The sequence below is a fragment of the Pseudomonas sp. LAIL14HWK12:I7 genome (assembly GCF_000483465.1).
In the GTDB taxonomy this organism is placed as follows: Bacteria; Pseudomonadota; Gammaproteobacteria; order Pseudomonadales; family Pseudomonadaceae; genus Aquipseudomonas; species Aquipseudomonas kermanshahensis.
The window spans coordinates 170,126-227,421 of sequence record NZ_AXYZ01000005.1; the positions used below are offsets into that span (position 1 = coordinate 170,126).

51 protein-coding genes and 3 pseudogenes (2 of these 54 running past the window's edge) are annotated in these 57,296 nt (G+C 62.8%); 35 read left to right on the forward strand and 19 right to left on the reverse strand.

What is annotated here, in order from left to right; translation table 11 throughout:
- Both D886_RS0107575 and D886_RS0107580 read left to right on the forward strand, forming a co-directional pair.
- A protein-coding gene (locus D886_RS0107575) for a LysR family transcriptional regulator (protein WP_027593327.1) crosses the window boundary here: on the forward strand, window positions 1–138 show its final stretch. 798 nt of this gene lie to the left of the window's left edge; only the last 138 of its 936 coding nucleotides appear in the window; the start codon falls outside the window, past its left edge; the stop codon is at window positions 136–138.
- Window positions 139–230: 92 nt separating this feature from the next.
- Window positions 231–1,430 carry an MFS transporter gene (locus tag D886_RS0107580; protein WP_027593328.1) on the forward strand — a complete coding sequence of 400 codons (1,200 nt, stop codon included), beginning with the start codon at window positions 231–233 and terminating at the stop codon, window positions 1,428–1,430.
- Here the strand turns inward: D886_RS0107580 and D886_RS0107585 are convergent.
- Window positions 1,427–2,350 (reverse strand): LysR family transcriptional regulator, encoded by a 924-nt coding sequence (locus tag D886_RS0107585; RefSeq protein WP_027593329.1) that lies wholly within the window; start codon window positions 2,348–2,350, stop codon window positions 1,427–1,429. The genes D886_RS0107580 and D886_RS0107585 overlap by 4 nt on opposite strands.
- Window positions 2,351–2,540: 190 nt before the next feature.
- Here D886_RS0107585 and D886_RS0107590 point away from each other — a divergent pair, with 190 nt between their 5' ends.
- The 10 genes from D886_RS0107590 to D886_RS0107635 all read left to right on the forward strand — a co-directional run bounded on the left by D886_RS0107590 (window position 2,541) and on the right by D886_RS0107635 (window position 12,051).
- Window positions 2,541–3,908: an MFS family transporter gene (locus tag D886_RS0107590; RefSeq protein ID WP_027593330.1), complete on the forward strand. Its 1,368-nt coding sequence runs from the start codon at window positions 2,541–2,543 to the stop codon at window positions 3,906–3,908.
- Window positions 3,909–4,109: 201 nt separating this feature from the next.
- Window positions 4,110–4,640, forward strand: coding sequence for a thiamine pyrophosphate-binding protein (locus D886_RS0107595; RefSeq protein WP_027593331.1), 531 nt, complete (start codon window positions 4,110–4,112; stop codon window positions 4,638–4,640).
- Window positions 4,628–5,224: a thiamine pyrophosphate-dependent enzyme gene (locus D886_RS0107600; RefSeq protein WP_027593332.1), complete on the forward strand. Its 597-nt coding sequence runs from the start codon at window positions 4,628–4,630 to the stop codon at window positions 5,222–5,224. Before D886_RS0107595 ends, D886_RS0107600 begins: the two co-directional genes overlap by 13 nt.
- A gap of 69 nt (window positions 5,225–5,293) precedes the next feature.
- The gene (locus D886_RS0107605) at window positions 5,294–6,457 is read left to right on the forward strand and encodes an acyl-CoA dehydrogenase family protein (protein ID WP_027593333.1); all 1,164 of its coding nucleotides are present in this window, start codon (window positions 5,294–5,296) and stop codon (window positions 6,455–6,457) included.
- A 63-nt stretch (window positions 6,458–6,520) separates the two neighbouring features.
- Window positions 6,521–7,723, forward strand: a complete 1,203-nt coding sequence (locus tag D886_RS0107610; protein ID WP_027593334.1) for a CaiB/BaiF CoA-transferase family protein — start codon at window positions 6,521–6,523, stop codon at window positions 7,721–7,723.
- A gap of 40 nt (window positions 7,724–7,763) precedes the next feature.
- Window positions 7,764–8,606: a MaoC family dehydratase N-terminal domain-containing protein gene (locus D886_RS0107615; RefSeq protein ID WP_027593335.1), complete on the forward strand. Its 843-nt coding sequence runs from the start codon at window positions 7,764–7,766 to the stop codon at window positions 8,604–8,606.
- A complete protein-coding gene (locus D886_RS0107620; RefSeq protein ID WP_027593336.1) occupies window positions 8,603–9,427 on the forward strand; it encodes a CoA ester lyase in 825 nt (274 codons plus the stop codon). The genes D886_RS0107615 and D886_RS0107620 overlap by 4 nt, the downstream gene beginning before the upstream one ends.
- A 2-nt stretch (window positions 9,428–9,429) precedes the next feature.
- A complete protein-coding gene (locus D886_RS0107625; RefSeq protein ID WP_027593337.1) occupies window positions 9,430–10,050 on the forward strand; it encodes a TetR/AcrR family transcriptional regulator in 621 nt (206 codons plus the stop codon).
- Window positions 10,051–10,087: 37 nt separating this feature from the next.
- Window positions 10,088–10,939: a LysR family transcriptional regulator gene (locus D886_RS0107630; RefSeq protein WP_027593338.1), complete on the forward strand. Its 852-nt coding sequence runs from the start codon at window positions 10,088–10,090 to the stop codon at window positions 10,937–10,939.
- Between the two features lie 116 nt (window positions 10,940–11,055).
- On the forward strand, window positions 11,056–12,051 hold the full coding sequence (locus tag D886_RS0107635) for an aldo/keto reductase (RefSeq protein ID WP_027593339.1): 996 nt from the start codon (window positions 11,056–11,058) through the stop codon (window positions 12,049–12,051).
- Window positions 12,052–12,212: 161 nt separating this feature from the next.
- Here the strand turns inward: D886_RS0107635 and D886_RS0107640 are convergent, their stop codons facing one another.
- Entirely contained in the window at window positions 12,213–13,028 is an 816-nt protein-coding gene (locus tag D886_RS0107640; RefSeq protein ID WP_027593340.1) for an alpha/beta fold hydrolase, read from the reverse strand.
- A gap of 93 nt (window positions 13,029–13,121) precedes the next feature.
- On the reverse strand, window positions 13,122–14,018 hold the full coding sequence (locus D886_RS0107645) for a LysR family transcriptional regulator (RefSeq protein ID WP_027593341.1): 897 nt from the start codon (window positions 14,016–14,018) through the stop codon (window positions 13,122–13,124).
- 104 nt (window positions 14,019–14,122) lie between these two features.
- Between D886_RS0107645 and D886_RS0107650 the strand changes: the two genes are divergently transcribed.
- The 7 genes from D886_RS0107650 to D886_RS0107680 all read left to right on the forward strand — a co-directional run bounded on the left by D886_RS0107650 (window position 14,123) and on the right by D886_RS0107680 (window position 22,926).
- On the forward strand, window positions 14,123–14,791 hold the full coding sequence (locus D886_RS0107650; protein ID WP_027593342.1) for an RraA family protein: 669 nt from the start codon (window positions 14,123–14,125) through the stop codon (window positions 14,789–14,791).
- Entirely contained in the window at window positions 14,788–16,167 is a 1,380-nt protein-coding gene (locus D886_RS26810; protein WP_081717466.1) for a pyridoxal phosphate-dependent aminotransferase, read from the forward strand. Before D886_RS0107650 ends, D886_RS26810 begins: the two co-directional genes overlap by 4 nt.
- A 41-nt stretch (window positions 16,168–16,208) precedes the next feature.
- A complete protein-coding gene (locus tag D886_RS0107660) occupies window positions 16,209–17,396 on the forward strand; it encodes an MFS transporter (RefSeq protein WP_027593343.1) in 1,188 nt (395 codons plus the stop codon).
- 320 nt (window positions 17,397–17,716) lie between these two features.
- A complete protein-coding gene (locus tag D886_RS0107665; RefSeq protein WP_371097328.1) occupies window positions 17,717–18,910 on the forward strand; it encodes an SRPBCC family protein in 1,194 nt (397 codons plus the stop codon).
- 5 nt (window positions 18,911–18,915) lie between these two features.
- Complete coding sequence (locus tag D886_RS0107670) at window positions 18,916–20,052, forward strand: hybrid-cluster NAD(P)-dependent oxidoreductase (protein WP_027593345.1); 1,137 nt, start codon at window positions 18,916–18,918, stop codon at window positions 20,050–20,052.
- 72 nt (window positions 20,053–20,124) lie between these two features.
- Window positions 20,125–21,762, forward strand: coding sequence for a BCCT family transporter (locus D886_RS26815; protein WP_081717467.1), 1,638 nt, complete (start codon window positions 20,125–20,127; stop codon window positions 21,760–21,762).
- 198 nt (window positions 21,763–21,960) lie between these two features.
- Window positions 21,961–22,926 carry an endonuclease gene (locus D886_RS0107680; RefSeq protein ID WP_027593346.1) on the forward strand — a complete coding sequence of 322 codons (966 nt, stop codon included), beginning with the start codon at window positions 21,961–21,963 and terminating at the stop codon, window positions 22,924–22,926.
- Between the two features lie 18 nt (window positions 22,927–22,944).
- On the opposite strand, the gene D886_RS0107685 is transcribed toward D886_RS0107680, so the two are convergent.
- The 8 genes and pseudogenes from D886_RS0107685 to D886_RS0107720 form a co-directional block, all read right to left on the reverse strand.
- Window positions 22,945–23,919: a D-glycerate dehydrogenase gene (locus D886_RS0107685; protein ID WP_027593347.1), complete on the reverse strand. Its 975-nt coding sequence runs from the start codon at window positions 23,917–23,919 to the stop codon at window positions 22,945–22,947.
- A 37-nt stretch (window positions 23,920–23,956) separates the two neighbouring features.
- Window positions 23,957–25,223 (reverse strand): annotated as a pseudogene (locus D886_RS0107690) (MFS transporter); the annotation flags it as partial.
- Window positions 25,224–25,276: 53 nt separating this feature from the next.
- Window positions 25,277–26,227: a sugar kinase gene (locus D886_RS0107695; protein ID WP_027593349.1), complete on the reverse strand. Its 951-nt coding sequence runs from the start codon at window positions 26,225–26,227 to the stop codon at window positions 25,277–25,279.
- On the reverse strand, window positions 26,220–26,999 hold the full coding sequence (locus D886_RS0107700; protein ID WP_027593350.1) for a TIM barrel protein: 780 nt from the start codon (window positions 26,997–26,999) through the stop codon (window positions 26,220–26,222). The genes D886_RS0107695 and D886_RS0107700 overlap by 8 nt, the downstream gene beginning before the upstream one ends.
- A gap of 63 nt (window positions 27,000–27,062) precedes the next feature.
- Entirely contained in the window at window positions 27,063–28,085 is a 1,023-nt protein-coding gene (locus tag D886_RS0107705) for a LacI family DNA-binding transcriptional regulator (protein ID WP_027593351.1), read from the reverse strand.
- Window positions 28,086–28,732: 647 nt separating this feature from the next.
- A complete protein-coding gene (locus D886_RS0107710; protein ID WP_027593352.1) occupies window positions 28,733–30,025 on the reverse strand; it encodes a cytochrome c in 1,293 nt (430 codons plus the stop codon).
- A 12-nt stretch (window positions 30,026–30,037) separates the two neighbouring features.
- Window positions 30,038–31,822 carry a GMC family oxidoreductase gene (locus tag D886_RS0107715; RefSeq protein ID WP_027593353.1) on the reverse strand — a complete coding sequence of 595 codons (1,785 nt, stop codon included), beginning with the start codon at window positions 31,820–31,822 and terminating at the stop codon, window positions 30,038–30,040.
- 3 nt (window positions 31,823–31,825) lie between these two features.
- The gene (locus D886_RS0107720) at window positions 31,826–32,566 is read right to left on the reverse strand and encodes a gluconate 2-dehydrogenase subunit 3 family protein (RefSeq protein ID WP_027593354.1); all 741 of its coding nucleotides are present in this window, start codon (window positions 32,564–32,566) and stop codon (window positions 31,826–31,828) included.
- Window positions 32,567–32,880: 314 nt separating this feature from the next.
- On the opposite strand from D886_RS0107720, the gene D886_RS0107725 reads away from it, so the two are divergent.
- From D886_RS0107725 to D886_RS0107785, 12 genes and pseudogenes are all read left to right on the forward strand, one after another.
- Complete coding sequence (locus D886_RS0107725; protein ID WP_027593355.1) at window positions 32,881–33,570, forward strand: histidine phosphatase family protein; 690 nt, start codon at window positions 32,881–32,883, stop codon at window positions 33,568–33,570.
- Between the two features lie 2 nt (window positions 33,571–33,572).
- The gene (locus D886_RS26820) at window positions 33,573–34,451 is read left to right on the forward strand and encodes a phosphatase PAP2 family protein (RefSeq protein WP_081717468.1); all 879 of its coding nucleotides are present in this window, start codon (window positions 33,573–33,575) and stop codon (window positions 34,449–34,451) included.
- Between the two features lie 470 nt (window positions 34,452–34,921).
- Window positions 34,922–35,602, forward strand: a pseudogene (locus D886_RS0107740) (type VI secretion system Vgr family protein); the annotation flags it as partial.
- 2 nt (window positions 35,603–35,604) lie between these two features.
- Window positions 35,605–36,345, forward strand: a pseudogene (locus D886_RS0107745) (DUF6708 domain-containing protein); the annotation flags it as partial.
- A 124-nt stretch (window positions 36,346–36,469) separates the two neighbouring features.
- The gene (locus D886_RS27715; RefSeq protein WP_081717469.1) at window positions 36,470–37,606 is read left to right on the forward strand and encodes a DUF6708 domain-containing protein; all 1,137 of its coding nucleotides are present in this window, start codon (window positions 36,470–36,472) and stop codon (window positions 37,604–37,606) included.
- Window positions 37,607–37,830: 224 nt separating this feature from the next.
- Complete coding sequence (locus D886_RS0107755; RefSeq protein WP_027593360.1) at window positions 37,831–39,159, forward strand: hypothetical protein; 1,329 nt, start codon at window positions 37,831–37,833, stop codon at window positions 39,157–39,159.
- 32 nt (window positions 39,160–39,191) lie between these two features.
- On the forward strand, window positions 39,192–41,423 hold the full coding sequence (locus tag D886_RS0107760) for an Ig-like domain-containing protein (protein WP_027593361.1): 2,232 nt from the start codon (window positions 39,192–39,194) through the stop codon (window positions 41,421–41,423).
- Window positions 41,424–41,439: 16 nt separating this feature from the next.
- Window positions 41,440–41,913 (forward strand): curlin, encoded by a 474-nt coding sequence (locus D886_RS0107765; protein ID WP_027593362.1) that lies wholly within the window; start codon window positions 41,440–41,442, stop codon window positions 41,911–41,913.
- 16 nt (window positions 41,914–41,929) lie between these two features.
- Complete coding sequence (locus D886_RS0107770) at window positions 41,930–43,375, forward strand: curlin (RefSeq protein ID WP_027593363.1); 1,446 nt, start codon at window positions 41,930–41,932, stop codon at window positions 43,373–43,375.
- 236 nt (window positions 43,376–43,611) lie between these two features.
- Window positions 43,612–44,256, forward strand: coding sequence for a DNA oxidative demethylase AlkB (gene alkB, locus D886_RS0107775; RefSeq protein WP_027593364.1), 645 nt, complete (start codon window positions 43,612–43,614; stop codon window positions 44,254–44,256).
- Window positions 44,257–44,335: 79 nt separating this feature from the next.
- Window positions 44,336–44,623, forward strand: coding sequence for a hypothetical protein (locus D886_RS0107780; RefSeq protein WP_027593365.1), 288 nt, complete (start codon window positions 44,336–44,338; stop codon window positions 44,621–44,623).
- 85 nt (window positions 44,624–44,708) lie between these two features.
- On the forward strand, window positions 44,709–45,323 hold the full coding sequence (locus tag D886_RS0107785) for a Yip1 family protein (RefSeq protein WP_027593366.1): 615 nt from the start codon (window positions 44,709–44,711) through the stop codon (window positions 45,321–45,323).
- Between the two features lie 20 nt (window positions 45,324–45,343).
- Here the strand turns inward: D886_RS0107785 and D886_RS0107790 are convergent, their stop codons facing one another.
- The 4 genes from D886_RS0107790 to D886_RS0107805 all read right to left on the reverse strand — a co-directional run bounded on the left by D886_RS0107790 (window position 45,344) and on the right by D886_RS0107805 (window position 48,307).
- On the reverse strand, window positions 45,344–45,604 hold the full coding sequence (locus D886_RS0107790) for a DUF1652 domain-containing protein (protein WP_027593367.1): 261 nt from the start codon (window positions 45,602–45,604) through the stop codon (window positions 45,344–45,346).
- Window positions 45,605–45,806: 202 nt separating this feature from the next.
- On the reverse strand, window positions 45,807–46,682 hold the full coding sequence (locus D886_RS0107795) for a pirin family protein (protein WP_027593368.1): 876 nt from the start codon (window positions 46,680–46,682) through the stop codon (window positions 45,807–45,809).
- A gap of 101 nt (window positions 46,683–46,783) precedes the next feature.
- Complete coding sequence (locus D886_RS0107800; protein ID WP_027593369.1) at window positions 46,784–47,656, reverse strand: alpha/beta fold hydrolase; 873 nt, start codon at window positions 47,654–47,656, stop codon at window positions 46,784–46,786.
- A gap of 21 nt (window positions 47,657–47,677) precedes the next feature.
- Complete coding sequence (locus tag D886_RS0107805) at window positions 47,678–48,307, reverse strand: LysE family translocator (protein ID WP_027593370.1); 630 nt, start codon at window positions 48,305–48,307, stop codon at window positions 47,678–47,680.
- Between the two features lie 125 nt (window positions 48,308–48,432).
- Here D886_RS0107805 and D886_RS0107810 point away from each other — a divergent pair, with 125 nt between their 5' ends.
- Window positions 48,433–48,912 (forward strand): GNAT family N-acetyltransferase, encoded by a 480-nt coding sequence (locus tag D886_RS0107810; protein WP_027593371.1) that lies wholly within the window; start codon window positions 48,433–48,435, stop codon window positions 48,910–48,912.
- A gap of 149 nt (window positions 48,913–49,061) precedes the next feature.
- Here D886_RS0107810 and D886_RS0107815 read toward each other — a convergent pair whose 3' ends face one another.
- The 4 genes from D886_RS0107815 to D886_RS0107830 all read right to left on the reverse strand — a co-directional run bounded on the left by D886_RS0107815 (window position 49,062) and on the right by D886_RS0107830 (window position 54,731).
- Window positions 49,062–49,991, reverse strand: a complete 930-nt coding sequence (locus D886_RS0107815; protein ID WP_027593372.1) for an aliphatic sulfonate ABC transporter substrate-binding protein — start codon at window positions 49,989–49,991, stop codon at window positions 49,062–49,064.
- Between the two features lie 3 nt (window positions 49,992–49,994).
- Window positions 49,995–51,038: an L-glyceraldehyde 3-phosphate reductase gene (gene mgrA / locus D886_RS0107820; protein WP_027593373.1), complete on the reverse strand. Its 1,044-nt coding sequence runs from the start codon at window positions 51,036–51,038 to the stop codon at window positions 49,995–49,997.
- Window positions 51,035–52,369, reverse strand: coding sequence for an LLM class flavin-dependent oxidoreductase (locus tag D886_RS0107825; RefSeq protein ID WP_027593374.1), 1,335 nt, complete (start codon window positions 52,367–52,369; stop codon window positions 51,035–51,037). Before D886_RS0107825 ends, mgrA begins: the two co-directional genes overlap by 4 nt.
- A gap of 154 nt (window positions 52,370–52,523) precedes the next feature.
- The gene (locus D886_RS0107830) at window positions 52,524–54,731 is read right to left on the reverse strand and encodes a TonB-dependent receptor (protein WP_033694018.1); all 2,208 of its coding nucleotides are present in this window, start codon (window positions 54,729–54,731) and stop codon (window positions 52,524–52,526) included.
- Between the two features lie 260 nt (window positions 54,732–54,991).
- Between D886_RS0107830 and D886_RS0107835 the strand changes: the two genes are divergently transcribed.
- From D886_RS0107835 to D886_RS0107845, 3 genes are all read left to right on the forward strand, one after another.
- A complete protein-coding gene (locus tag D886_RS0107835) occupies window positions 54,992–56,038 on the forward strand; it encodes a LacI family DNA-binding transcriptional regulator (protein WP_027593376.1) in 1,047 nt (348 codons plus the stop codon).
- 97 nt (window positions 56,039–56,135) lie between these two features.
- Complete coding sequence (locus tag D886_RS0107840; RefSeq protein WP_027593377.1) at window positions 56,136–57,050, forward strand: LysR family transcriptional regulator; 915 nt, start codon at window positions 56,136–56,138, stop codon at window positions 57,048–57,050.
- 134 nt (window positions 57,051–57,184) lie between these two features.
- Window positions 57,185–57,296, forward strand: partial view of an acyl-CoA dehydrogenase family protein gene (locus tag D886_RS0107845; RefSeq protein WP_027593378.1) — the 5' portion only. It continues 1,025 nt past the right edge of the window; the window shows 112 of its 1,137 coding nt (coding positions 1–112); the start codon lies at window positions 57,185–57,187; the stop codon falls past the right edge of the window.

Sequence of the window (57,296 nt, forward strand, 5' to 3'; positions counted from 1 at the left end):
CACTTGGCAACAGATGGGCTGCCGATGAACGTAGTGTGGCTCAAAAAACGTGAGGCCCTTCCCCGCGTCAGGGCGCTGCTGGATGTGCTGCTGAACGCACTGCGAACAGACGGCCACCGCCTCGCACCCTGCGATTAGTGAATATAATTCGCGTGCCATCTGAAATATTGCCCGTAATAGGCTTTTTAAGAATCAATACAATGGCAGCCCCTGATTGAGGAACTGCCTGCATGACTGCTGTTGAACGCCCACCCGTGGGCTTGGCGACCGACCGACGCGCGACCTTGGGGACTTTGGTCCTCGCCGCCTCCGCCTTTTTGATTGTCACTACCGAGTTCTTGATGGTCGGCCTGCTGCCCGGGCTGGCACGCGACCTTGATGTCTCGATTTCGACTGCCGGGCAGTTGATCACGCTGTTTGCCTTCACCGTCATGCTGGCGGGCCCGCCGTTGACGGCGGCACTTGCCCACCTGGACAGGCGCAAGCTGTTCGCAGCCATCCTCGCCTTATTCGCGGCGTCCAATGCGCTGGCGGCCCTTGCGCCAAACATCGGGGTCTTGGCAGTGGCGCGTTTCCTGCCCGCCCTGGCACTGCCTGTTTTTTGGGGTACAGCCAGCGAAACGGCCGCCAGCATGGTCAGCCCCGATCGCCAAGGGCAGGCCGTCGCGCGGGTCTACCTCGGCATCTCAGCTGCGCTGTTGCTGGGCATTCCATTAGGGACGTTGGCGGCTGACGCCATAGGCTGGCGCGGCGCTTTCTGGATATTGTCTGCTGCTTCGGCGGCCATGGCCTTTGCCGTGCTCACCTGGATGCCAGTGGTTGCGCGCCTGCCCAGGGTTGACTTGCGCCACCAGGCGCGGATCTTCCGTGAACCGAACTTCCTCGCCAATGTGGCGCTGTCGATCATGGTGTTCACCGCCATGTTCATTGCCTACACCTACCTGGCCGACATGCTCGAGCGTACCGCAGGTGTTGCAACTGCGGATGTCGGCTGGTGGCTGATGGGCTTCGGTGCCATTGGTTTGCTGGGCAACTGGCTGGGGGGGCGAGCTGTCAGGCATTCGCCGATCAAGGCCACTGCGCTGTTTCTTGTGTTGCTGGCGATGGGTATGGCGGCCTTCAGCCCGCTGGCCGCTGCGCCTGTAACGCTCTGGGGCGCACTGGCACTGTGGGGCATCGCCAATACGGCGCTCTACCCCATCTGCCAGGTGCGCGTGATGCATTCGGTGGCGCACTCTCAGGCTCTGGCTGGCACCACCAACGTGTCTGCCGCCAATGCCGGTATTGGCTTGGGTGCGCTGTTGGGTGGGCTGGTCATCCCGACATTCGGGGTGTCGACGCTGGGCTATATGGCCGCCGGGGTGGCGCTGTTGGCGTTGCTGTGTGTGCCCGCCGTGGCGCGGCTGCAGCGTCAGGCACCCAGCGCTTAAAGCATGTGCCCCGCCCAGATGCCCTGCGCTACCAGCTCTGAAGCAAGCTCGACGAAGGTTTCACCCACATAGCGCGTGGCTGGGCTGACATGCCTGTCCGCAGGCGACACCATGACCAGCTTGCGCATCGGAGTCGGCTCGATCAGTGGCGCTGCACACAAGGTGCCATTCTGCAGGTGGGTGTAGATCGAGGCCAAGGGCAGCGCGGTCAAGCCGAAGCCATGACGCACCAGGTCGATCATCGCCCCGAACGAATCGGCCTCGACATTGGCGGCAATCTTGAAGCCGACGTCCGCGGCGCAGTGGTCCATGATCTTGCGCAAGCCATGGCGCGGGCTGGGCAGCACCAACTGCTGCTGGGCCAGGGTTGCGAAGTTTACCGGGTTGTCCCACGCCAAGCCTGCGCTGGGCGGCCCGACCAATACCAGGTTCTCCATCATCACCGGCACGATGCGCAAAGTGTGCAGCGGCTCCAGGTCATAAGAGATCGCCAGCTCCAGTTCGCCACGCTGAATCCAGTCCACCAGGTAACCGCTGAAGGCCGACGAGAAACGGATCGACAAGTCCGGGTGGGCTTCGCGGATCCGGGTCACCAGGGGCACGGTGACGATTTCCGCGATGGTCGGTGTGGTGCCGATCGCCACGGCCCCGCGAAACGATGCATGCCCGCCCACTACCGAACTGCGAATGGCCTCCAGTTCATCCATGATCCGCGTGGCGTGCTGCAGCACTTCGCTGCCGGCGTCGGTGATGATCATGCCGCGGCCATGGCGCTCGAACAGGTAGACCCCAAGCTCCTTCTCCAGTTGCCGGATCTGCCGGCTCAAGGCGGGCTGTGCAATGTGCAGCCGGTCGGACGCCTTGCTGAGGCTGCCAAGCTCGGCAACATGGATCAGGGTTTTGAGTTGAACGACGTCCATCGGCAGGCCCGTGTCGAGGCAGAAGGTAACTGGCAGTCTAAACAGCACACCTGTCAGCAGCTATAGAATTTCAGCATATCAGTTAGTCAGCTAGTCCCCTTATTGACGGGCCCACTCTGGAGTAGCGTGAAAACAGGGTCGATCACCGATCGGACGCCCGCTACAAGAATAAGACCAGAGGCTGACTACCATGCCAACTCCCCGCTCCAGCACCACCCTCGTTGAAGATGCCCCCGCCCGCCAACCCAATCGTGTCAGAGCGATCATGGGGGCCTGCTCCGGCAACCTGGTCGAGTGGTATGACTTTTTCATCTACGCCTATACGGCAATCTACTTCGCGGCGTCGTTCTTCCCCAAAGGCGATACCACCACGCAGTTGCTGGCCACTGCGGGTGTGTTCGCCGTCGGTTTCTTCATGCGGCCCCTGGGTGGGTGGATTTTCGGCTGGCTGGCCGACACCCGTGGGCGCAAGGTGTCGATGATTATCTCGGTGTTCATGATGTGCGCCGGGTCACTGCTGATCGCGGTGATGCCGACCTATGAAACGGTAGGTATCGCCGCACCGATCATGCTAGTCGTGGCACGGCTGATCCAGGGTCTTTCGGTGGGTGCCGAGTACGGCACCGGCGCAACCTACATCAGCGAAATCGCGACACCAGGCCGGCGTTGCTTCTATGGCTCGTTCCAGTACTTCACGATCATCGCCGGGCAATTGCTGGCCCTGTTCACCGTAGTCATCCTGCAGCAGACCCTCAGCGATGAGCAGTTGCGTGAATGGGGCTGGCGCATTCCGTTTTTCATTGGCGCCATCAGCGCCGTGGTTGTCGTGTACCTGCGCCGCTCGATGCACGAAACCGCCTCGAAAAAGGACATGCACCGCGAGGGTGCCGGGTCGTTGCGCGGCATGTTCAAGCACAAGCGTGCCGTCGGGCTGGTGATCGCCTTTACCATCGGTGGGTCGCTGTACTTCTATACCTTCACCACCTACATGCAGAAGTTTCTGGTGATATCGGCAGGCTTCGACGCGGCCACGGTGAGTTTCATCATGACCTCGGCGCTGATCGGCTTCATGCTTTGCCAGCCGCTGTTCGGCCTGATGGCAGACCGGCTCGGGATCAGAACGCACATGCTGATGTTCTCGAGCCTGGGCGTGTTGCTGGTGATCCCGCTGCTGTTCGCCATCAAGCATACCCACAACCCCTTCATGGCCTTTGCGCTGGTCTTCGGCGGGCTGGTCATCGCCTCGCTCTACACCCCGATCGCGGGCATCGTCAAAGCCGAATTGTTCCCCCCCGCAGTGCGTGCGCTGGGGGTCGGGTTCCCGTATGCCATAGGTAATGCGGCGTTTGGCGGGACCGCTGAATATGTCGCGCTGTCGTTCAGGGCCGAAGGGGCCGAGGACTACTTCTTCTTCTACGTGGCCGCCGTCCTGTGCGTGACCTTCATCGCATCGATGCTGATGCCCAACCTGACGCGGCATGGGTACATCAGTGGCGATGGCAGGGTTGAGGAGAATACCGGCATGCCGGCCAGCAAGGTGCAGACCGCCAAGGCCTGACCTCGCCAACATTGCCACTTTATTGACCCGCGCGGCCCTGATGGCTTCCCCGAGGAAGCCACCAGGGCCGCTTCGTTTCGCTTGGCCGGCCACTCCATGAGCTATGCCACGCCGGCATATCTCAAAGAGAAAAACGGTAGTCGTCGGTACCCCGCGTTGCCTGCATGATGAGGCAAAACAAGAGCAGCACTGGAGACAACCATGTCATCGCAAGAAGCTGAACAAAGCTGGCAAGAAGACGTTTTCCGCGTCCTCAAGGCCCACGACGTCAAGCATGTCGTGTTCGTTCCGGACGCCGGCCATTCGGCCGCGATCCGCATGTCGTACCAGGACCCTGATATCAAGGCCGTCGTCCTCACCACCGAAGAAGAAGGCATTGGTTATCTGGCCGGCGCCTGGCTGGGCGGCGAACGCGGTGCACTGTTGATGCAGTCCAGCGGCGTCGGTAACTGCATCAACACCCTGGCCCTGCAGAACTGCGCGGGTTTCCCCCTGCTGATGGTGGTGACCATGCGCGGTGACTGGGCCGAGTTCAACGCTTGGCAAAACCCCATGGGCCAGGCCACCGAGGCCTCGCTGCAACTGATGAAGGTCATGACCTGGCGTGCCGATGTGCCAGAAGACGTTGCGCCACTGCTGCATGGCGCCGCCACCATGGCCTTCAATGGTGATTCCGCCACTGCCTTGCTGCTCGGCCAGCGCCTGATCGGAGAAAAGAAATGGGTCAAGTAAGCGCCAACCACACGCTGTGCCGCCGTGAGGTGGTGCGTACCCTGCTCGCTGATCGCCAGGATGTACTGGTCGTGACCGGCCTGGGTTCGGCGTCTTACGACGTCATGGCTGCCGGTGACCACGATGGCAACTATTACCTGTGGGCCGCCATGGGCAGCGCCATCACCGTAGGCCTGGGCCTGGCCAACGCGCAACCCGACAAGTCGGTGGTGGTCGTCACCGGTGATGGCGAGCTGCTGATGGGCTTCGGCGCCCTGGCGACTGTCGCCCTGCAGAAGCCTGCCAATTTGACCATTGTGGTGCTGGACAACGGCCACTTCGGCGAGACCGGCATGCAGGTCAGCCACGCCGGTTTCGGCATCAAGCTCGACCAGGTTGCCCAAACCTGCGGCTTCAGCTGGACCCGCGAGATTCGCGACATGGAAGGCGTGCATGACCTGCGCGAACGCTTCGCCAGCCGCGAAGGTGTGAAGCTGGCTACTGTCAAGATCAAGGCCGAGAACCCACCCCGCGTGCTGCCGCCGCGTGACGGCCACTACATCAAGAACCGCTTCCGCGCTGCCCTGGGCTTCCAGCCTCTTTGACCGTGTCAGGCGCAGGTTAGCAACCGAGCCACGACAAGGCTGCCAGCCTGCGCCGCCTGGAGAACAATAATGAGCGACTACGACAACGAAGCACTCAACGCCATCCGCGAGGGCGTGCGCGCCCTGTGTGGTGATTTCCCTGCCGAATACTGGCGCAAGATCGACGAAGAAAAGAGCTTTCCGGAGGCCTTCGTCAAGGCCATGACCGATGCGGGCTGGCTTTCGGCGATGATTCCGGAAGAGTACGGTGGCTCCGGCCTGGGCCTGGCCGAGGCCTCGGTGATTCTTGAGGAAGTCAACCGTTGCGGGGGTAACTCCGGCACCATTCACGGCCAGATGTACAACATGTTCACACTGCTGCGTAACGGCAGCGAAGAACAAAAAGGCTATTACCTGCCAAAACTCGCCAGTGGCGAACTGCGCCTGCAGTCGATGGGGGTCACCGAGCCCACCACCGGCACCGACACCACCAAGATCAAGACCACGGCCGTGCGCAAGGGCGACAAGTACGTCATCAACGGCCAGAAGGTCTGGATCTCGCGCGTCCAGCACTCCGACCTGATGATCCTGCTGGCCCGTACCACACCGCTGGCAGAGGTGAAGAAAAAATCCGAAGGCATGTCGATTTTCCTCGTCGACCTGCGCGAAGCCATCGGCAACGGCCTGACCGTGCAGCCCATCGCCAACATGGTCAACCATGAGACCAACGAGCTGTTCTTCGACAACCTGGAAATCCCTGCCAGCAGCCTGATTGGCGAAGAAGGCAAAGGCTTCCGCTATATCCTCGACGGCCTCAACGCCGAGCGCACGCTGATCGCCGCCGAGTGCATCGGCGATGGCCGCTGGTTCATCGAAAAGTCCAGCCAGTACGCCCGCGACCGCGTGGTGTTCGGCCGCCCGATTGGGCAGAACCAGGGCGTGCAGTTCCCGATCGCCGAGGCGCACATCGAGATCGAAGCAGCCGACCTGATGCGCTGGCGTGCCTGTGCCGAATACGACAGCGGCAAGAACGCCGGCGCCGCGGCCAACATGGCCAAGTACCTGGCGGCGAAGGCCAGTTGGGAAGCCGCCAACGCCTGCCTGCAAACCCACGGCGGTTTCGGCTTTGCCAACGAATATGACGTCGAGCGCAAGTTCCGTGAGACGCGCCTGTACCAGGTGGCCCCGATCTCGACCAACCTGATCCTGTCGTACGTCGCCGAGCACCTGCTGGAATTGCCACGCTCGTTCTGACCGATGCCGCCCCTGGTCGCCAAGGCGCCAAGGGGCCCTGCCATGACAAGAGAGATAACCATCATGAGCCAGCCTACGGCAATCCGCCCGCTAGACGGCATCACCGTCATCAGCCTCGAACATGCCATTGCTGCGCCCTTCTGCACCCGTCAACTGGCGGACCTTGGCGCCCGCGTGATCAAGGTCGAACGGCCGGGGGTCGGTGACTTTGCGCGGGGCTACGATCAACGGGTCAACGGCCTGGCTTCGCACTTCGTCTGGACCAACCGCTCGAAAGAAAGCCTCGCTCTGGACCTCAAGCAGGACATCGCCGGCGACATTCTCGACCAGCTTCTGGAGCAGGCCGACGTGTTGGTGCAAAACCTGGCGCCGGGCGCCGCTGCGCGCCTGGGGCTGTCGTTCGAGGCGCTGCATGCGCGGTTCCCCACGCTGATCGTCTGCGACATTTCGGGCTACGGCGCGGGCGGCCCTTTTGAACAGAAAAAGGCCTACGACTTGCTGATTCAGAGCGAAGGCGGCTTTTTATCGGTGACCGGCGGCCCGGGTGACGAGCAGATGGCCAAGGCGGGCAACTCGATTGCCGACATCGCGGCCGGCATGTACGCCTACACCGGCGTGTTGTCGGCCCTGCTGCTGCGTGGCCGCACCGGCGAAGGCAGCCATGTGGAAGTGTCGATGCTGGAAAGCCTGGTGGAGTGGATGAACTACCCGCTGTACTACGCCTACGAAGGCGCGACCCCGCCGCCACGCGCCGGCGCGGCGCACGCGACCATCTACCCGTACGGCCCCTTCCCCACCGGCGATGGCAATACTGTGATGCTCGGTTTGCAGAACGAGCGCGAATGGCGCCTGTTCTGTGAGCAGGTGCTGCTGCAACCCGCGCTGGCCGACGATGCGCGGTTCTCTGCCAACTACCTGCGGGTGGCCAATCGTGAGGCTTTGCGTGCGTTGATCATCGAGGCGTTCGCCGCCCTGGACTTGGACACGGTGGTTGCGCGCCTTGATAGCGCCAGCATTGCCAACGCACGGGTCAACGACATGCAGGGGGTGTGGCAGCACCCGCAGTTACAAGCCCGCGACCGTTGGCGCCAGGTAGCCACGGCAAACGGCAGCATACCCAGCCTGCTGCCCCCGGCCAGCAGCAATGCCTACCGCCCACGCATGGACCCGGTGCCAGCCTTGGGGGAGCACAGCGAATGCATCCTCGCCCAGCTTGGGCTGTCTGCCGAACGTATACAGGAACTGCGCCGCGATGGGGTCATCTGACCGCTTCAGGCACAGCGTTGAATGATCGAGGACCACGACAATGACAACACACGACCTCAGCCGCTGGATTGGCCGTAGCGAAACCAGCCACGATCGCATCACCCACAACCTGGTCAAGCGCCTCGCGGCGACCCTTAGCGAGCCTGCACCCTCGGCGGGAGAACCCCTGCCCCTGCTCTGGCACTGGGCGTTCTTCCAGGACCCCGTCGAGGCCACCGGGCTGGGCGCTGATGGCCACCCCGCGCGCGGCGGTTTCTTGCCGCCAGCAGACAACCGCAACCGGATGTGGGCCGGCAGCCGCCTGACCTTCATCAGCCCTTTACAGGTGGAAGCGCAGGTAGCACGCCACTCGACGATTCTCAACGTCGAAGAAAAACAGGGCCGCACCGGGTCGCTGCTGTTTGTCACCGTCAGGCACGTGTATGTCCAGGATGGCCATGAAGCGCTGATTGAAGAACAGGACATCGTCTACCGCGAGCCCACCCCACCCAAGCTTGGCGGTACCGAGCCGGCAACCGCCGGCGCTTGGCAGGAGACCGTGACGCCCGACGCAACCCTGTTGTTCCGCTACTCGGCCGTCACCTTCAATGGCCATCGCATTCACTATGACTGGCCCTATGTCACTGACACCGAAGGCTACCCCGGGCTGGTGGTGCACGGGCCCTTGATTGCCACGCTCAATCTGCGCGCCTTTGCCCGTGCCAACCCCGCCGCCCAGATACGCCGATTCAGCTTCCGCGGCTTGCGGCCGTTGATTTCGCCGAACACCTTCGAGGTGGGTGGGCGCCTGCTCGAACGCGGCAAGGCGCAGCTTTGGGCAACCGCCGAAGCGGGCATGGCGCAAACCGCAGAAGTCGAATTCAGCCTGGAGGCCAGCCGATGAGCCAGGCCATCGTGCGCTCTGCCCTGTTCGTCCCCGCCAGCCGCCCGGAACGTATCGCCAAGGCGCTGGCCAGCGGCGCTGATCGGGTGATTGTGGATTTGGAAGACGCCGTTGAAGAAGCGGCGAAGGCGCAGGCGCGGGACAACCTGCAGGCATTTCTGGCCGAGCAGCCCGAGGCCTGCGTGCTGGTGCGGGTCAACGCCCCGCAGCATTGGGCGCACGCGGCTGACCTTGCGCTGTGCCAGCGTCACGCCGGTGTCAGTGGCATCCTGCTGCCCAAGGCCGAAACGGTCGAGCAAGTGCAGCGTGCGCGTGCTACCGGCAAGCCGGTCTGGCCAATTATCGAGAGCGCACGTGGGCTGGTCGCCCTGCCCTTGCTGGCGGCCTGTGAAGGCGTCGAACGCTTGTCCTTTGGCAGCCTCGACCTCGGCCTGGACCTGAACCTGCGCACAACCAGCGAAGCCGCCGAACAGGTGCTCGGGCATGCGCGCTATGCCGTCTTGCTGCACAGCCGCGCTGCCGGCCTTGCGCCGCCGCTCGATGGCGTGCACCCGGCCATTCAGGACGTCGCTGGCCTGCAGCGGCACGTACAGTTCGCTCGCGACATGGGCTTTGGCGGGGCCTTGTGCATTCACCCCAGCCAGGTCAGCGTGATTCATCGTGCCCTGCAGCCTTCGCCCGATGAGTTGGAATGGGCGCACCGCGTGTTGGCTGCGGCCGAAGGCGGTGCTGGCGTGTTCACCCTGGATGGGCAGATGGTGGATGCGCCGGTGATCCTGCGCGCCCGTGCCCTTGTGCACGCCGCAGGCAAGGGTGAATAGCCATGCCCGACGCCCGTCACGTGCAACAGTGCCCCAGCCCTCTGCTCACTGTGGCACAGGGCTTGATGGCAGAAGTCGGCTATGGCGCCATGAGCATGCGCCAGCTCGCGGCCCGCGCTGGCCTGCAGCCGGGCAGCCTTTACCACCACGTTGCGAGCAAACAGGACCTGCTGCTCGATGTATTGCTGGACATTCTCGCCCAGCGCCTCGACGCCTGGCGCCGAGGGCCCTACACTCGCGACCTGCGCGGCTACCTGCGGTTTCAACTCGCGCGCCAGGCATCGCACCCCTTTGAGGCGTTGTTGCTGCGCCACGAATCACGCCATGTCGAGCCTGGCCAACGTGGGTGGCTGGAGCAGGCGCTCAACCGTTCGCGAGCGCCTTTGTGCCAGATCATCGAACACGGTCAGCAACAGGGGCGTTACACGGTGGGGGATATCGCCAGCGCAGCCGAGGCGATTCTGGCCCTGATAGATACCGCCGAAGGTATGCGCCGTCGGCCAATGCCGGTGGATGACGCGAAAATCGAGGCCTGGGTGATACAGATGAGCCATGCGCTGCTGTCAGCATGCCCGCCTGCGAAACGACCGGCACGCGCCGCCCGGCTGACGGGAGCCGCCTGAAACCGCGTATCATCGGGCCTCACACCAGAGGCCTGTCATGTTCGATTGGGAAGACCTGCGTCATTTTTCTGCATTTATCAGCGCCGGCTCGCTGTCGGCCGCTGCCAAGCGCTTGGGGGTTGACCACGCCACCGTGGCGCGGCGGATCAGTTCGCTGGAAGCCTCGCTGCAGTTGAAGCTGGTGGACCGCCGCCCACGGGCTTACGCCCTGACCGAGCAGGGCGTGCGCGTTGGCGAGTTTGCCGAGCAGATGTTGGCATCCTCGTTTGCGCTGGAGCACTTTGCCAGTGCCGACCAACAGGCCGTTGAAGGCGAAGTCGTGATTGCCGCCCCGCCCGCGCTGTTGGGCAACATGGTGGCGCGTAGGCTGGGCGAACTGTACAAACGTTACCCTGCCTTGCAACTCACCTTGGTCGGCAGCAAGTCGCGCGCGTCGCTGGCCCGCCGCGAGGCGGACGTGGCAATCACCTTGGCCAGGCCCACCGAGCCAACCCTGGTGGCCAGCCTGCTCGGGCATCTCGAATACAGGCTGTACGCATCGGCGCCCTACGTGCGCCGACGCGAACCGCACCTGTACATCGGCTACGACGACTCCCAGGCGAAATCCCCACAGCAGCGCTGGCTGCTTGAGCAGGCCGCAGGTCGCCCTTTCGCCCTGCACAGCAACGACCTGCGCATCCAGGCCCAGGCTGCGGCCGGTGGCGTGGGGGTAGCCTGCCTGCCCGCCTTCATGGCCGAGGAGTACGGGCTCAAGCAAGCCTGCGAGGACGACAGGTCGATGAGCATCGAAATTTGGCTGGCCGTGCACGAGGACGTGCGCAACACCCCCCGCATCAAAGCCGTAACGGATTTTCTGCTCGAGCAGGTCAAACCCCTGCTGCGCTTGTGAATTTTTGCAGATATCACCTGCACATCCTGGGAATTTGCACGCTCGCGTCGCGCCGCTAACCTTGTTCCATCGCTCGGCTGCACACGCTGGGCAATGCTGACCAAGAGGATTCACAGATGCAGTACGTCAAACTCGGCAACACCGGCCTGGACATCTCCCGACTGTGCCTGGGGTGCATGACGTTCGGTGACCCGGATGCCGGTACCCATCCCTGGACCCTGGATGTGCAACAGAGCCGCCCGATCATTCGCCACGCGGTAGAGCAAGGCATCAACTTCTTCGACACAGCCAATAGCTACTCGGCGGGTACATCGGAAGTGATCCTGGGCCAATTGCTGAAGGAATTCACCCGCCGTGAAGACACCGTCATCGCGACCAAGGTCTTCTACCCGGCGAACATGTGGCAAGGCGCAAGCAAGCCGAACGAGCAAGGCCTGTCACGCAAGGCGATCCTCAGCAGCATCGACGCCAGCCTGAACCGCCTGGGCGTGGATTACGTCGATCTCTACCAGGTTCACCGCTGGGATTATCACACGCCGATCGAAGAAACCATGGAAGCCCTGCACGACGTGGTCAAGGCCGGCAAGGCACGCTATATCGGGGCGTCTTCAATGTATGCCTGGCAGTTCGCCAAAGCCCAGCACGTCGCAGCGGCCAATGGCTGGAGCCGGTTCGTGTCGATGCAGAACTACCTCAACCTGCTGTACCGGGAAGAAGAGCGGGAGATGATCCCCTTGTGCCAGGACCAGGGCGTCGGGCTGATGCCCTGGAGCCCGCTGGCCCGTGGCCGGCTGACCCGGCCCAAGGGCCAGGAAACCGCGCGCACGCTCAGCGATGTTTCTGGCAAGTCGTTTTATGCAGGGACGGAAGTCGAGGATGGCCGTGTGATCGATGTGGTCGAGCAGATTGCCAGCGAGCGTGGCTTACCCATGGCTCAGGTTGCCTTGGCCTGGGTGCTCAGGCACCGCGCCGTGACGGCGCCGATTATTGGCGCATCGAAGCCTGGGCATCTTGACGATGCCATTGCGGCATTGGGGCTGCAGTTGTCTGATGAAGAGGTTGCGCGGTTGGAAGCACCGTATGTACCGCATGCGGTTACCGGGTTTAAGTAGGTTTGTGGGGCTGCGGACATCGAGCGCCGCCTGCGCGGCGCTTCGCAGCACAAGGCTGCTCCTACATTTTTTGGGCCAATTATTCCTGAGGCGGTCGCGCGCAAACATCACAGGCCTGCGATTGCAGCCCGTTGAACGCGAAGCCGGGGGTGCTGACAGCCTTAGCCGGCGTGACGCGCGTGGAAGCCGGCGATTCGGCGCCACATTTCGATAGGGTTGGAATACATCGGGAAGTGCCCGCACGCGGGGATGCTGGCCAGCTCTACACCCTGCGCCTGGATGTCCGCCAGGTAAGACAGGTGACTGTTCTGCTCGCCATACATGAACATGCGTGGGCACGGCAGGCCGAGGAATTTGCTCATCAGGTCGCCGTGGTCAGACAGCTCTACCATCGAGCTGAAGATCCCCCGCACGGCCTCTGCCCGCACTTTGTAAGGCAGGCTGGCAGCGTACAAGGCACTGGCCGGGTCACTGCTGTGCCGGGTGCGCTCGATGAACGCGTCGAAGAACACCTGCGGATCATTGGCCGGGTAGTCATCAATCTGACGGCTGAGGAAGCAGTCTTCCGGGGCGATATTGCCTTCGATGTCGATGAAGCTGATCACCCGCTCGGGGCATTGATGCGCCAGCAGCAACGCCGTCAGGCCGCCCATCGAGTGGCCCACCAGGTGAAAACGCTGAATACCGAAGTGCTCCAGCACCTGCAACGCGGTCGCCAGCAGCAGCGGAATCGAAACACGTGAAAGGTCGCTGCAGTGGCTCTGCCCGCACCCCGGTGCGTCGTAGGCCACGAATGGGCGGCCGGCAAACGCCGGCTGGCGTGTCAGCCCGGCATAGTCTTCCTTGGTCGAGCCGAACCCGTGCAGAAACAGGATCGGCGCCCCACGGCCCTCTCGGTGGACAGTGGACAGTTCAAGGTCGACGCCCTCCACGTTCAAAGGCAGGACGAACTGGCGGAACGATTGGGATTCGGGCACGCCGTAAACTCCTCTTGTAGTTGAGAGGCACACTCTCGACGTCCACCAACAATCTGTAAATTCCTCATCAGCGATCAATTACATAGGTCAAACCTATGAAATGCGTTCGCTCAGCTGGTTTACCAATGCCTGCACCAGTGGGTTGGCGCGTTCGGCATTCCAAGCGTAGGTGGTGGTCACCACACTCACCTGCTGCGCCAGCGGGCGTATGACCACGTTCGCCGGTGCCAGTTTTTTCATGGCCGCCGGCACCAGGGCGATACCCTGCCCGCAGCTGACGAAGGCTATCTGAGACGCCACCGAACGCACTTCGTGCAGCACTCGAGGCGAAAACCCGTTGGCGCGGCAGGTGGCAATCAGGTTATCGAAGTACAAGGGGCTGACCTTGCGCGCGAACATCACCAGCGGCTCGCTGGCCAGGCTCGCCAGCGCGATCTCGCTATGGTTTGCCAGTGGGTGATCAACCGGCAGTGCCACCATCAATTGCTCCTCGGTGAGCGGGCGCCATTCGATGCCCTTGCCCAGGTCGCCATCCAGCCTCGCGAACGCCAGGTCGATATCGCCCGCCTCCAGCGAAGGCACCGCCTCGACGCTGTCGATTTCGCGTACCGACACCGTGACCTTAGGGTGGTCCTGCTTGAAGCGCTCGATTACCTCCGGCAGCACGTCGAACATGGCCGACGAGATGGCACCGATGGTGACCATGCCCTGATGGCCCGCCACGGCTTCTTCCACGGCCAGTTCCAGGCGTTCGAGTTGGTCGGCGAACTTGCGCACCGCCGGCAGGATGGCGGCGCCCACCGGGGTCAACGCCGCACCGCGCCGGGAACGGTCGAACAGCTTGACCTTCAATGCCTGCTCAAGAATTTGGATTTGCTCGGTGAGCGGCGGCTGGGTCATGCCCAGGCGTTTGGCGGCCCGCCCAAAGTTCTTTTCCTCAGCAACAGCCAGGAACAGCCAAAGGTGGCGGATAAGGCGAAAATTGATCATGGCGGTTCCATAGGTTGGGCATATGTTTAACATCCTTGATAAGGAATATACCTATCAAACAGCCTGTCGGACACTCATGCCTCCTTCACCAAAGAGGTTCACCCATGAGCCAAGACAGCGTGCTACAACGCCTGGCGGCGCTGGACACCAACACCGTGTCCGACGCCCTCGACTTCCTCGGCCTGCCCGGCGCCACGTTCGGTCTGCGCTCGTTATGGCACTGCCCCAAGGTGGTCGGCCGCGCCAGCACTGTGCAACTGGCCGCCAAGACCGACCGTGCACCGACCGTGCACTTGATCAGCCCGGTGATCGAAGCGATCGCCAGTGATGACCGCGTACTGGTGATCGCCGGCGGCATCGACGGGATCTCTTGCTGGGGCGACATTCTGGCCAATGCCGCCGTGGCCCGGCACGTGCGCGGCAGCATCATCGACGGTTGCAGCCGCGACATCGACGGCAGCGCCGACATCGGTTATCCGGTGTATGGCCGTGGCGTGACCATGGTCAGCGCACGCAATCGCGTGGTCCAGGTCGACGCGGCCTGCACCGTCCAGGTGGCAGGTGTAGCAGTGGATGAAAACGACTACGTGATTGCCGACAACTGCGGCACCGTCTTCGTCGCCCAAGCCCACATCGCCAAGGTGTTGGAGCTGGCCGAGCGCATCGCCCGTCGCCAGGCCGGCATGGTGGATGCCGTGCGGGCTGGCCGCTCGGTGGCCGACGTGATGCATGACAGCCAATTTGATGCGATCAATACGGAGCACCACCGATGAGCGAGCAGGACACCGACGGCGGCATCCAGCGCCTGAACCTTAACCTGGCCAGCGCCCGCCCCTCGGCCACCTACGGCATCATGGACCGCGTTGCCCAGCGCCGCGCGGCGGGGGCCACGATCATTTCGCTGTGCGCGGGCGAGCCAGACTTCGACACACCAACGCACATCCGCGACGCCGCCAAGCAGGCGATCGACCAAGGCCATACGCGCTACACCCAAGTCGCTGGCAGCCGCGCCCTGCGCGAAGCGGTGGCGGCCAAGTTCCGCCACGAGAATGGCTTGCAGGTCGAGTGGCAGGACACGTTGGTCGCCAGCGGCGGCAAACAGGTGATCTACAACGCCTTGGCAGCGACCCTCAATGCCGGCGACGAGGTCATCGTGCCAGCGCCCTACTGGGTCAGCTACCCGGAGATGGTCCAACTGTGTGGCGCCCGCAGCATGATCGTCACGTGTGAGGCCAGCAGCGGTTTCAAGCTGACGCCTGAAGCGCTTGGTGCCGCGATCACGCCGCGCACCCGCTGGCTGATCCTCAACTCGCCGTCCAACCCGACCGGCGCGGTCTACAGCGTTGCCGAGCTGCAGGCCTTGGCTACGGTGCTGCTGGCAAACCCACAGGTATTGGTGCTGGCGGATGACATTTACGAGCACCTGATTTTCGACGATCAGCGCTTCCATACCCTGGCCCAGGTGGAACCTCGGCTTGCCGAACGCACGCTGACCATGAACGGCGTATCCAAGGCCTATGCCATGACGGGCTGGCGCATCGGTTTCGCCACGGGCCCGCGCTGGCTGCTGGCGGCCATGGAAAAGCTGCAGGGGCAACAGACCTCGGGTGCGTGTTCGGTCTCTCAGCAGGCGGCGGTTGCTGCGCTGGTAGGCCCGAAAGCGTTCATCCATCAAAGCCGGGACGTGTTTCAGCGCCGCCGTGACCTGATGGTGAAGGCGATTGATGGGATCCCAGGGCTGCACTGCGAGCAACCGGCCGGGGCATTCTATGCCTTTGCCAATTGCGCCGGGCTGATCGGCAAGTCCTCCCCGGGTGGTCGTTACCTGGCCACTGACGAGGATGTCGCGCTGGCCCTGCTCGACGAAGCCGATGTCGCCGTGGTGCATGGCAGTGCCTTCGGGCTCGGGCCTTACCTGCGCATTGCCTACGCGCTGGACGATGCGTCGCTGATGGCAGCGTGTGATGCGCTCGGGCGCTTCTGTCGCGCGGCCAGGAGCAGCCTTGTGCTGCGAAGAGGCCGGTGCAAGCAGCGAAGATTGAGGGTGTTGTCACCGGCCTCTTCGCAGCACAAGGCTGCTCCTACACCGAAGGGTTGCGCCTGTGGGCGAGGCTGCGGCCTCGACGTTTTGGCCAGAGATTGTCTATGATCCCGCGTTGAACGTTTCAGCATGTTTCAAAAGGGATTCAAATGTCTGTCCATGAAGCACCACCGCTAGCCCTGCCGAAAAGCACTGTCGCCAAGATGGAAGCCGCCATGGCGCTAGGCAGCTTTGCCATCGGTACCGGCGAATTCGCCATTATGGGGTTGATGCCGGACATCGCCAGCAACCTGCAGCTGAGCGAGCCCCAGGTGGGCCACGCCATCAGTGCCTACGCGCTGGGCGTGATGGTCGGTGCCCCGACCCTGGCGATTTTGGGGGCCAAGCTGCTGCGCAAGCACATGTTGCTGGTGTTGATGGCGCTGTATGCCCTTGGCAACCTGGCCACGGCGTTCGCCCCCTCGTTCGGCGGCCTGGTCGCTTTCCGCTTCATCAGCGGCCTGCCCCATGGCGCCTACTTCGGCATCGCTGCGGTGGTGGCATCGAGCATGGTCGCCAACAACCAACGGGCAGGTGCCGTGGCGCGGGTGATGATGGGCCTGACGCTGGCCATGTTGCTGGGCAACCCTGTTGCCACTTTACTGGGCCAGTACTTCGGCTGGCGCTCTGCCTTTGTGTTGGTCGGGGCGATCGCCCTGTGCACCATCGCCCTGGTCTGGCGCTTCGTGCCGCAACCGCACGATGAAGTGCGCAGCGACCCGCGCAAGGAACTTAAAGCGTTCGCCCTGCCCCAGGTGTGGATGGCGCTGGCCATTGCATCGATCGGCTTTGCCGGCATGTTCTGTGTGTTCAGCTACCTGGCGCCCACCATGCTGCACGTGACCCAGGTATCGCCGCAGTGGATCCCCTTCGGCCTGGCGGCCTTTGGGGTCGGCGGCATCGTCGGCAACATCGCCGGTGGCAAGTTGTTCGATCGCTTGCAGTTCCGCGCCGTCGGGCTGGTGCTGATCTGGTCAATTGCAGTGCTGCTGTTCTTCACCTTCGCAGCGCATTCGTTGTGGACCCTGCTGCTGGGCGTCGGCCTGGTGGGCACCATGATTGCACTGGCAGCCCCCTTGCAAATCCGCCTGATGGACATTGCCCATGAAGCCCCCAGCCTTGCAGCAGCCTCGAACCACGCCGCGTTCAACCTGGCCAATGCGCTTGGGCCGTGGTTGGGTGGCATGGCCATCACCGCAGGCATGGGCTGGACGAGTACGGGTTATATCGGCGCTGCAACCGCGTTGGTCGGCTTGGGCATTTACCTCGTTGCCCGGCGTATGAAGGGTGGGCATTAAAACCGGTTATTCGGGGGCGCTGTGCGCTTCCGATCCCGCTATGAAACAGAACAACTTGTGTTAATTAACGCTGCAAACTTCTATTAATTGTCCCATCCGTAATATCGCTCAAAACCCCCGCCCTACAGGCCTCCGCTCGCATAACTTCAAGTAATACCACACAGAAAATTAAGCGCATTGACGTTTTTTCAGGGCCACTTCAATAATCCGCGCCAGACGTCTTGGTCGATTAAAAATAAAAGTGCCTGAGGACAACAATGCGCCCTTCATCGAGCAAAACCCATCGCGAACTGATTGCATCCCGCCAACCTGGTTTTGGCATGAATGGCGCGTTGTACAGCCGCCAGGATGTTTTCGAAACCGACATGGAAATCTTCTTCAACCAGCATTGGATTCAGGTCGCCGTTACCGCCGATGTCGATGAACCCGGTGATGTCTTTACCGTCGATATCGGCAAATCGTCGGTGCTGATCCTGCGCGACGATGATGAACAGATCCGCGCCTACCGCAATGTGTGCCGCCACCGCGGCGCGCGCCTGAAGGAAGCAGGCAAATCCACCGTCGGCATGCTGGTATGCCCCTACCATCAGTGGACCTACGACCTGGACGGCAGCCTCAAGCATGCCAGCCACATGGGCAAGGGCTTCGACCCCAAGTGCCGCAGCCTCATCCCGGTGCACTGCAAGGTTGTCGGGGCCCATGTGCTGGTGTGCCTGGGCGACAACCCACCTGAAGACATCAAGGACCTCGAAGCGGTGATGGGGCCGCGCTTCGCACCGTTCGACCTGACCAATACCCGCATCGCCTACGAACTCGACTATATCGAGAACGGCAACTGGAAGCTGGTGATGGAGAACAACCGGGAGTGCTACCACTGCGCCGGCACCCACCCGGAACTGATCGTGTCCTACCAGTCCGAAGACCTTGGCGTCAGCCTGGAAGAGATGAGCGACGAGGCTCGCGCGTCCTACGATGCCTATCAAATTCGCAAGGCCGGCATCGAAGCTGACTGGGCCAATTCGGGCCTGCTCTACGAGACTGTGGAGCATTTGCAGGATGACGCCCCCACGCAGTTTCGCACCCAGCGCATGATCATCGCCGGTGCGGGTGAATCGCAGACACTCGATACCCAGGTTGCCTGCCGCAAACTGTTGGGCAACCTGACCCGTCGCGACCTGGGCGACACCCACCTGTGGGGCAACAACGCCTGGGCTCACGTGATGAGCGACCACGCCATGATCAGCTGGATCATCCCGCTCTCGCCGGACCGCACCCTGGTGCGCACCAAATGGCTGGTGCACCGCGATGCCGTCGAAGGGGTCGACTACGACCTGCAGCGCCTGACCGAGGTCTGGGTCGCCACTACCCAACAGGACGCAGCCCTGGTCGCCATCACCCACAGTGGCACCCAAGACCCCGCCTTCGTCCCAGGCCCCTACTCCACCTACACCGAGCCGTACGTCGACCAGTTCGCCCGCTGGTACACCTCGCGCCTCGCGGCACATGGGGTGTGAAGGAGATGACCGTGCTCGAGAACATTGCCCAGAACATTGCCGGCCTGGGGGCCGACCAGCGCTTCACCGACACCGACCACTGGGCCACCCATGGTGCCCAGTGGGCCAGCGGTGAAAGCAAACGCATCGAATGCCTGAGCGTCGTGGACGAGACCCACGACGTGAAAACCTTCACCTTCCACAGCCCAGACTACCCGGCGCTTGCCTACGAACCGGGCCAGTTCCTCACCGTGTCGCCCGTGATCGGGGGGGCCAGCGTGTCGCGCTGCTACACCCTGTCCTCGACACCGACCCGGCCGTTCACCTTTTCCATCACGGTCAAGCGGGTGCCGGGCGGCACGGTGTCCAACTGGTTGCACGATAACCTGCGCCCTGGCCACGCCCTGGCCGCCTCTGGCCCCGCGGGCGTCTTTACCCCAGTGGCGGGCCCTGCGCGCAAATTGCTGTACCTGTCGGCCGGCTCCGGCGTCACCCCGCTGATGGCGATGACCCGCGCCGCCGCCGACCTGCACGCCGACCTGGACATCGTCTTCGTGCACAGTGCGCGTACGCCTAAAGACATCATCTTCCGCGATGAACTGGCGCGCCTCGGACGCTCCATGCCAGGGCTGCGGACGCTGTTCTTCTGCGAAGGCGCTGGCGACGAGCCCGACTGGGACGGCCCGATCGGGCGCCTGTCGCTGGACGCACTGCAGCGCCAGATCCCCGACTTCAAGGAGCGGACGGTATTCACCTGCGGGCCAAAAGGCTACATGGAGGCGACCAAGGCCTTGTTGGCGGGTGCTGGTTTCGACTTGGCCCGCTACCACCAGGAAAGCTTCGACATCAACGCCGAAGCCGAGCCGGCAGCCGGCCCAGCGGCCCCCGGCCAGGCCCTGGACAGCTTCACCGTGCGCCTTGCCCGCTCTGGCAAGGCATTCACCATGAGCGCCGACCAGACCGTACTGGCCGCTGCCAAAAAAGCCGGTGCCGTAGTCCCCTCCTCGTGCAGCCAAGGTGTATGCGGTACCTGCAAGACCGCGGTATTGCAGGGCAGCGTCGAGATGAAGCACAACGGCGGCATTCGCCAGCGTGAAATCGACAAAGGCCTGCGGCTGCTGTGCTGCAGCCGCCCGACGTCGGACCTGGTGATCGACCTCTGACATTCGACAAGGACGCCCTGTTACTGGGGCGTCCTTTTTTGCCGTCTTGCGAAAATAAAAAGGATATGGACGATGCGTGCAAAACAAGGCCTTTTCAAAGGCCTGAACCCTATTGTAACGGTAGGGTCGATCTCAATCGTGGTGGCGTTCGTGGTGCTCTGCGCCTCACACGGCGACCAAGCCGCGGGTGTATTCAAAGGCGCGTCGGACGCCATTCTCGACCACCTCAAGTGGTTTTACCTGGCGCTGGTCAGCGCCATCCTCGGCTTACTGGTGTACATCGCCTTCAGCCGCTATGGCACCCTCAAGCTCGGGCGCCCCGACGAAAAACCCGAGTTCAGTTTTGCCGCCTGGATCGCCATGCTGTTCAGTGCGGGCATGGGCGTTGGGCTGATCTTCTGGTCGGTTGCCGAACCGGTGCTGCACTACGCCAGCAACCCGTTCACACCGGGGCTCACCGACCAGGCCGCGTCCATGGCCATGCGCATTACCCTGTTGCACTGGGGCCTGCACCCTTGGGCGATCTTCACCGTGATCGGCCTGGGCCTGGCCTACTTCGCCTACCGTGAAGGGCTGCCGCTGGCGCTGCGCTCGATCCTCTACCCGATCATCGGCAACCGCATCTACGGGCCGATTGGCCACACGGTTGACATCATTGGTGGCGCGGTCACTGCATTCGGGGTGTCGCAATCGCTGGGGTTGGGCGTCGAGCAGATCAACATGGGCATGCATCAGGTGTTCGGCACGCCAGTCACCCTGTCGTTCAAGCTGAGCATCATCGCCGTAGTCACCGTGATCGCCTCGATCTCGCTGGTGGCCGGTGTATCGCGTGGCATGAAGCGCCTGTCGACACTGAACATGTGGATTTCCCTGGGGCTGATGCTGGTGGTGCTGGCCCTGGGCCCAACCCATTACATCATGAACCTGCTGTTCGAGTCGGCGGGCGACTACGCGCAGAACATCATCGGCATGAGTTTCTGGACCGACGCCCAGGCCGACAGCAGTTGGCAGAAGAGCTGGACCGCTTTCTATTGGCCGTGGTGGATGACCTGGGGACCGTTCGTTGGCCTGTTCATTGCCCGGATTTCCCGTGGCCGGACCATCCGCGAACTGGTGTTCGGCGCGTTGCTGGTGCCGACCTTGGTGACTATCTTGTGGATGGCCGTGTTCGGCGGTGCCGCGCTGAAGGATGAGCAGCAAGTGCGCCACGCCTACCAAGCACTGCCGGTCGCCGAGCAGGCAGCGGCCGGCGCATTCCAGGGTGGCCCGATTCTGGAAGCCACGCGCAAGGAAACCACCACGGCCATGTTCACCCTGCTCGACCGCCTCGATGGCCCGACGCTGGGTGCAATCCTCAGCGTGATCATCTGCCTGCTGCTGGCCGTGCATTTCGTCACTGCGGCCGATGCCGGGACCCAGGTGCTGTGCATGCTCAACTCGCTGGGCAGCATTGACCCGCCCAACTGGATACGCGTGCTGTGGTGTGTGCTGGAGGGCGCCATCGCGGCCAGCCTGGTGATTGCCGGCGGCTTGCTGGCGATTCAGATGGCCAGCATCGTGGTCGGCCTGCCGATTGCGTTCTACATGCTACTGACCGGGTACAGCCTGATGCGCAGCTTGTTTGCCAGTGATGCGGTGATTACTGGACCGGCGCCGATGCATGCGGGCGCAGAAACCCAGCGGCCTGCCAACGAACTGGCAGCCAGCTGACGTCATCGCATTGTAGGAGCAGCCTTGTGCTGCGAAGAGGCCGGTACAGACCACAGTATTTCGTCTCTGGTACCGGCCTCTTCGCAGCACAAGGCTGCTCCTACCAGGACCGGGCTTGACCGGCGGGGGATTCAATCCAAATCAATAGGTTAGATTTCGATTAGAATGCAGTTCCTTAACTGAGACCTGCTGCCCCCCATGAAAAAACTGCTTTATGCCGTATCGCTCCTGCTCGCCGTCAACCTCCCCGCCTTCGCCAACCCGCCTTCCACCTTCACCGAAGCCAAGGTCGTCGCCAAGCAAAAGGTCTACCTGGACCAGGCAAGCAGCGCCATGGGCGACCTGTATTGCGGCTGCAAATGGACCTGGGTGGGCAAGTCAGGTGGGCGCATCGATGCTGCCTCCTGCGGTTATGAAACCCGCAAACAGCAAAACCGCGCCGAGCGTACCGAGTGGGAACACATCGTGCCGGCCTACACCTTCGGCAATCAGCGCCAATGCTGGAAAAACGGCGGCCGCGAGCATTGTGTCGATGACGACCCGGTCTTCCGCGCGATGGAAGCCGACCTGTTCAACCTCTACCCGGCCGTGGGCGAAGTCAACGGTGACCGCAGCAACTTCAACTACGGCATGGTCGCTGGCAACGCCGGGCAATACGGCCAGTGCTCGACCAAGGTCGATTTCGTGCAGCGCGCCGCCGAGCCGCGTGACGAAGTGAAGGGCCTGGTTGCCCGTACCACCTTCTACATGTTCGACCGCTACAAGCTGAGCATGTCGCGTCAACAGCAGCAACTGCTGATGGCCTGGGACAAACAGCACCCCGTCTCGGCCTGGGAAAAAGAACGTGACCGGCGCATCGCCGCCATCATGGGGCACGCCAACCCGTTCGTGACGGGCGAACGCAAATGGACAGCCGACTACAAGCCTGCTGGCAGTGGCGTGGTGCAAGCCATGCCGGCCAAACCGGTCAGCGAAGCGGCCAAGCCCAGCCTGGCCAGCACTGCAGCAACAGGCGCTGTGCTCGGCAACCGCAACAGCCATGTCTATCACCTGGCCAATGGCTGCCCGGGCTACACCCAGGTGGCTTCGAAGAACCAGGTGATGTTCGGCTCCGAGGGCGAGGCGCAAGCGGCCGGCTACCGCAAGGCGGGCAACTGCCGGTAACCGCTGCGCTTCGGTGCATCAACGCCCGGCTGTTGGGTTCACCAGGTTTGCCGGGCGCTCACCGGCCAGCGCGCTGAGCAGGTTGTCAACCGCACAGCGCGCCATGGCCTCACGGGTATCGTGGGTGGCCGAACCGATGTGCGGGGTCGCCACCACGTTGTCCAGTTGCAGCAGCGGCGAATCACTGGGCAACGGCTCCTGGACGAACACATCCAGGCCCGCGCCGCGGATGCGTTTCTCCCGCAAGGCCTTGATCAGCGCGGCTTCGTCCACCACGCGCCCACGCGCAATGTTCACCAGCATTGCCTCAGGCTTCATCAGGGCAAGCTCACGCGCGCCGATCAAGCCCTCGGTGACGGCACTCAGCGGCACGGTCAGGCAGACGAAATCGGCCTGTTGCAGAAGGTCGTCAAGGCTGCAATGGCGGGCGTCGTAACGGGCCTCCACCGCAGGCTTGGCGCGTGGGCTGTGGTAAAGCACCCGCATGCCAAAACCGGCCGCGCCGCGCCGGGCCAACGCTTCGCCAATCCGCCCCATGCCAATGATGCCCAAGGTCTTGCCGTGCACATCCGTGCCAAAGTGCGCAGGCCCAAGGTTGGCTTGCCACTGGCCGTCACGCACCCAGCCCGCCAGCTCCACGACCCGACGCGCACTGGCCAGGATCAAGGCAAAGCCGGTGTCGGCGGTGGTTTCGGTCAGTACATCGGGCGTGTTGGTCAGCATCACGCCACGCCGGGTCAGGTCGGCGATGTCGTAGTTGTCCACGCCTACCGACACGCTGGCGACCACCTCCAGTTGCGGGGCCAGGTCCAGCAGGCTGCTGTCCAAGCGCAGGCTGGCACCCAACAGCCCTTGAGCGCCCGGCAACGCATCGCGCAGGCGGGCAAGGCCATCGGGCCCGGCCGTGTCCACCCACTTCACGTCAACCTGTTGCTGCAGGCGCGCCATCAACGTGTCGGACAGGCGCTTGTAAAGGACGATTCGCTTCTTCATAGCAGGATTTCCTAGTGGCTCGTGGCCAGATGAGAGCCGCCGCGCTTGGCCCGGCCAGCGGTGTGTGAGGTTTTAAGCGCCGCCGTGAGCGCGACTGCCGTCAGCAGTGCACCGCACATGAACAGGTACGAGGCACCCGGCCCGCCGGTGGCGCCATTGAGGTAACCAACCAGCCACGAGCCGCCGAACGAACCCAGCGCGCCCATGCTGTTGATCAAGGCCATGGCGCCACCGGCGACGTTGCTGGGCAGGATCTCCGGCACGATGGCGAAAAACGGCCCATAGGGCGCGTACATGCAGGCGCCGGCGACGACCAGCAATGCGTAGGACAACCAGAAGTGCTCACTGCCCAAGGCATAGGAGCCATAGAACGCCAGCGCCGCAATCAACAGGGGCGGCCAGACGAAGCGCTTGCGCTTCTGCAAGCGGTCCGACGCCCAGGACACCCCGACCATGGCCAGCACCGCCGCCAGATAGGGCACCGACGACAACCAGCCGGCCTGGACGATGTCGACGTTGGCCGCCTGTTTCAGAATCGACGGCAGCCAGAGCACGAAGCCGTACACGCCGATGCTCCAGCAGAAGTACTGCATCGACAGGATGATCACCTGAGGCGAGCGGAACGCTTCGCGGTAGTTCTTCACCGGTTTGATGCCCTGCTGTTCTGCTGCCAGGGCGTTTTCCAGATCGGTCTTTTCCTGCTCGCTAAGCCACTTGACCTGAGCCGGCCGGTCGTCCACCAGGCGCCACCAGAAGAACGCCCAGATCACCGCAGGCAGGCCTTCGATGATGAACATCCAGCGCCAGTCGTAGTGCTTGATGAGGTAGCCCGACACCACCGACATCCACAGGATGGTCACCGGGTTGCCGAGCATCAGGAAGGTGTTGGCCCGGGACCGTTCGGCGCGGGTGAACCAATGGCAGAGGTACACCAGCATCGCCGGCATCACCGCGGCTTCGACCACGCCAAGCAGGAAGCGGATGCCGATCAGCATGTACACATTGCTGATCATGCCGGTCAGGGTGGCCAGGCCGCCCCAGAGGATCAGGCTGACGAAGATCAGCTTCTTGACGCTGCGTTTTTCGGCGTAGATGGCCCCAGGTACCTGGAAGAAAAAGTAACCAAGGAAAAACAGCGCACCCAGCAACGACGACAGCACCGGGGTGATTTTAAGGTCGTCGGCCATGCCGGACGCTGCCGCGAACCCATAGTTGGCACGGTCCAGGTAGGCCAGGCTGTAGGTGATGAACACGATTGGGATGATGTACCACCAACGGCGACGCGCGAGACTTGTCGTTTGCATCATGTGTACTCCTGAGCTTTTTGTTTTTGTCGCAACAGGTAGGGGCCAGGCGTTCAGGCGCTTATGCGCAGGTCATGGGTTTCGAGTTCGTGACGCAGCGGCAAACCTTCCATGTCGCCGCGCGACTGCACGGCGCGGCTGCCACACCAGTTGCCACGCGCCACCGCCTCGGGCAGTTCACGGCCTTCGAGTAGCGCACTGAGCACACCGACAGCAAAGGCGTCACCCGCACCGACGGTGTCCACCACCTTGGCCACCGGCACCGGGGCTACCTGGCCATCGCCTTTGGCGGTGCGAAAGTACGCGCCTTCGTCCCCCAGCTTGATCACCACCAGTTCCACCCCTTTGTCGAGGTAGAACGCGGCGATGTCCGCCGGTGCGTGCTGGCCGGTCAGCAGGCGGCCTTCTTCAAGTCCCGGCAGTACCCAGTCAGCCTTGACTGCCAGGGCGTTGATCTCGTGGATCATGTGCGTGCGGTCCGGCCACAGCGATGGGCGCAGGTTAGGGTCAAAGGAAATGCTGCGCCCGGCAGCGCGCATGCCATCCACCAATGCATGCGACAAGGCCCTGCACTCGGCTGAAAGCGCCAGCGGGATGCCGGTGGCATGCAGGTGGCGGGCCTGCAACCAATGTGGGCGGATCAATGCCGGGGACAAACGGCGCGCCGCTGAATGGCTGCGAAAGTATTCCACTGCCGGGTCACTGCCATCATCGCAGCGGGCTTTGAGCTGAAAACCGGTGGGGTGTTGCGGGTCGACTTCAACGTCACTGCAGTCCAGGCCTTCCCGGCGCAGGCTGTCGAGGACGAAACGCCCAAGAGAATCGTCGCCCACCCGGCTCAGCCAGCGGACCTTGAAGCCCAGCCGCGACAGGCCGATGGCAACGTTGCTGTCGGCACCGGCGATGCGTTTGCCGAACTGCCCGACATGCGCCAGGTCCCCCACCTGCTCGGCGACGAACATGGCCATGGTTTCGCCGAAGCACAGCACGTCATGCTCATGCATGGCTGACCTCCTCGGCCAGGCCCAGCGCGGACAACGCCACTACCTGGGCACGGGTCAGCGTGAGCAAGTCGTCGGCGGCCAACGGGTATTCCACGGCACGCACCACGCCGGGCGTGAACGCGGCCAGCAAGGCATCCCACGCTTGCAGATCGTCAGCCTGCGGCGGCACGGCAACCAGTCGCCCAGCGGGCTGGCGCTCGACCGCCTTGCAGTGCACATAGCGCACCCAATGCCCCAGTTGGCGAGCCGCTTGCTGCACAGGCTCGCCCTGCCATTGCCAGTTACCGATGTCGAACGTCATGCCCAGCGCCAGCCCAAGGTCATCGGCGCGCTGGAAGAACGTGAGCAGCGGCGCGATGCGCCCGCCTTGCTCGGTCTGGTCGTTCTCGACCAACAGCTGGGGGCCATCGTCAGGCAACAGCGAGCGTAAGGCCGCCACATCGCAGGTGTCATCGAAACGCCCCAGCGATACCTTCAGGGCCACCGCGCCCATCGCGCGGGCCAGCGCCAGTTTCTGCGTCAGGCGAGGGTCTGGCAGGCCCTGCGCCGTCCACAGTTCAAGGGGCGTGGAATACAGGCATTCGAGCCGCAACGCGGTGACGGCGGCGGCCAGCGCGGCGGTGTCCGGCGCGCTTTCGAACAGCTCTTCACGAAATTCGACACGGGTTACGCCGGCAGCGGCCAGCATGTCCAGAAAATGCGCCTGTCCGCGCTGCCGTACCAAGCTGGCACCGTAGCTGGAGAGGCTGATGGAAACGGGGTTCGAGCGCATTGTTATTGTCCTTATGAAACCGGTTTCATTTTTATGCACGTCAAGCCGCAACGTGCTTTTCGTTCAGTCGCGTGAGTGGGTTGAACCTCGGATGATCAGGTCGGCCTTGAAGTCGATGCGCCGTGGCGCCCCGCGTTCGCCGCGCAGGCGGCCCAGCAGGCACTCGAATGCCGCCACGCCGATGCGCTCGGTGGGTTGGGCCAATGCCGTGATGCCGCTGCCGACCAAGGGGTACCAGTCCAGTTCGTCGAGGGCGATCAGGCCGACGTCGTCGAACAAGCCGCAGCCGGCGTCGTGCAGGGTTCGGGTGACGGCCAGCGTCGCCACACCGTTGGAGGTGAAGATGGCTTGAGGGCCATGACCGCTGGCCGAAAGAAATGAAGCCAGGCCGGCGTGAAGGTCGGGGCTGACTTCCAGCACCTGTTGACGCATGCCCGGGCGCCGGTTGATGGATGCGCCGAACGCCTGTACTCGCTCCTGCCGCGAGCTGGTGCCATCGAGCGGTTCGGTTACCGCCAGAATGTCGCGGTAGCCTTGCGCCTGCAGGTGATCCAGGGCCTGTTCGACGGCGTCGGCATTGTCCAGGCCGACCAGGTCGACATTGAGTTCAGGCAGTTGGCGGTCCACCAGCACCATGGGCATGTCGCGCTGCAGGTTCAGCAGTTCGCCGGGATGATGGCCGAGGGTGTTCACGATCAGGCCCTCGACGTTGTAGGACTGCAGGGCCACCAGGTGATGGCGTTCTTGATCGTCGTCGCGGTTGGTGTTGCACACCACCAGGCTGTAGCCGTGTTGGCGGCAGGCGGTTTCGACGCCGTGCATCACCGCCACCGAATAGGGGTTGAGGATGTCTGCCACCAGCATGCCGATCAGCCGGGTCTGGCCGCGTTTGAGGCCCCTGGCCATTTGGTTGGGGCGATAGCCGAGGCGCTCGATGACTTCTTCCAGGCGCTTGGCGGTCGCCTCGGCCAGCAACTGGCGATCGCCACCGATGTAGCGCGAGACAGTGGCCTTGGACACACCGGCCACACGGGCCACTTCGCTGATGGTCACCCGCTCGCGGGCATTGGCAGGCATATCGGTCATGGGTGTCCCTTGTGATTATTGTCGGTGACAGGCTATGAAACCGGTTTCAATACACCAAAACCGGCGCGTTTCGTCACCTACCGTTCGTCGGCAAGTTTACACATTCCCGGTAGGAGCAGCCTTGTGCTGCGAAGAGGCCAGTACCCGCCACGAATTTCTGTGGTCTGGACCGGCCTCTTCGCAGCACAAGGCTGCTCCTACAGGGGGGCGTGCAAGCTCTGAATTTTGCGCAGTAAAAGTGGCTCGTTACCTGCCCAAGGACATCCCCAGAGGTGTGTTTCACGACATCGCCCGCTTCACCCCAGCTGGCGCGAAGGTAGGAGCAGCCTTGTGCTGCGAAGAGGCCAGTACCCGCCACGAATTTCTGTGGTCTGGACCGGCCTCTTCGCAGCACAAGGCTGCTCCTACAGGGGGCGTGCAAGCTCTGAATTTTGCGCAGTACTAGTGGGTCGTTACCTGCCCAAGGTCGTCCCCAGAGGTGTGTTCCACGACATCGCCCGCCTCACCCCAGCTGCCGCGAAGGTAGGAGCAGCCTTGTGCTGCGAAGAGGCCGGTACCCGCCACGAATTTCTGTGGTCTGGACCGGCCTCTTCGCAGCACAAGGCTGCTCCTACAGGGGGCGTGCAAGCTCTGAATTTTGCGCAGTACTAGTGGGTCGTCACCTGCCCAAGGTCATCCCCAGAGGTGTGTTTCAGGTCATCCGTGCGCAGCTTGGCGACATCGCCCGCCTTCACCGCCCCGCCCTGGTTGCCCCAGCTGGTACGAATGAAGCTCACCACATCAGCGACCTCCTGATCGCTCAGGCGCCAGCCAAACGCCGGCATGGTGAAGTTCGATGGGGCGGTGTGCGTCGCAGGCACCGTGCCACCGGCCAGCACCACATGGATAAGCGAGGTGGCATCAGCAGTCTGCACCACCGGGTTACCAGCCAGTGCCGGGAACACGCGGCTATAGCCATGGCCATCGGTGCGGTGGCACGCCGCGCAGTTGTCGATGTATACCGACGCCCCGCGCTTGCTGTCATCGCCGTTCCACAGCGCCTCGGCGACCTGCTTGTCATACGCATGCGGCTGGTCATCGGGGTTGCTGGGCGGCAGCGTTTTCAGGTACCGGGCAATGGCCGTCAGGTCAGCCTCGCTCATGTACTGCATGCTGTGCTCGACCACATCGCTCATGCCACCGAACACCGCACTGCGGTCGCTTCGGCCGGTCTTGAGAAACTGCACCAGCTGCGCTTCGCTCCAGCTGCCCAGGCCATCCTTGTGATCACCGCGCAGGCTCTTGGCAATCCAGCCTTCAAGCGGGGCGCTGCCTGCCAGAAACTGCTCGCCATCCTGCGGGCTCAGTGCCTTTTCCTGCATGGTCAGGGCGCGCGGGGTATGGCATGCGCCACAGTGCCCCAGCCCTTCGACCAGATAAGCACCGCGGTTGACGACCGGGTCGGTGGCAGCCGAGGCCTGCCAGGCCTTCACCTGCGGCGCGAACAACCCCCGCCAGATCGCCAACGGCCAGCGCATGCTCAACGGCCAGGGGATGTCCGTCGCCTTGTTCGGCTGCGCCACCGGCTCGACGCCCTGCATGAAGTAGGCATACAACGCGCGCATGTCGTCATCGCTGACGCGTGCATACGAGGGATACGGCATGGCCGGGTACAGCGTGCTGCCGTCCTTGCCGACGCCATGGCGCACGGCCTGGTCGAAGTCTTCGAAGCTGTAGTTGCCGATGCCGCTGGCATCAGGGGTGATATTGGTCGAGTAGACCGTGCCGATGGGGGTTTCCATGGGCAGCCCGCCGGCGAATGGCTTGCCGCCTTTGGCCGTGTGGCAGGCCACGCAGTCGCCCGCGCGCGCCAGGTACTCGCCTTGCTTGATTAACGCGCTGTCCGCCTGGGCTGAGAGGCTTGCACCGCACAGGATGGTGGCGATCAACAGTGTCTTCATGCTCATCGCTCCTCAAGCCTGAACCAGTGGGCCAGGGTTTTTCAGGTACTGCTCACGGATCGCCCGTGCAGACCAGTACGTCAATGCCGCGACCAAACCGGTCGGGTTGTAACCCAACCCCTGCGGGAATGCCGACGCCCCTGGGACGAAAACGTTATGGACGTCCCAGCTCTGCAGATAGCGGTTAAGCGCACTGGTCTTGGGGTCAGTGCCCATGATTGCGCCACCGTTGAGGTGGGTGGTCTGGTAGCTGGCAGTGTTGAAGTGTTCCTTGACCTTTTTGCCCAACACAGCAATGGACTTCGGGTTCATCGCCTGGGCGATCTTGCTGAGCTTGTCGACCATGAACTGGTTCATCTTGATGTCGTTTTCCTGCCAGTCGAAGGTCATGCGCAGCAACGGTTGGCCAAAGGCGTCCCGGTAGGTCGGGTCCAGGTCCAGGTAGTTGGCACGGTACGACTGGTGCGCGCCATGCGCGTCCATCGAAACCTGGTGGGTGTAGTAGTCGGCTGTGGCCTTCTTCCAGGCGCTGCCCCAGGTGGGGGTGCCGGGCGGGTTGGCGATACCGGCGATTGGGCGGCTGCCCGCCTGGTTGACCCACATGGGTGAACCACCGACAAAACCGTGCGGGCCGTGATCGAAGTTGTCAGCGTTGAAATCATCGATCGCAATGCCGTTACCGCCAGCACCGATGAAGTTGTTGGTGTAGGTGTCCTTGTCGAAGAACGCCTTGACCGTGCCCATGTTCTGGTACGCGAAGTTGCGCCCGACAACGCCTTCGTTCTTGACCGGGTCATAAGGCTTGCCGATGCCGGACAGCAGCATCAGGCGCACGTTGTTGAACTGGAAGGCTGCGAGAATCACCAGATCCGCCGGTTGCTCCACCTCCCGGCCTTGGGCGTCGATGTAGGTCACGCCCGTGGCTTTGCGCTTGCTGTCATCCAGGTTCACGCGCAGCACATGGGCATTGGCGCGCAGCTCGAAGTTCGGCACCTGGCGCAGCGCGGGCAGGATGTTCACGTTGGGCGAGGCTTTGGAGTACATGTAGCACACGTAGCCGCTGCAGAAGCCGCAGAAGTTGCACGGCCCCATCTGCGCGCCGTACGGGTTGGTGTAAGGGCCCGACGTGTTGGCCGAAGGCAGGTTGTACGGCTTGTAGCCGAGGCTGGTGGCGGCCTTCTCGAACAGTTTTGCCGACACCACATTTTTTTGTGCGGGCAGCGGGAACGGGTTGGAGCGATCAGGCGCATAGGGGTTGCCGCCCTTCCCTTCACCGACCACCGCGCCGTTGACGGTCCAGGCCTGGCCCGAGGTGCCGAACACCTTCTCGGCAAAATCGAAGTACGGCTCAAGCTCTTGGTAGGTGACGCCGAAGTCCTGGATGGTCATGCCTTCAGGGATGAACGCCTTGCCGTAGCGTTCTTCGTAATGGCTGCGCATGCGCAGCTCGATCGGGTCTACCCGAAAATGCACGCCGGACCAATGCAAGCCCGCACCGCCCACGCCCTTGCCTGGCAAGAAGGCGCCCAACTGACGGTTGGGCAGCGCAACGTCGTTGACGCTGTGACGGATAGTGACGGTCTCTTTCGACACATCGACGAACAGCTTCTTGCGCACGCTGTAGGTCAGCTCATCGATCACCTGCGGGTAGCTGCCCTCAGGGTAGGTGTCCTGCATTGGCCCGCGCTCCAGGGCGACCACCTGCAGCCCCGCCTCGGTCAATTCCTTGGCCATGATCGCGCCGGCCCAGCCGAAGCCCACGATCACGGCGTCTACTTTCTTCAACACATTCGCCATGCTTCAGGCCCTCTCGCCGCGGATCGACACTGCCGGGAACGGGTAAGGCTCGTTGCGCTCGACCCAGTCCATGAAGTCTGCCCGTGCACCGGGGAAGCCGATCTGGGTCCAGCCCACCATGCCTTTGTTGCCACCGTGAATCGGGTCGCAGAAGAACCCCTCGCGAGTGTTCTGTACCAGCAAGCTGAAAAACAGCTTGGCCGGCAGCGCGTCGAACACCAGCTCACCGGCTTCGACCTTGGCGAGAATGCGGTCTCGGGTAGCGCTATCTTGCGCAGCAAACACTTGGCCCGAGTTGGCTTTGCACCAGCCGTCCACGGCAGCGATGCCCAGTCGGTAGATTTGTTGCGGGCTGAGTTGCAGCTGGTAGCCCAATTCTGGTGGGGCGTCGGCGTTGAACGGCCCCTGCATGTACCACTGGGCGCCAGTGGCATAGGGGGTATTCATCTGGCGGTCGATGAACTCGGCGGCACCGGCTTCGAGCGCACCGGGGCCCAGTTCGTCCGCAGGGATGATGCGGGCCACGGCGGCTTGCACGAAGGCCCATTCTTCGGCGGTGAAAAAGGTTGGCTGATAATCGCCCGCCGGCGCAGCGACAGGCACCTTAGGCTCACGCACAGGTTCGGCCAACAGTTGGCTGGCACCCAGGCCCAGCCCGGTGCTGGCCACGGTGGCGACCGGTATCAAGGTCAAGGTCTTGCGCAGGAATTCCCGGCGCGGATTGTCTGGGGCATGCTCAGGCATTTCAAATCCTCATCAGCGGTAGGGGCGGCCTTGGTTTGCGCCATCTGATTTTTCAATGGGGTACTCGCGCAAGCGGGCGCGTGTAGAAGACAGCCGAATAATCTAGCGCGTTCAGAAATGTTTTGAAACCGGTTTCATTCTTGACTTTTTTGATGCTCCTTAAGCGCTAAGCCGCCGGCATGGGCATACCCAGCAAGACAATTTTCACATCTGCCTCACTTACTGCTGACATCCGCCTGCCTAAAGTGCGCGCACTCTCAAAGGATCCGAGCCTCAGGTTCGCATCCGTTGCCCGTGCTCACTGGAGTGACAGCATGCTGCATGGCGTCATCGACACCCCGCCGGCCCTTAAACTCGCCCGGCCCTACCGATTGCCCCGCGCCAAAGCGCAGCTGGTGGCGCTGTGCGTATCGCTCGCGCTGGTGGCTCTCGCTGCCTGGGCAGCAGCACGCCCTGCCCTTGCGGACCTTGGCAACCCGCGTACGCTGCACAGTAGCGGCCTGCACAGCGCCTGGTCCAAGGGCTCAGTCATTGTGGTAATTCGTCACGCCGAACGCTGCGACCGCTCACGCGGTGCCTGCCTGGACGACCCCACTGGTATTACCCTGGCGGGCAGCCGGGTATCCGCCGACGTCGGCCAGGGCCTGCAACGCCTTGGCCTGCGCAGCGCCGATGTGTGGGCCAGCCCGGAAGTGCGCACTCGGCAGACCGCGCAGTTCATGTTCGGCAAAGCCATCACCACCCAGGACTGGCTCAACCAGTGTGACCACACCTTCGCCAGCAATGCCTTCGCCCATAAGCAACCCGGCCGCAACCTGGTGCTGGTCAGCCACAGTGGCTGCCTGGAGCAGGTGGAACGCCAGCTCAACGTCGACACTGACGCGGATTCCAACCGCTATGCCAGCGCGCTGTTCATCACCCAGGGCGACGATGGTAAGGCCCGGGTGCTGGGCCAGATGGATGCCAGCCAGTGGCGCAAACTCGCTGATGCCCGGGAAATCTGACCATGCCTGTACCTTCACGCGCCGCCTTCTACCGCAACAACCTGCTGCTACCGCTGCTGCTGGCGGGCATCGTCTTCGTCGCCTTCGACCTGACCGAACTCGACCGCTGGATCAGCAACCTGCTGATCGACCCGGCCACCGGTCAATTTCCGCTGTTGCACAATCAATGGTTCGAAAAGGTCACCCACAAGTGGCCACGGGTATTACCGAACTGGACCGGTGAACTGGCCGTAATCGGCTCGCTGCTGTCGTTCGCCTGGCCGCGCCTGGCCAATCACCCGCAATGGGGCCTTACGCGGTGGCTGGAAACCGCCCGAATCGCGCCGGTATTGCGCTTCACCACCCACCACCGTCGCGACTTGTTGTTCGTAGTGGTCGCCTTCGCGCTGTGCACCACCGTCATCCATTACCTGAAAAGCCATACCAGCGTGTACTGCCCGGTGGAAACGACGCTGTACGGCGGCCAGCAGGCGCGGGTCGAGTGGTTCGAGCACTTCACCTGGCTGGACAAGGCCGGCGATGGCCGATGCTGGCCAGGCGGTCATGCGTCCAGTGGATTCACCTTGCTGGCCCTGTACTTCGTGGCGCTACGCCACCGCTGGATGCATGCGCGCAAGCTGCTGGTGGCGATCCTGTTGCTGGGGTTCGTCTACGGCACCACCCGCGTGCTGCAAGGCTGGCACTACATGTCCCACACCTTCTGGGCAGGGCTGTTCGTCTGGTTCACCACCTGGGCCACTGCCTTGCTGTTCTACGGCCGCCTGGCCTTGCAGGCGCCAAATCACAGCCCTGCAAGGCATTGTTCCCCAGTTCATTCGATCAGCTCACTACCCTTGCAAGGCCAGCTTTGCGCCGAGCAAGAGCCGAATCGAGATGCTTGAACACACCGTTCGCCTTGTTTACCTGCAACCAATTGTTTCTTAACAGAATAGAAATCGAACTTTCCTACACGTTTATAGGACGCTCAGTACTCACCCATGAATTGATTCCTCGTTAGTGTTCAGGCATCAGCTAAATGCTTGCGTCTGGCCACACGGTCGGCCCATGCCCAGTGCATACGCTGCCTGCCCAAACACGAGGACCAGGAATGTTCAGTGAGCCCGATGGCACTGGTAAAACAGTGCCCACCAACCAGCCAATCCTGCTTGAAGACGCGCGTGGGGAGCAGCCGTCGCATAGCCGTCCACCACCTGAAAGCCCCCCCACTGCGCAAGCTGTCGGCAATACCCTGGAGCCCGCAGGTACTCTCCGTCATCCCCGCCGAAGTTCTCGAGTCGCTCAACGTCATCTTGCAGCAGTAGCGAGCAAGTGCTCGTCATGACCGTACTCAGGCACTTTTGGGGGAATCCACATGCCTAGCCAATCCGATTTGCGCTTCACCTTCCAGCCGCTGGTTGGCCAGGTTGAGTTTGAAGTGGTTTCGTTCGAGCTCGACGAAGCGATCAGCACACCCTTCCAGTTAAACCTGGAGCTGGTCAGTTTCCAAGACGATGTCGATTTTGGCCAGCTGCTCGACAAACCGGTGCTGTTCACCCTCTGGCGGGGAGACCAGCCACTGCGCTACGTACACGGCCTGGTCAGCACCTTCAGCCAAGGTGAGACAAGCATTCACCGTACGCGTTACCGCGCCTTGGTCGAACCCACGCTGGCGCGTGCCGGGCTGCGCTCGAACTGGCGCATCTTCCAGAACAAAACCGCCCCGCAGATTCTTGAGCTCATGCTCAAGCGCCAAGGCATCCTTCATTTTGAGCTGCACAGCTGCGGTGACCATGCGGTACGGGAGTTCTGCGTGCAGGCCGGTGAAACCGACCTGGACTTCATCGCCCGCCTGGCGGCCGAAGAAGGCTTTATCTACCGCTTCGAGCACACACCCAAACACCACATGCTGGTCATTACTGATCGGTTGCTTTCGCTGGGTCAGATCAGCCAGGGTGGCAACAAGACCGGTGATGACGATGACATCGACCCCAACTTAGTGCTGTACCACGCCAATAGTGGGGGCGCTCAGGCAAAGCCTTGTCTACGCCGCCTAGCGCGATTATCTATTTTTATCTTAAGTACGGTTTACAACTTACGCGTTTGGAGATGCTGACCAGCCGTCACTTACTCATTCGCTTCAATCGAAAAACCCAACAGGTCCACCTCCATCGACCAAGTTATTGCGGCGGCATCGTAACTTTCCCCTGGAGAACAACCGGAAGCACAGGCCTGTATCCAAAGGACGACTCACTAAGCGTGGGCATGAGACTAGGTCTGGTCTGGCACCCCAGCCTTACCGGCCTCCCCCACATGGAAATGGCCCTGCTCGGCAAGCAAGGCCAAGGCGGCAGCGAGCTCCGTGACGAATGGGAGTTCATCCGCCGCTACATGGAAGAAGGCCCTCACGCCGTCCCCCGCCCCCGTCTGAGCACCCAACTGCCCTCGCCCATCCAGGCATTCAGCGCCCAATTCGAAGGCCTTGGCCGCTTCTTCCGTAAAAGCAGCTGGCTGTTCAAACTCGCCCTGCTCATGGTCTGGCCCGCTTTCGTCATTGTCGGCACCGCGCACTGGTTCAGCCTGCTGCTGTGCTGGCGACCACGCTGGCCGAAGGTGATCCGCGAGGCCGGCTTGCCCGGCAAACCAGTGCCTCCACCCACCACCTTGAGTGACTACCCGCCCGACATCCAGGAACGCCTACTCGCCAATGCCGACCGTTGGCAGCTAAAACCCGGCAAGCGCCCCGAGAAGAAACCACGGAAACCGCGTACGCCCAAAAAGCCGAAGGAGTTCGATTGATGTCATCCATGATCGACCTGCGCAGGTGTATCACTTCCAGCTACGGCTCCGAGCAACAGCCAACTGCATCTGAGCGACAGGAGGAGTTAGGCGCTCCATATTCGGCTCTCAGCGAGGTCTCAAATTGTATTTGATCGAATGGGGATTCTGGAAGGCATGCACTGAGTCAAAAGCTGCGCGCACGGCAGCTGATGCTGAGACAGTACCAACCCATAAGTATCTAGCTTGGGATCTGTACGAGAGTGACTTACGGGAGGGTGTTCATTTCAAATCGGTGAGTACTACTCCGCATTCGCGCGGCCCCGTATTTGCGTTCAATGACACCTCCATGGATATGCGCTGTGGCGGCTCGGAAGAGAAACGTGGAGTAATCACAATGATGACTCTCGGAGGCCTAGGCCCAATGACCTACGCATGGCTGCATATAACCTTTGGCTCCATTTACATCAACGCCACCCAAGCTGAGTTCCTTTCAGTGTTCTCTATTTTATTCAGCACATACATGCTGTCCATAGGCTGTGGGTTTTACTATATTTATGCTAAATATGGATTCCGCTTTACACGTCTAGAAATACTCACCAGTCGACACCTGCTTATCCGCTTCAATCGAAAAACTCAACAGGTTCATCTTCATCGACCTGCATACTGCGGGGGTATCGCGACGTTTCCATGGAAAACCACCGGAAGCACCGCTGTATCTCCTGAGGATGACTCACTCAGTCTCGGCATGAGACTCGGCTTGGTCTGGCACCCGAGCCATACCGGCCTCCCCCACATGGAAATGGCCTTCGTCGGCAAGCAAGGCCAAGGCGGCAGCGAGCTCCGCGACGAATGGGAGTTCATCCGCCGCTACATGGAAGAAGGCCCTCACGCCGTCCCCCGCCCCCGTCTGAGCACCCAACTGCCCTCGCCCATCCAGGCATTCAGCGCCCAATTCGAAGGCCTCGGCCGCTTCTTCCGCAAAAGCAGCTGGCTGTTCAAACTCGCCCTGCTCATGGTCTGGCCCGCTTTCGTCATTGTCGGCACCGCGCACTGGTTCAGCCTGCTGCTGTGCTGGCGACCGCGCTGGCCGAAAATGATCCGTGAGGCAGGTTTGCCCGGCAAACCAGTGCCATCCCCCACCACCTTGAGTGACTACCCACCCGACATCCAGGAACGCCTACTCGCCAATGCCGACCGTTGGCAGCTAAAACCCGGCAAGCGCCCCGAGAAAAAACCACGAAAACCGCGCACCTCCAAATCGCCAAAAACACCGACATAAAAGCGGGCTGCACAGGCAAGCGAGTGGGTCGCAACCACCGACCCAATTCCCCAATGCTGGGGGTACCGGGCCCATTGGCAAGCACCGTAAAAGAAACCCACGAAACGGCCGTATCCCCCGTTGTACAACGCCTGCGAGTCATTTATTTCGGTTTGGCACGCCTATTGCCGATCTCCTCCCAGACGCCCCAAGTCCATGGGCCCGTTTGCAGGAGGAATTGACTCATGCTCCGACCGATACCCCACCCGCTGGCAGTGGCGATTTTCGCCGGCATGCTCCAGATCCCGGCACAGGCTGCATTGAACGCTGTCGACCCCGGCCCCTACAACCTTGCCAATGGCAACTTTGCAGGCTGGTACCAGGACAGTCATGGTCGCACCCTCGACCTGTGCTTGACCAAAGCGGTGAGTTCAAGGGTCGCCGGTGCTCCCGGCGCGCCGGCGTACATGTGCACACTGCTACCCACCCCCGGCGTGTTCGACGACACCCAACCCATCGCCTTCCCCACCAACTTCCCTGACGAAGCCTTCTGGTTCACCGCCGACGCCGCCATCGTCGACGCTGCACGGGGCATCGACCTGAGCTACGGCACGGCCATCGAGGCAGCATTTGCCGCCGAAGAGCCCGTCGAAGGCGACCAGGTCAGCTTCGCCCGGGTGCGTATTCGCGTCGATGTGCCGACCGCAGGCACCTACGTGGTCACCCATCCCTACGGCGTCGAAGTCTTTGACGTACCGGCCGGTGGGCGCCGGGCGATCAACATGACCCGCGACATTGGCATCGCTGGCGCTGGCGACTTCAGCGGCGCACTCAAAGGCGATGTCGGGCCGTTCCTGCGCAGCGTCAATGGCCCCTACACCGAAGGCAGCGAGCGCTTCATCGGCGACCCGAACTTGGATGAGCGTGTGACCGGTAGCCCGTTCAACACCAACTTCGTGCGCATCGAAGGCCCGGGGGGCATCGACCTGCGGACCGAGCTGTTCTCGATCTCGGGCAAGCTTTCCGATGTTGCCCTGCCCACGCCGCTGATGCCGCAGCGCACCACCTACTCGCGGCGCACCGAGAATGGCGACCTGCACGCCCAGCAAGATGTCTTCGTCATGGCCCCGCCGCCACCGGCCGCCGTCACCCTGACCAGTCAGACACCAAACCTGAACCTGACCGAAGCCAACGGCACCGGTGCCTGGTACGCCCAGTCGGTACTCAACCCGAATGTGCCCACCACGCTGGTACTGACCGCCGACAACAGCGTGGCCATCCCGACCAGCAGCCTGACCACGGCCAACCTGCCACTGACCGACCTGGTGACCATCACTCAGGCTGAATACCACCTGTCCACCGGGCAACTGACGCTGGTCGCCAGCACCAGTGACGAAACCAGCCCGCCCGCCCTCACCGCCCACACCGGCAACGGCACGTTGCTGGGCAACCTCAGTGGCAACGGCGCGGTGAAGACATTGAGCACATCCCTTTCGCCCATCCCACCGGCCAAGGTGCAAGTCACCAGCGCCAATGGCGGTAGCGACAGCGAAGACGTGGTGCTGGTGCCATGAACAGACAAAGGCTCAGCCCTCAAGGAGGCAGCATGAACACTTGGCCACGCCGTGCGCTGTTCGCCGCCGGTTTCTCCCTCACTGTCACCAGCGCTGCCTTCGCCGCGCTGTCCGATGTCGACCCCGGGCCCTACACCTTCGCCACCGGCGGTTACCCGATGTGGTACAAGGACGGCAACGACCTGTCGCTTGAACTGTGCCAGTCACGCGCCACCAGTTCGCGGGTTGCCGGGGCGCCGGGTGCACCGTCCTACATGTGTACCTTGTTGCCGGAGCCGGGCATCTACGACGACGCCTTGCCCCTGGTGTTCCCCGACAACTGGCCACCCGAGATGTTCTGGTTCCTGGCCGAAGCCACCATCCCGGCAGTGGGCAACAGCGGTTATGAGCTGGACGCCTATGTCGCCGGCCTTGAGGCCGCCTTTGCTGCTGAAAACCCGGTGGATGGCGACCAGCAGAGCTTTGCCCGCATCCGCATCCGCGTCTCGGTACCCCGGGCCGGTGTCTACACCATTACCCACCCCTACGGTGTCGAGACGGTCAACGTCACCACCCCTGGCCGGCGCGCGATCAACATCACCCGTGACATCGGCATCGGTGCCCCCGGTAACTTCACCGGTGCGCTCAACGGTGCGCTTGGCCCATGGCTAAGAGGCGCTGGCGGGCCGTACCTGGAGGTCAACCCAGACACCGGCGCCACCGACACCTTCATTGGTGACCCGAACAGGCCCGAGACCGTGGTCGGCAGCCCGTTCAACACCAACTTCATCCGTATCGACGGCCCGCCCGGGCGCATCGAAACGTCGCTGTTCACGGTGTCTGGCAAGGTGCTCGACCAGCGTGCGCAAACGCCAGTGACCCTGGAGCGCGCCACCTACTCGCGCAACGGCTCCGGCACCCGTGTGGAGGTGTTCGCCAAGGCCCCGCATGACGCTAGTCTGTGCATGCGCAATGGCCTGGCACTGATCGGCACGCCGCCTTCGCCTTGCCAGTTCAACCTGCTGACAGACAACAACGGGCTGTTCTTCAGCCAGCAGTTCGGCCAGGCCGTGCCGCCCGCCGTGGTGGTGGTGACTGCCAGCAACAGCACTGCCGGCACCCAGCCGACCGCACTGTCGAGCAAGCTGACTGACGTGGTCAAGGTCAGCACCGCACGCTACGACTGGGCCAACAAGCGCCTGTTCATCGAGGCCCGCTCCAGCGACGAAGTGGCCATCCCCGACATGCTCGCCCAAGGCTATGGCCGGATGTCCAAATCGGGCACGTTGCAAAGCCTGACCGTGAATGACCTGGCACAGCCGCCGGCCACTGTCACCGTCAAGTCGGCCCATGGCGGCAGCGATGTGGAACCGGTGATCGTGGTCGGCAATGCGCCGGTCGAGGCCGCCAACCAACCGCCGCTGGCCCAGGCCGATGTCGGCAGCACCAGTGTCGGCATCCCGCTGACCCTCAACCTGCTGCTGAACGACAGCGACCCGGACGGCAACGTACCGCTGGCCATCAGCGACCTGACCCAACCCGGTACCGGCCTTGGCGGCGTCGTGCTCAACGGCACTACCTCGGTCACCTACACCCCACCCGCCGGTGCCACGCAACCGCTGGTGGCCACCTTCAACTACCGGGCGGTGGATGCCAAAGGCCTGAAGTCGGAACCGGCCACGGTGACCATCAACGTTGCCCCCAACCAAGCGCCGACGGCCAACCCGGAAACGGTCGCCACCCTGGGCGTGCCGCTGACCATCAACGTGCTGGCCAACGACACCGACCCGGAAGGCAACCTGCCGTTGACCGTTGCCGCCGTCACACAACCCGCTGCCGGCCGAGGCACCGTCAGCACCGATGGCACGACGGTGACCTACACCCCACCGGCCACGGTGACGGCGGCCTTTACCACCACCTTCACCTACCAGGTGCGTGACTCGCTGGGGGCGCTGTCCAACGCCGGTACTGTCACGGTCAACGTGTCGCCACGCCCAGCCGCCGAGACCTTCGCGGTCACCGCAGCCACGGTCACGGCACGCTCCAACAACCGGTACAACTGGGACATCAGCGGCACCTCGTCGGTGACCACCGGCAACGTTGTGACCGTACGTGTCACCACTACCACCGGCGTGCAAACCCTGGGCACCACTACCGTACCGGTCACCGGGCGCTGGCGCCTGGCGGTCAGCAACAGCACCACGGTGATCCCGACCGCCGCGCCGACGGCGACCATCACCACTAGCCCAGGGACCACACGCACCGTCAACGTCGTCGTGCAGTAGAAGGCGGGAGAACGCCATGAAATGCCTGTATCCACTGTTGCTCTGCCTGGCCCTGGCGGGCCAGGCCAGCTGGGCCGAGGACCTGATGGACAACGCCGACCTTGCGGCCGGCAATGACCTCGGCGACCCCGTGATCATCCGCCTGTTACCGGTCGGCGCCGGCCAGGCAGCGGTGATCGAGCAGCAAGGCACGGGCAACCGCGCCGCCCTCGACCAGAACGGCCAGGCCCTGCTGGGCCGCATCGTCCAGGCCGGGGGCGCGCAAGAGGCGTACATCCTGCAAGAAGGTAGTGACCTGATGGCCAGCATCAGCCAGCAGGGATATGGCAACAGCGCGTCGATCCGCCAGAGCGGCAGCAGCAACAGCGCTGCCATCGACCAGATCGGCAACAACAACAGCGCCAACATCGTGCAGTCCGGCACGGGCCTCAACAGCTCCGTGACCCAAGCCGGCAATGGCCAGCATGTTCAGATCACCCAATACCGATAGACCTGGAGGCACCACCATGTTCAAGCTCGCTCCCCTCAGTGCCGCTATCGTCCTCGCCCTTGCAGGCCAGGTCATGGCTGCCGACAGCACCTCGACCCAAACTCAAGACGGCAAGGAAAACATTGCCGAAGTGACCCAGACCCTCGCGCCGTTCGCCTCGGCCACCCAGTCGCAGACCGGCAAGGGCCACAATCACCTGGCGGTACAGGCCAACAGCACCAGCGATATCCAACAAAGCGCCAACGGCTCTTACAACGCAGGCTACGCCGAGCAGTTGTTCGAAAATGGCAGCCAGATCACCCAGCAGGCCGGCGGCAGCTATAACGATGCCTTCGCCAGCCAGTCGCTGGGCGAGAACAACCAGTCGCTGCAGACCCAGCAAGGCACTGAAAACCGCTCGACCGTGTGGCAGGACAGCCAGCTGGGCAGCCAGGCCACCACCCAGCAGTCCGGCCAACGCAACGAAGCCTTCGTCGAGCAGACCTTCGGCGGCAGCAACAACCAGAGCATGATCATCCAGGCAGGCGCCGACAACTACGCCGCCGCCGAGCACCTGACGCATAACGACGGCAACATCCAGATCTACCAGGACGGCAAGGAAAACTGGGCTTACGGCGACCAGCGCGACGGCGAGGGTGGCACCATCGGCCTCAGCCAGACCGGTACCGGCAACTCGGTGGAGGTCTGGCAAGACACGCAAGTTGGCAGCCAGGCCAACGTCACCCAGACCGGCCAGCTCAACGAAGGCTACATCGACCAGAGCTTCGGCGACGCTAACAAGGCCACACTCACGCAAAAAGGCAAGGCCAACGCCAGTTGGTCGGACCAGTTCGAGAGCAACAACTCGACCACCACCATTTCGCAGACCGGTAACAACAACCTGCACTACACCTACCAGAACGGCGAAAACCTGAACTTGACCGTGACCACCCAAGGCAACGGCAACAAGATCACCGCCAGCAACTGGAAAGGCGACAAGATGGGCGGCCAGTTCGGCGTCAACCAGACGGCCGTGATCAACCAGTACGGTAACGGTAACGGCGTAAACCTGACGCAGAACGGCGACAACCACCTGGCCACGCTGAACCAGACCGGCAACAACAACGCGATGCAGACCAAGCAGGCCGACAGCAACAACGAACTGTTCTTCGAGCAGAACGGCACCGACAACATCCTGGTCGCCGACCAGCGCGGTACCGACAACTATGCCTTCGGCAGCAGCGAGGGCACCGGCAACGTCATCAACCTGGACCAGTCCGGCTATAGCAACCAGAGCTACACCAACCAGCTCTACGGCAGTGGCAACGAGGCCACCATCAAGCAGACCGACAGCATCAACGTCGCCTACGTGACCCAAGGTGGCCAGGGCAACAAGGCGTTCGTCGACCAGAGCGGCATGGCGCAAACCGCCACCATCAGCCAGCTGGGCAGCGCGAACATGGCCACTGTGACCCAAAAATAACCTGCTCCCCCCTTGAACCGCGGTGCTCACTCTCCCTGGTGCCGCGGTTCCTTTTTTATTGTTTCCCTGCTACCTCACCGCCCTTTGTAGGAGCAGCCTTGTGCTGCGAAGAGGCCGGTGAAAACACAGTAAATTTGCGCTGCTATCACCGGCCTCTTCGCAGCACAAGGCTGCTCCTACACGGGGAGCGCATGAGCCGGGGTAGAATGGAACACCGTAAGCCTGGTGCTGCTTCCATGATCCAGTCCGACCTCGACCTGTTCGGCCCCCAACCGCAACGCCTGGCCAGCCACACCGTGCTGCTGCCCGGCTTCGCCCTGGCCGAGCTCGAGGCCTTGCTAGACGCTTTGCGCCCGGTGCTGCGCGCCGCGCCGTTCCGGCACATGCACACGCCTGGTGGCCTGCACATGGCTGTCGCACTGACCAATTGCGGGGCACTGGGCTGGGTCAGTGACGAGCACGGCTACCGCTACACCCTGACCGACCCGCAGAGTGGCCAACCCTGGCCTGCGCTACCGCCAGTGCTGCTCGGCTTGGCAAACCGCGCTGCGGCCGTCGCCGGTTTCGACGACTTCGTGCCCGACGCTTGCCTGGTCAACCACTACTTGCCAGGCACCCGTTTGAGCTTGCACCAGGACCGTAACGAGCAGGACTTCAGCCAGCCGATCGTGTCGATTTCACTGGGCTTGCCGGCAGTGTTCCTGCTGGGCGGGCTGCAGCGCTCGGACAAGACCCAGCGTGTGCCGTTGAGCCATGGCGATGTGCTGGTGTGGGGCGGTGAGGATCGCTTGCGCTTTCATGGTGTGCTGCCCATCAAACCCGGCGTGCATCCGCGCATGGGCGAGCGGCGGATCAACCTGACCCTGCGCAAAGCGGGCTGATCAGGTAAAAACTTGAACATCCGGGCCTGAAAGGCTTCTAAAGAGGAGCCGCGTCAGCGTTCACAAGGAGCCCATGCCCATGAAAATGCCCGGCCGCGCACCCAATACCTTTGTGCAGCTGGATTACGTACGCGATACGTTGTTCGGCCCGGTCGCCCAGAGCGTGGAATGCCAATGCCAACTCGCCGCCCTCAACCTGCAGGGCCGCCCTGCCCTGCGCTTGCACATCTGCCCGCCGCTGCCCGACAAGGTCGATCGCGCCCACAGCGTGGCGTTCGTCTGGGATGGCCGCACCTACCGCGGGGTGGTGCGTGACCAGGGCAAATGTGGCGATGGCGGGCTGAACCTCCTGCTGGAGCTGCAATAAGGTGATCAACGGCGATCAAATGCGCTGAACCTGCCCGCAACGGCGCGTCTCCATAGAAAAGAGCCCACGCCTTCTGGAGACCGTCATGAACAGTCCACTGCTCAAGCTCTTCACCCGCCCGTCCGATGCCTGGATGGAGATACGCCGCGCCGAAGAGGACCATCCGCAGCAATACCTGCCTCGGCTGCTAGCCCTGGCGCTGATCCCTGCCATTTGCCTGTTTGTCGGCACCACCACGTTCGGCTGGAGCCTGGCCGCCGAAGAACGCGTGCGCCTGAGCATTGGCAGCGCGGCGCAGTTGGCAGGCCTGCTGTACGCAGCCACAGTGGTCGGGGTCATGATCATGGGCGTGATGATTCGCTGGATGTCACGCGGCTTCGATGCGCAACCCAGCCTGCAGCAATGCATCGGCTTTGCCGCTTACTGCGCCACGCCGTGGTTTTTCGCGGGGGTGGTTGGGTTGCTGCCGATTCGCTGGCTGGCCCTGACTGCGCTATTGGCTGCTTCGGCTTATGCCAGCGTGCTGCTGTTTGGCGGGCTGCAGACGTTTCTGCGGTTACGCAAGGAGCAGGCCATGCTGTTCGCCGCCTGTGTGTGGGGGGTTGGGCTGTTGGTGCTGGTAACCATCCTGGTGTCGATGATCCTGTTCTGGTTCAACGGCCTGATGCCGGAATATGTGCGCCCGGCCAGCCTCGGCTGACCGGGACACAAGGTGCAGGCTCAGGCAATCGCCCTTATTGGCGTGGTCGGCTTGTCACGCAGCGCATGCAGCTGCGAAACCAGGTTCACCACGTCGCGGCAACTGTTGAGGTCCTGCAGCGCAACGCCTGTCAGTGTAACGCCCGCTTCGAGGCGCTGCCCCTGGCCCAGGCGGATGGTCAGGTGGGCGCCATCCGCGCAACTGACCTCGCAGCGATCAGGCAGGCAGGCTTGCTCGATCATCTGCCGCATCTCTAGCATTGAAACGCCTATCAACGACATTGTACGACCCTCTCTGTACTGGATGGCCTGTTGTTTAGGTACGCCTTTGCCAGGCATGGTGCCAATTGATATTGCGCATGCTCAGGCGGCCGTCCATGCGCCGGAGCAATGATGGTGCGCGGGATCATCTAGCACCTTAGTGGAAGATCGCAGGCCAGCCAGGACTGTTCGATCGGCTGCACAGAGTTGACGACGAGCGGTCTCAGCTGCCCTCGGCCTGCATCTGCCCGAACCGGCCGGCATGGAAGTCGTCGAACGACTCAGCGATTTCTGCCTGGCTGTTCATCACGAATGGGCCATAGCCAACGATCGGCTCATCGATCGGCTCACCGCTGAGCAGCAGCACACTCGCGCCTTCCAGCGCCTCGAGCACAATGTCCTCACCACCACGCTCGAGCAATACCAGGCTGGCGGGCCCGGCTTCCCGTTCACCGTTGACCCGCACAGTCCCGCGCAGCACCACCAAGGCGGCGTTACGCCCTGCGGCTACGGGCAGTTGCAAGGTCGCTTGAGCATTCAGGCGCAAATCCCAGACATCCATCGCGGTGAAGGTCCGCGCAGGGCCTTGGTGGCCTTGGAATTCACCCGCGATCACCCGCAGGCTGCCACGCTGGTCATCCAGCGCCACCACCGGGATATCCGTGGCAAGCAACGTCTGGTAACCCGCCGCGGCGCGCTTGTCACGTGCGGGCAGGTTGACCCAAAGCTGGACCATTTCGAGTGTGCCACCCGTGCGGGCGAATGCCGGCGAATGGAATTCTTCATGGACAATGCCATTGGCCGCCGTCATCCATTGCACGTCGCCCGGGCCGATCAAGCCACCGGCCCCCGTGGAATCGCGGTGTTCGAGCTCGCCTTGGTAGACGATGGTCACCGTTTCGAAACCACGGTGCGGGTGCTGGCCGACGCCGCGTCGGTCACGTGTAGGGGTGAAGTCGTGGGGGCCGGCGTAGTCCAGCAGCAAGAACGGGCTGATCTGGCGGGCCAGGTCGTCGTAGGTGAACAGGCTGCGCACCGGGAAGCCATCGCCTACCCAGTGGGCGTGGGGGCTGCGGTGAATACCCAGAATCTTTTTCATGAGAAGTCTCCTCTCTTGGCTGGGATCACCTTACCAATGATGCCAATAAGCCGGTAGGCAGCATAAATGGCATGCATCGTCTCACCTATGGAACGACAATGTCACGGTTGCAGGAAGGCCAACACCTGCTCGGCGGCCATGGCCGGGTCCTCCTGCATGAAGCAGTGCCCACCGGCGACCTGCCGCGCGCTCACGTTGGGGTTCAGCGCCGCCAGGCGTTTGACCGAATGTGGCACGAAGGGATAAGTCTGTTCGCCATACAGCACCCGCGTCGGTGTGTGGATCGCGGCCAGGTTTGCCCACATGCGCTTGGGGAACGAACTGAAAATTTCCACCTCGCGGCTGGGCCGGCACTTGAGCACTACCGCCTCGCCACAATCGCCAATGGCATGCTCCACATAGGCCAGCATTGCCGCATCGGTCCAGCCTTTGAAAATGCCGCGCCCCTGCAGCGAGGCCAGTGCCGCCTCACGATCAGGCCAATGGCTGCGGCGGTTAGCCGCCTTGCGCGCCAAGGCATGGCGTTGATGCAGGCCGACCAGCGCAGCCGCGCCCATCACACCGATCATACGGCGGCTGAACAGCACCGGGTCAAGTAGTACGGCCCGCTCGAACAGCGTGGGTGCGCTGGCCAGGATCAGCCCCGTGAGCACGCCACCAAAGCTGTGCCCGAGGGCGAAGCGCGGCACCTCGCCATACTCGCCACGCCCGCTTTCGAACGCCTCCACCGCCAGTTCAGCGGTGCGGTTCCACCCGCGAAACACCCCGCCATGGTCGCTGTCACCATGGCCTTGCACATCACACAGCCACAGGTCGAAATGCTCGCCCAGGCGCACCAGCAACGGCTGGTACGCCAGGCAGCAGAAGCCGTTGCCGTGCAGAAAATGCAGCAAAGGCTTGCCACTGGCGGGTGTGCGCCACCCGCGCAAGGTGAAGCCTTCGGGGCATAGGTGTGACCAGGGGATCAACTGCATCGGCTTGCTGTACTCATCGGTCTATGAAAACGCCGATTCTACAAACAGCAGCGGGTAGAGTGAAATCACCAGCAGTAAGGCCATCAGGACATTGAACAGCATCAGCCAGCGCGGGTTCTGCAACAGGTTGCGCAAAGCGCTGCCAAACATGACCCAGACCCCGACGCTGGGCAGGTTGACCAGGGCGAACAGCGCGGCGATGACGACCACGTTCATCACGTAGCCCTGGGCCGGTGTATAGGTAGTGATGGCCCCCACCGCCATCACCCAGGCCTTGGGGTTGACCCACTGAAATGCGGCGGCGCCCCAGAACCCCAGCGGCTTGCGGGCCTTGGTCGAATCCGTACCGATTGGCCCCGAGGTCGCGATTTTCCACGCCAGGTACAGCAAGTAGGCCGCGCCGGTGTAACGCAGCACGGTGTACAACGGCGGCCACGCCTTGAACACCTCGCCCAGGCCCAAACCGACGGCCAGCACCATGACCATGAAGCCAATGCTGATGCCCATGGCGTGCGGGATCGAGCGACGCACGCCGAAGTTCACACCCGAGGCGAGCAGCATGGTGTTGTTCGGCCCCGGGGTGATGGAAGATACGAAGGCAAACAGCACGAACGCTGTAAGCAGGTCGGCAGAGGCAAGCATGGCAGGCATTCCACAATCATTATTGGTGCTGTCACACTAACGGAGTCGCCCTGCCTTGCGACCGGTACAGTTTTGCTAAATTAAATAGATACAAATACTGTACTGTTCTCATCCCGTTCAAGGAAGCCCGCCCCATGAGCCTCACTATCCGCCCCGCGGTGCGTACCGACGCCGCGCAGATTCTTGCCTTCATCACCGAGCTTGCCGACTACGAACGTGCGCGCCACGAGGTGATCGCCTCGGTTGCCGATATCGAGCGCAGCCTGTTCGACGAGGGCAGTACAGTGCACAGCCTGATCTGCGAGCGGGATGGCCAGGCGATCGGTTTTGCCGTGTATTTCTACAGTTATTCGACGTGGCTGGGGCGTAACGGGATTTATCTGGAAGACTTGTACGTCACGCCCGAGCAGCGCGGCGATGGTGCCGGGCGCACATTGCTGCGGCACATTGCCCGCGAGGCCGTGGAGAACGGCTGTGGGCGCCTGGAATGGAGTGTGCTGGACTGGAACGAACCCGCGATCGGGTTCTACCAGTCGCTGGGGGCCGAAGCGCAGGCTGAGTGGGTTAAATATCGGCTGGATGGCGAGAAGTTGTTGGCGTTTGCCCAAGGTTGACCCCAAATACCGCCGAATTCCCCCTGTAGGAGCAGCCTTGTGCTGCGAAGAGGCCGGTAAGGCTCATAGAAATAGTGTGGCAACACCGGCCTCTTCGCAGCACAAGGCTGCTCCTACCAGGGCAATGAAAGCCGAACGTTGTGTTTGGCTCAGTTCCGTCGCCACACCGCCCCGGCAATATCCACCCGCTTGGGCAGCACCTTGTTCTGGAAAAACAGCTCCGCCGTGCGCTGCTGCGCTGCCACGATCTCATCGCTCACCGGTATCACCGGCGACGCCGGCCGATGGCTGAAGCTGCGCCGCACCACCGCCTCCGGCAAGCCCATGAACTGTGCAAGTAACTGGATGCTCCCGGCTTCGTCACTGCGCGTAAGCGCCTCGGCCTGGCTGATCACATCGAGTAGCTGACCGACAAACGCCCCGTTGGCCTCGACGTACTCACGCGCCCCCAGCATGAAAGGCCCGATCAAGCCCAGCCCTTGGCCATCGGCCAACAGCCGCGCCTTGCCCTCCAGGTCGATGGCCGAATAGAACGGGTCCCAGATCGCCCAGGCGTCCACGCTGCCGCGCTCGAACGCCGCACGCGCATCGGCAGGTGCCAGGTACACCGGCTGCACATCGCGGATGCTCAACCCGGCCTTGGCCAGGCTGCGCAGCAACAGGTTGTGCGCACTCGAGCCTTTCTGCAGGGCAATCCGTTTGCCCTTGAGGTCGCCAACGCTGGCCACCGGGCTGTCTTTCGGTACCAGAATCACCTCGGCCTGCGGCTTGGGCGGTTCAGCGCCGATGTACAGCAGGTCGGCGCCGGCCGCCTGGGCGAAGATCGGCGGAATATCACCGGTCGAACCGATGTCGAGGCTGCCTATGTTCAAGGCTTCTAGCATTTGCGGGCCGGCCGGAAACTCGATCCACTCAACCTGGGTGTGAGTAAAGCGCTGCTCCAGAAGGCGATGCTGCTTGGCCAGGACCAGGCTGATCGAGCCCTTCTGATAGCCAATGCGCAACGTCGCAGGGTCTGCCGCGTGGGCAGCACCGGCCAAGCTCAGCAGTAACAGGACGGCAAGGCGTAGCACACGCATGGGTCATTCCTTCCAGTCGGTCGAGGGTTTCTCCCAGAGGTTGATTCCGCCTTCCACGGCGTATTGGTCGATGGCCGCCAACTCCTCGGGGCTGAACGCCAGGTTATCGAGTGCGGCCACGTTCTCGATGATTTGCTCGGGCCGGCTTGCACCAATCAGTGCCGAACTCACGCGCGGGTCGCGCAAGGTCCACGCCAGGGCCAGTTGCGCCAAGCTCTGGCCTCGACCCCGGGCGATTTCATTGAGGGCGCGGGCGCGGGCAATGTTGTCTGGCGACAGGTGCTGGGGCAGCAACGAGCCACCGCCGGCGCGGTTGACGCGGGCATCGGTGGGAATGCCGTTCAGGTACTTGTCGCTGAGCAGGCCTTGGGCCAGCGCCGTGAACACGATCACCCCGGCCCCGAGCGCATCAGTGGTGGCCAGCAGGTCACGCTCGATCCAGCGGTTGAACAGGTTGTACGAAGGCTGGTGGATCAGCAGCGGTACCTTCAACTCGGCCAGCAGCGCCGCAATCTCAGCCGTCTTGCCCGCCGAATAGGACGAAATGCCGACATACAGCGCCTTGCCCTGACGCACGATGTCGGCCAGGGCAATGGCGGTTTCCTCCAGCGGCGTGTCGGCATCGAAACGGTGCGAATAGAAGATGTCGACGTAGTCCAGGCCCAGGCGCTGCAGGCTCTGGTCGAGGCTGCTGATCAGGTACTTGCGCGAACTGCCGCCCTGCCCGTACGGCCCTGGCCACATGTCCCAGCCCGCCTTGCTCGATATGATCAGTTCGTCGCGGTAGCTGCGCAGGTCTTCACGCAGCAGCCGGCCGAAGTTGGTCTCGGCGCTGCCGTAGGGCGGGCCGTAGTTGTTGGCCAGGTCGAAGTGGTTGATGCCCGCATCGAATGCGGTGCGCAGCAACGCGCGTTGGGTATCGATAGGCGTCGCATCACCAAAGTTGTGCCACAGGCCCAGGGACAGGGCCGGCAACACCAGGCCGCTGCGGCCGACACGGCGATAAGGCATGCGCGCGTAGCGCTCGGGGTGGGCGGCGTAGCTCATGGTTGACCTCGTTCGGTAAAGAAGGGATTGGCAGGGCGCTGCAGCCCCAGGTGTTCACGCAGGGTGCGGCCTTGGTACTGGCGGCGGAACAGCCCGCGGCGCTGCAGCTCGGGCACGACCAGGTTGGCGAAATCCTCCAGCCCCAGGGGCAGGTGCGGCACCAGCACATTGAAGCCATCGGCGGCACGGCCCTCGAACCAGGCCTGCAGTTCATCGGCGATGTGGGCCGGGGTGCCGACCAGGCTGTAGTGCCCTCGCCCGCCGGCGATGCGCCGGCCAAGCTGGGCGAGTGTCAGTTGCTGGTTGCCGGCAAGTTCGGTGAGCAGTTGCTGGCGGCTGCGCTGGCCATCTTCGGTGGGCGGCAGTTCGGGCAGCGGGCCGTCGAGTGGGTAACCGGAAAGGTCGAAATTGCCGAGCATGCGCCCGAGCAAACCAACCCCGACGCGCGGGTCGACCAGTTCCTGAAACTGCTGGTACTTCTCTTCGGCTTCAGCCTGGCTATGCCCAACCACCACAAACACGCCAGGCATGATCTTCAGCGAATCCTCGCCCCGCCCGTAAGCGGCCAGCCGGCCCTTGAGGTCGGCGTAGAACGCCTGGGCGCGGGCCAGGCTCGGTTGCGCGGTAAACACCACCTCGGCACTGTGCGCGGCCAGCTCGCGGCCGGTTTCCGAGGAGCCCGCCTGAACCAGCACCGGCCGCCCCTGGGGCGAGCGGGCGACGTTCAGCGGGCCTTTCACGCGAAAGTGCTCGCCTGCGTGATCCAGGGCACGCACCCCATCAGGACGGTGGAACAGCCCACCGGCCTTGTCGTGCACGAAGGCGTCGTCAGCCCAGCTGTCCCACAGGCCCTGTACCACCTGCTGAAACTCCCGGGCTCGGGCGTAACGCTCGGCATGCGGGATATGCACCTGGCGGCCGAAGTTGCCCGCTTCGGCCGCCGCATCCGAGGTGACCAGGTTCCAGCCAGCGCGGCCGCCGGACAGGTGATCGAGCGAGGCGAACTTGCGTGCTACATGGTACGGCTCGTTGTAGCTGGTGGTGGCGGTGGCGATCAGGCCGATGCGCTCGGTAACGGCACTTAACGCCGACAACAGGGTAAGCGGTTCGAAATAGGTAGAGCGTGCACTGTGGCTGGCCAGGGCGTCGGTGGGCGCGGCGACGCTGTCGGCGACGAACAACGCGTCGAAACAAGCCGCTTCGGCGATCTGCGCGGCGCGGCGGTAGCTGCTGAAGTCCATGGGGTCAGCCGGTACGTCCGGGTGGCGCCAGGCGGCCACGTGGTGCCCGGTGGCCATGAGGAAGGCGCCCAGGCTCAGTTGACGGCTCATGTCGATCTCCTTGATGGGGTTGTCGCTGCGCTCTTGTAGGAGCAGCCTTGTGCTGCGAAGAGGCCTGTAACGCCACAGCCTCTGTATAAGCCGTACCGGCCTCTTCGCAGCACAAGGCTGCTCCTACACAGGTCATGCGCAGGATTCGAGTGACTCAAAAATCCTTGCGCAACTGCACGCCGAAGTAGCGCCCGTCGTCGCGTGGTACGGAGCGGTAGATGTAATCGCCACCGCTGGCCAGCATCTGCGCATACGACTTGTCACCCAGGTTTTTGCCCAGCAGTGCCACACGCCAGCCGTCGTTGTAGTCGGCCAGGGCAATGCTGGCGTTCCAGATGCCGTAGGCGCCCTGCACGGTGTCCGGGTTCTGGTCCAGGCTGAACTGCACCGAATCCTGCCAGCTGTAGTCGCTGGAAAGCTCGACATCCAGGCCGTTGTCCAGCGGGATCACGTAGTCGGCACGCACGTAGGTCTTCCAGTCCGGGGTAAACGGCAGGTGGCCACCGTCGATGTTGCAGTTGGCCGCGGCCCCTGCCGGGCAGTTGAAGTGGTCGACACGGGCCTTGGTGTAGGCCACGGCAGTACTCAACTTCAGCTGCGACGTCGCCTGGAAACTGGCATCCAGTTCCACGCCCTGGGTCTTGACCTTGCCGGCGTTGACCAAGCGCGTTACCACCTGATTGGCCACCGTGTCGAAGAAGTTGGCCTGGTAGTCGTCGTAGTCGGTGTGGAACACCGCCAGGTTGGCGGTCAGCCGGTTGTCCAGCGCCGTGCTCTTCAGGCCGACTTCATAAGCGTCGGAGGTTTCAGGCTTGAGGGCGCCGGTGTCGCGCGGCTGCATGTTGAAGAACACGTTGTAGGCCGGGCCTTTGTAGCCACGCGAATAGGTGACGTAGCCGGTGAGGTTGTCGTTGAAGTCGTATTGCAGGCCGGTGCGCCCGCTCCAACCGTCCTCGTCCACCGAGCCGGAACTGGCGGTCGAAGGCTGGATGCCGGTGACCGCGGTGGCCGAGCTGGAGACCCGGCGGTGGTCGTACTCCAGGTCGTCGTGGGTCCAGCGCAGGCCGAAGATGGCGCGCAAGTCGTCGGTGAAGTTGAAGGTGTTCTCACCGAACAGCGCAACGCTGTCGTTGGTCGTTGAGTAATCTGCCCGCCCCGTGTTGGCCACGCCGCCGTTGACCGACAGGCGCTGGTAGGTTTCGTTGGACGTGCCGTGCATGTAGAAGGCGCCGAGCACGTACTCGTTGAACTGCCCTTTGGGCGAGGTCAGGCGAAACTCCTGGCTGTACTGGTCGTAGTCCACCGTGCCCTTGTCATGGGACGCGGTCACGGGGAGCAACGCACGGCGGTCGCCGTCCTGGTACTGGGTGTTGTCCCAGCCGCGCCAGGCGCTGATCGAGGTCAGGGTGTAGTCACCCAGCTGCCAATCAAGCTGGGCCGACAAGCCTTGGTTCTCGTCTTCGACGTGGGTTTTGAAGTCACTGTTGATATCGCGGTTGTGCGCGCTAGGGGTGACTGGGCGCAGTTGGTTGGCAAATGCTGTACTGGCGCTTGTGATCACACCGCTGGGGAGTGTGTCTTCACCTTTCATGTAGTCAGCGATCAAGGTCAGGCGCAGGTCTTCGTTGGGTTCGAATTCCAGCTTGCCGCGGGCACCTTTGCGCTGATAACCATTGACGTCGTGGCCATTGGCAACGTTTTCGACATTGCCGTCGTAATCGCCCCACAAGGTGCTCAGCGAGCCCTTGAACTGTTCGCTGAGCCGCCCACCAATGCCGAAGCGCAGGCGGTTTTCATCGCCGCCGCCAAAGTGCGAGTAATCCACGTAGCCGCGGGTTTGCTCGGGGATGGCCTTGCTGACCACGTTCAGCACGCCGGCCGACGCGTTCTTGCCGAACAGCGTGCCCTGCGGGCCACGCAGCATTTCGATGCGCTCCAGGTCGAGCAGGTCGAGGGTAGATTGGCCCGGCCGCCCGAACACCACGCCATCGACCACGGTAGCCACGGTGGGCTCGACGCCTGGGGAGGTCGAAATGGTGCCTACGCCCCGGATGAACAGCGAGGTGTCCTTGTTCGAGGCGCCTGCCCGGTAGTTGAGTGTCGGCACCTGCTGGACAATGCTGGCCACGTTGTTGCGGTTGTCACGTTCGAGCTGCTCGCCATCGATCACCGAAACCGCCACCGGGACTTCCTGCAGGCTGGCTTCACGGCGTGTGGCCGTGACCGTCACCGCGCCGAGGGCCGTCGCTTGCGGCGCGCTCTCGGCAGGTTCGGCAGCCTGGGCGCCCTGGCCGAACGCGGCCAACAAAATGGCCGCTGCCAGCGGCCGGCGTTGTGTAGTAGGAAACGGAGTTGTCTGCATGCTGCTCACTGCCTTATGGGACCAGACCAGGCCCACGTTCACGGGCCGACACGGAGGGTGCTGTGGTTGTCTGGTCTCGCTCGTGCGAGTGGCAGGCGCTTGCCAACAGCAGCGCTTGTTAGCGCTAACATGAGCAAGTATCAGAGGGCGCTGCTTAGCACGTCAAATACTTAAAAGTCAGATTGATATGCAATAAAGCTATTTGCCAGGCGCCATTGCGTTAGCGCTACCATCGCGCCATTTCCCGATGAGGCGACCCTGTGAGCCAAGCCAAGGATTCCCCCCGAAAGCGCCGTGGTGCAGGCCGCGCCACCCTGGCCGACGTGGCGCGCGCGGCAGACGTATCGGCGATCAGCGTGTCGCGTTACTTCAACCAGCCTGAACAGGTTTCACCGCCTCTGCGCGAGCGCATAGAAGCCGCTGTGCAGGCGCTGGGCTACGTTCCCAACCTGGTCGCCGGGGGCCTCGCCTCGGCGCGCGGGCGTATTGTCGGCATGGTGATCCCGAACATCTCGGGGCCGATCTTTGCCCAGACCATCCAGGCCTTCAGCGACACCCTAAGCCGCCATGGCTATCAGTTGCTGCTGGCGTCCAGCTACTTCAGCGAAGAACAGGAAGAGAGTGCGGTGCGTGCGTTCCTCGGCTGGTCGCCGGCGGCGCTGGTGGTCACCAGCCATTTCCACAGCCCGGCGACTGAAAAGATGCTGGCCGAAGCTGACGTGCCCGTGGTCGAGATCTGGGATTACCGCCCCGAGCGGGCGCCGTTGCAGGTCGGTTTTCTGCATCACCAAGTCGGCGTGCAGGCGTGCCGCTACTTGCTGGAAAAAGGGCATCGACGCATCGCCTTCGTACAGAACAGCGCGGCCGGCGACCTGAGCGCGTTGGAGCGGCGTGACGGGTACATCGAGGCCTTGGCCGAGGCCGGTCTTGAACCCTGGGTATTCGTGCCCTCCGCCGATTGCGCGCCGTTCGAGGCAGGCAAACAGGCAATGGAGGCGCTGATCCGCCGCACGCCACACCCCGAGGCGATCATCTTTGCCAATGACAACCTGGCTGCCGGCGCCGTGTTGGCTGGCCAACGTGCGGGGCTGCGGCTACCGGATGACGTGGCGATCGTCGGCTTTGGCGACTACCCCTTCGCCGACATGCTGCTGCCCAGCCTGACCACGTTGCGGCCGCCCTCGCGGGAGATTGGCGAGGTGGCGGCCTTGCGCGTCCTGCAACACCTGGGCGCCATCGCGCATGAGGGTGAAGTGCAACGGTTGAACCTGCTCGCCTGTGAACTGGTAGCCCGCGAAAGCGCCTGACGGCAAGGCACTGATGCATCGGGCGCTGTGACAATCCGCACAATGAGGATTATTCTTCCAAGGTATGTCCCACAGCCCCAATATGTGAGCGCCGAATATGAAAATCGATGACATGGACGCCTTCGTGGCGGTCATCCGTTGCCAGTCGACCAACCTCGCCGCCGAGGCCCTGCAACTGACCCAGCCGGCCATCACCCGTCGCGTGCAGAACTTCGAGGAAGACCTCGGCGCCACCCTGCTCGACCGCAACACCAAACCGCTGAAGCCAACGCCAATGGGCCTGCGCGTGTATGAGCAGTGCAAGGCGATCCTGCGGGAGATCGACTCACTGCGTGAATTGGTCGCCAATGACGGCGCCCCGTCAGGCACGTTGCGCCTGGGCGTGCCGCAAACCCTGGGGGACGTCGTGCTGCTGGACGCCCTGGCGCAGATTCGCGACACCTACCCGGTGTTGCGCACCCAAGTCACCAGTGGTTGGGGCAGCAGCCTGATCGCACGCATGGAAAACGGCGAACTCGACGCCGCTGCCGCGCTGTTCCCGCCTGGCAAAATCTTCCCTGAGGGCATCACCAGCCGCTCCATCGCGCGTATGCCACTGCGCGTGGTGGCCGCCAAGGGCAGCGCCAGCAAGCGCAGTTACAAGCTAAAGGATTGTTACACCCGCGGCTGGGTGCTCAACCCCGACGGCTGCGGTTTTCGTGCAGGGCTGCAGCGGGCCTTGAGCGAACAAGGGCTAAGCCTGTCGATCAACCTGGAAACCTTTGGCACCGACCTGCAACTGGGCCTGGTCGCCAACGGGCAAGGGCTGGGTTTGGTGCCCGAGCCGCTGCTGCAGAGCAGCCGCCATCGGGATGCACTGGATGTGGTCAACGTGACGGATTTCAAACCGCAGGTGGACTTGTGGCTGTTCCATCCACGGTACCTGGGCAACCTGCAGGAGCCGGTGGAGCTGTTTGGTGAGATTGCCGGGAACAGGCTGCAGGCCGCGCCCACAGCAGGAGACCACACATAATAAAATATTTGCATAGTAGAGTTTTTTTAAATTCTACAAACAAATAATTAGCATAGAACTAAAAAGACTTTTACAGCGCTCATCCAGACGAATACGGTCTTAGAAACCCACCGTGTTCCAGGGATGAATACTCCATGAGTCACCCCCCATCCACCGCTGCTCTTGCCGAGCTGACCCAGGCCCTTGCCGCCAACGCCGAGCGCTATGACCGCAGCGGTCAGTTCCCCGCCGACAACTTCAGCTTGC

Bases quoted from the DNA above. Each gene is read 5' to 3' on its own strand.
- D886_RS0107580 (WP_027593328.1), top strand. From the start codon at position 231: ATGACTGCTGTTGAACGCCCACCCGTGGGCTTGGCGACCGACCGACGC.
- D886_RS0107585 (WP_027593329.1), bottom strand. From the start codon at position 2,350: ATGGACGTCGTTCAACTCAAAACCCTGATCCATGTTGCCGAGCTTGGC.
- D886_RS0107590 (WP_027593330.1), top strand. From the start codon at position 2,541: ATGCCAACTCCCCGCTCCAGCACCACCCTCGTTGAAGATGCCCCCGCC.
- D886_RS0107595 (WP_027593331.1), top strand. From the start codon at position 4,110: ATGTCATCGCAAGAAGCTGAACAAAGCTGGCAAGAAGACGTTTTCCGC.
- D886_RS0107600 (WP_027593332.1), top strand. From the start codon at position 4,628: ATGGGTCAAGTAAGCGCCAACCACACGCTGTGCCGCCGTGAGGTGGTG.
- D886_RS0107605 (WP_027593333.1), top strand. From the start codon at position 5,294: ATGAGCGACTACGACAACGAAGCACTCAACGCCATCCGCGAGGGCGTG.
- D886_RS0107610 (WP_027593334.1), top strand. From the start codon at position 6,521: ATGAGCCAGCCTACGGCAATCCGCCCGCTAGACGGCATCACCGTCATC.
- D886_RS0107615 (WP_027593335.1), top strand. From the start codon at position 7,764: ATGACAACACACGACCTCAGCCGCTGGATTGGCCGTAGCGAAACCAGC.
- D886_RS0107620 (WP_027593336.1), top strand. From the start codon at position 8,603: ATGAGCCAGGCCATCGTGCGCTCTGCCCTGTTCGTCCCCGCCAGCCGC.
- D886_RS0107625 (WP_027593337.1), top strand. From the start codon at position 9,430: ATGCCCGACGCCCGTCACGTGCAACAGTGCCCCAGCCCTCTGCTCACT.
- D886_RS0107630 (WP_027593338.1), top strand. From the start codon at position 10,088: ATGTTCGATTGGGAAGACCTGCGTCATTTTTCTGCATTTATCAGCGCC.
- D886_RS0107635 (WP_027593339.1), top strand. From the start codon at position 11,056: ATGCAGTACGTCAAACTCGGCAACACCGGCCTGGACATCTCCCGACTG.
- D886_RS0107645 (WP_027593341.1), bottom strand. From the start codon at position 14,018: ATGATCAATTTTCGCCTTATCCGCCACCTTTGGCTGTTCCTGGCTGTT.
- D886_RS0107650 (WP_027593342.1), top strand. From the start codon at position 14,123: ATGAGCCAAGACAGCGTGCTACAACGCCTGGCGGCGCTGGACACCAAC.
- D886_RS26810 (WP_081717466.1), top strand. From the start codon at position 14,788: ATGAGCGAGCAGGACACCGACGGCGGCATCCAGCGCCTGAACCTTAAC.
- D886_RS0107660 (WP_027593343.1), top strand. From the start codon at position 16,209: ATGTCTGTCCATGAAGCACCACCGCTAGCCCTGCCGAAAAGCACTGTC.
- D886_RS0107665 (WP_371097328.1), top strand. From the start codon at position 17,717: ATGAATGGCGCGTTGTACAGCCGCCAGGATGTTTTCGAAACCGACATG.
- D886_RS0107670 (WP_027593345.1), top strand. From the start codon at position 18,916: ATGACCGTGCTCGAGAACATTGCCCAGAACATTGCCGGCCTGGGGGCC.
- D886_RS26815 (WP_081717467.1), top strand. From the start codon at position 20,125: ATGCGTGCAAAACAAGGCCTTTTCAAAGGCCTGAACCCTATTGTAACG.
- D886_RS0107680 (WP_027593346.1), top strand. From the start codon at position 21,961: ATGAAAAAACTGCTTTATGCCGTATCGCTCCTGCTCGCCGTCAACCTC.
- D886_RS0107685 (WP_027593347.1), bottom strand. From the start codon at position 23,919: ATGAAGAAGCGAATCGTCCTTTACAAGCGCCTGTCCGACACGTTGATG.
- D886_RS0107695 (WP_027593349.1), bottom strand. From the start codon at position 26,227: ATGCATGAGCATGACGTGCTGTGCTTCGGCGAAACCATGGCCATGTTC.
- D886_RS0107700 (WP_027593350.1), bottom strand. From the start codon at position 26,999: ATGCGCTCGAACCCCGTTTCCATCAGCCTCTCCAGCTACGGTGCCAGC.
- D886_RS0107705 (WP_027593351.1), bottom strand. From the start codon at position 28,085: ATGACCGATATGCCTGCCAATGCCCGCGAGCGGGTGACCATCAGCGAA.
- D886_RS0107710 (WP_027593352.1), bottom strand. From the start codon at position 30,025: ATGAAGACACTGTTGATCGCCACCATCCTGTGCGGTGCAAGCCTCTCA.
- D886_RS0107715 (WP_027593353.1), bottom strand. From the start codon at position 31,822: ATGGCGAATGTGTTGAAGAAAGTAGACGCCGTGATCGTGGGCTTCGGC.
- D886_RS0107720 (WP_027593354.1), bottom strand. From the start codon at position 32,566: ATGCCTGAGCATGCCCCAGACAATCCGCGCCGGGAATTCCTGCGCAAG.
- D886_RS0107725 (WP_027593355.1), top strand. From the start codon at position 32,881: ATGCTGCATGGCGTCATCGACACCCCGCCGGCCCTTAAACTCGCCCGG.
- D886_RS26820 (WP_081717468.1), top strand. From the start codon at position 33,573: ATGCCTGTACCTTCACGCGCCGCCTTCTACCGCAACAACCTGCTGCTA.
- D886_RS0107755 (WP_027593360.1), top strand. From the start codon at position 37,831: ATGCTCCGACCGATACCCCACCCGCTGGCAGTGGCGATTTTCGCCGGC.
- D886_RS0107760 (WP_027593361.1), top strand. From the start codon at position 39,192: ATGAACACTTGGCCACGCCGTGCGCTGTTCGCCGCCGGTTTCTCCCTC.
- D886_RS0107765 (WP_027593362.1), top strand. From the start codon at position 41,440: ATGAAATGCCTGTATCCACTGTTGCTCTGCCTGGCCCTGGCGGGCCAG.
- D886_RS0107770 (WP_027593363.1), top strand. From the start codon at position 41,930: ATGTTCAAGCTCGCTCCCCTCAGTGCCGCTATCGTCCTCGCCCTTGCA.
- alkB (WP_027593364.1), top strand. From the start codon at position 43,612: ATGATCCAGTCCGACCTCGACCTGTTCGGCCCCCAACCGCAACGCCTG.
- D886_RS0107780 (WP_027593365.1), top strand. From the start codon at position 44,336: ATGAAAATGCCCGGCCGCGCACCCAATACCTTTGTGCAGCTGGATTAC.
- D886_RS0107785 (WP_027593366.1), top strand. From the start codon at position 44,709: ATGAACAGTCCACTGCTCAAGCTCTTCACCCGCCCGTCCGATGCCTGG.
- D886_RS0107790 (WP_027593367.1), bottom strand. From the start codon at position 45,604: ATGTCGTTGATAGGCGTTTCAATGCTAGAGATGCGGCAGATGATCGAG.
- D886_RS0107795 (WP_027593368.1), bottom strand. From the start codon at position 46,682: ATGAAAAAGATTCTGGGTATTCACCGCAGCCCCCACGCCCACTGGGTA.
- D886_RS0107800 (WP_027593369.1), bottom strand. From the start codon at position 47,656: ATGCAGTTGATCCCCTGGTCACACCTATGCCCCGAAGGCTTCACCTTG.
- D886_RS0107805 (WP_027593370.1), bottom strand. From the start codon at position 48,307: ATGCCTGCCATGCTTGCCTCTGCCGACCTGCTTACAGCGTTCGTGCTG.
- D886_RS0107810 (WP_027593371.1), top strand. From the start codon at position 48,433: ATGAGCCTCACTATCCGCCCCGCGGTGCGTACCGACGCCGCGCAGATT.
- D886_RS0107815 (WP_027593372.1), bottom strand. From the start codon at position 49,991: ATGCGTGTGCTACGCCTTGCCGTCCTGTTACTGCTGAGCTTGGCCGGT.
- mgrA (WP_027593373.1), bottom strand. From the start codon at position 51,038: ATGAGCTACGCCGCCCACCCCGAGCGCTACGCGCGCATGCCTTATCGC.
- D886_RS0107825 (WP_027593374.1), bottom strand. From the start codon at position 52,369: ATGAGCCGTCAACTGAGCCTGGGCGCCTTCCTCATGGCCACCGGGCAC.
- D886_RS0107830 (WP_033694018.1), bottom strand. From the start codon at position 54,731: ATGCAGACAACTCCGTTTCCTACTACACAACGCCGGCCGCTGGCAGCG.
- D886_RS0107840 (WP_027593377.1), top strand. From the start codon at position 56,136: ATGAAAATCGATGACATGGACGCCTTCGTGGCGGTCATCCGTTGCCAG.